The following is a 57,671-nucleotide window of genomic DNA, read 5'->3' on the forward strand; positions in this document are numbered from 1 at the left end:
GACGGATACCATTTCAGTGAAAAGATGACCGATGTCTACAATCCTTTCAGCCTGCTCAATGCTTTTGCTTCCGGCTCTATCCGTGATTACTGGTTCCGTAGCGGTACGCCTTCATACCTCATCCGCCTGCTTACACATACCAATGAGAATTTGGATGAACTGACCGGGAAATATTACGACCCGCAGGAGTTTATCGACTATAAGGCAAATGTAGAAAAACCGTTGCCGATGATTTACCAGAGCGGATACCTCACCATCAAAGATTATGATCGCGATTTCGGGACATTCCTGCTCGATTTTCCCAACAACGAAGTCAAGAAAGGATTTGTGGCATTGATTGCTTCAGATTATTTGAAGCCCCGGCAAGAAATGGGCAGTTGGGTGCGTAATGTGGTCCTATCTTTGCGCAGGGGAGAATTGGAGAAATTAAACAAGCTATTCACCTCCTTCCTTGCCGACATTCCCTATACCATGCGTCGCAAGCAGGACGAGAGGGAAAGGGAGCGTTATTTCCACTATACGTTCTACCTGATATTCCGCCTGGTCAGCGTCTATACGGTCTATACCGAAAAGGAACAGAGCGAAGGACGGGTGGACTGCATCGTAGAGACACCCGATTACGTCTATATCTTCGAATTTAAGCTGAACGGAACGGCAGACGAAGCCTTAAAGCAGATAGAGGAAAAAGGCTACGCACGCCCGTATGCTTCCGACAGGCGACTTATATATAAAATAGGTGCCAGCTTCTCCTCGCAGACCGGAACCATTGACGACTGGAAGGTGCAAGGTTAATATCTTTGAAACAAGAAAGACGCAGAAGTATAATAATCCGTTTACACTTCTGCGTCTTTGTTATTTCAATGTGATTCCGTCCAGATTATACCAGATGTGCCACCCATTCATCACGGTCTCCCGGAAGGAGGTCTACCACCGGAATCTCAATCATTGTGTAGCATCCCGGTTGCTGACGCATCGAGGCGCGGGCTACGCATACCAGTACTTGGGCAGTCAGAGCCGGATTGTTAATTTTCATATCAAATTCGAACAATTGGTTATGAGTCTTGCCCGATACACCTTTGCGAACCAAGTTCACGCCGTGCCCTACATCGTTCAGGTCGTCCACACAAGCGACTTGTTTCACGTGCGTTTCGTCATTCACGAAATACGGGTCAGCCTTGATGGCTGCTTCTACCTGCTTGAAGTCGGCACCCTCTTCCAGTTCTACATATACCATACGGCGATGAATACCCGTACCTACCGGAATAGTCATCGACAACGCATCTTTCACACCGGCAATCGCACGCACAGCAACAGAATGCCCCATGCTGCGGCCCGGACCGAAGTTGGTATAGGTGATGCCTTTCGGAGCAATGGCTTCCAGCAAGGTACGTACTACCGAGTCACTTCCCGGGTCCCAGCCTGCCGAAATAACCGATACGGTATTGTTTGCCTTAGCCACTTCACCCAATGTACGGCGCAAGTCGCTGATTTGCGTATGGATATCAAAGCTGTCCACGGTGTTGATACCGAGTGCGAGGATTTCTTTTGCATATTGTTCTACGCTGCGCGTCGGAGTGGCAAGAATGGCAACATCCACGTCTTTCAGTTCTTTGATGTCTTTCACCACTTCATAGTTTGCCAACTCGGCAGGCTTGTTTTCCGCCCCATGACGGCGCACGATACCTGCCACTTCGAAATCGGGAGCCGCTTCCAGCGCTTCCAGCGTAAATTTTCCGATATTACCGTAACCCACTACGGCTGCTCTAATTTTCTTCATCGTGTTTGATGTTTTAAAATGAATCTTCAATTGAACTAATCTGTGTAATCTGTGGTGTGTCACTCACCGACTTTTACGCCACAAAGATAGAAAAACGAAACGATTCGTGACATACCGGAAAGAAGCGATTTTGAAAATATTATCACAAAACTTATGATTTATAACTTTCTTATGCCTATTTTTGCATCGAAATTAGAAATTGCAGCAAAAAAGATGATTGAATATATCAAAGGAGAACTTACCGAACTGACTCCCGCCATGGCAATAGTAGAATGCCACGGTGTAGGCTATGGCATCAATGTTTCACTCAACACCTTTTCCGCCATTCAAGGGAAACAGGAAGTCAAACTCTTCATCTACGAGGCAATCCGCGAAGACGCCCATGTGCTCTACGGCTTCGCCACCAAGCAGGAGCGCGAGCTTTTCCTTTTGCTCATCACCGTTTCGGGCATCGGAGGCAACACTGCACGGATGATCCTCTCCGCTCTTTCGCCCAATGAATTGTGCAACGTCATCAGCAGCGGAAACGACAAATTACTGAAAACCGTAAAAGGTATCGGGCTGAAAACAGCGCAACGCATCATTGTCGAACTGAAAGACAAGATAGCCTCCACAGGTATTACCGAGGCGGAGACTGTATCATCCATATCTGCATCTGTCAACGCCGAAATCTACGAAGAAGCCGTAGCCGCCTTGGTTATGTTAGGTTTCGCACAAGCTCCTACGCACAAAGCCGTGGCTAGTATCCTGAAAGCCGATCCCGATGCTACTGTAGAACAAGTCATCAAGCTAGCATTGAAGATGTTGTAAAATAATCCCGGCAAACATCTTTGCCCGATAGCTTGTAAATAAGTATACCGGTCTATCATCTTCATCTGCCAATGGAAGCGGATGAAACTCTTTGATAAAGCCAGCAGATTCATCGCTTTATGCTGATACGGATTGCCAGATTTATCTTTAATGATCAGATAGCCCGCTATCTTCCTTATAGTAGAGATGCTAAATTTTGCGTCTCTACAAAAAACATCCCCAATCAGCACACGATAAACCCAGACAGGCTCTAATCTTTATATTGATTTAGAAGCTGTTTTGAATTTATCGTGCGATGATTTGGGATGAGTTTTTGAGGCATTTCCGCTTCTGTGATGAGGAAGATAGCGGGCTATCTGACGAAGAACAGGAGCGAAAAGGACCAAAAAATCGCCCAAAGCACACACGAAAACGGATACATCAAGCCAAGAAAAACTTTTTGGAGAAATTCAAAACAGCTTCTATTTCTTACATGCTTTCCGTCTCATTCACGCCTTTCCCTAGAAGATTATCCGAATAAGCATAAAATACATGTTGTGAAACATAAATAGATCAATAAGGTTTATTTGTGGCATAAAAATACATAAAAAATAGTTAACTGCTAACTCTACATTACAGAAAAAAAGCTATATTTGGAACGCTTTTTGAACAAAAGCAAGCATCCGTATGTTTACACGATGCTCGAATTAGCTGATTAATTAACCATAAATGATATTCTGGCCTTAGTCGGAAAAAGAGAAATCCGGCTGATGAATACAAGCAAAGAAGAAAGGCATATAATGATTTTAAAATGTATTAGAACAGTAGCGGTAGCTGCGTTGGCGCTGGTGAGCGTAAACGTATCGGGGCAGGACTTGCTGGCACGCCAGGCACCTATCGACAGAAAGCTGAAAGCTGTAGACTCGTTGGCGCTGATTCGCCAAATCAAGGCTGAACAAGCCGTTTATCCTGCCTATAATCTGTATCCAAACTGGCAGAACGACCGTGTACATGCTTATGGCAATACGGTACAAGTCCCAGATACATTCCGAATTGATTTAACCGGTTTCTGCATGCCCACTACGCATACGAAGATTACCTCAAAGTGCGGTCCGCGCTGGCGTCGTATGCATAATGGGTTAGATATTAAGGTATATATCGGTGATACCATTCGGGCGGCTTTCGACGGGAAAGTACGTATGGTGAAGTATGAGCGTCGCGGTTATGGCAAGTATGTGGTTATTCGTCACGACAACGGGTTGGAGACCATTTACGGTCATCTTTCCAAACAACTGGTGAAAGAAGACGAATACGTAAAGGCTGGCGATGTGATAGGTCTGGGTGGCAATACCGGACGTTCTACAGGTTCGCACCTGCATTTCGAAACCCGTTTCTTGGGTGAGGTGATTAATCCTGAATTTATGTTTGATTTTCCGAAACAGGATATTGTGGCAGACAGTTACCTGTTTATCCGTAACGCAAACCGTTATCCGTACCAGCGTACACGTGCATTGGCAAACTTGAAGAGCGGGAAGAAAATCGAGAACGCGGAATCTTCACCTGCAGAAGGTGGTGCTATCCGTTATCATAAGATACGCAAGGGAGATACCTTGGGACGTATATCTCGGATTTACCACGTATCTATCGACCGTCTGTGTAAGATGAACGGCATTAAGCGTACCACAACCTTGCGCATCGGTCAGGTATTGCGTTGCTCATAAACAATAGCATTTTATCATTTCGGTAAGAAAAAATAACCGGGCAGGAGGAAAACGAAATCGTTTTCTTCCTGCTTTTGTTTTCCTGCCTCATTACACTACTGTACGTGCCGTTCGGCATACCTGTTCCCTGCTTTTTTGAGTGACGAAGACTGGAAAAAGAAGCATATTCTCTTTTTATTTGACAGGATAATCGTTATCTTTACCGCCAGATTGAACGAAAACAAGGATTATGATTAAACTTTTGTTGGTAGAAGACGATCCCAACCTGTGCTACATCGTACAGAGCGGACTGCAGGAACTGATAGGCGGATACGATGTGTGTACCGCTGCCAATGGAAAAGAGGGACTGGAAGCCTGGGAACAGCACAAACCCGACATCATTATCAGTGATATTGATATGCCTGAAATGGACGGATTCGAAATGGTAAAACGCATCCGGGAGACCGATGGTGATACCCCTATCCTTTTTGCTTCGGCTCTGACTTCTCCTAAAGACGTACGGAGAGGATATGGGTTCGGGGTAAACAATTATGTAAAAAAGCCCTATGTACCCGATGAACTGGACGCCCATATTCATGCCATCCTAAAGATGAAGAGCGGAGAGAAAAGCCGTTCGGAAAACGGTTGCCTCAAAATAGGGCACTATACGCTGGAACCCGCCCATGCCACTTTACGCAATGATACAAACGGAAAGCTTCAAGTGCTGACCCAACGGGAAGCTCAGATATTGCAGCTGCTTGCCGAGAACAAGAACGAAGTGGTGCGCCGCGAAGCTATTCTGAGCCGTTTCTGGAATACGGAAGACGATTTCTTTGCCTCGCGCAGTCTGGATGTATTTATCAACAAGCTTCGCAAACATTTCGAATCTGATGCAGATATCGAAATAAAAACCGTGCGGGGCATCGGGCTGATGCTGGTAACGGGATAAGAGCTTTTTCACCACAGATTACACAGATTAAGTTACAATTAAGAGCGAATCATAAATAACCCAAAGTTGTGCTTGTCGTTATTAACTATTAATTGTTCACTATTAATTGTTCACTATTAATTGTTCACTATTAATTGTTCACTATTAATTATTTTCAATCCGTATAATCTGTGGTGAACAAGCCATCATCGTTCGTAATCGGTAAAGCGGATGCCTTCGGCGGCGTAATCATAGCTTCGGGAGAGTTTCCAGCTTTGGCTTGCCGCGTTCCAACGGTAGATGTCTTTGCTCTGCAGTTCGCCTTTATCCGAATAAACCATTTCGCTACGCACCGATTTCACGTAACCCATATCGGTCTTTGCGCATACCTCGCGCACCGTCACACGCTTGCCCGCCAACTCATCGTTGAACAACTTCTCCGGAGTCTGTGCGCTCATCACTGTTGCTACACTTGCCAATACCATTACACTCGCTGCTTTTTTCAAATTCATTGTTTTCATAATACGCTCTATTTTAATGTGATACTTTTGTTTTATTTTGATATGACAAAGGTAAGCGTTCCGCTCTTCCTTTTAGGTTATCGGTATGTTATCTTTAGGTTAACGGGGATTTTTTCGCGGATAATCGTATCTTTGCCTGCAGAAAACAAAATACATTACACGCTATGGACAAGAAAAAGATAAAAGAATTTTTCGCCGATAAAAAGAACCGGCGATTCGCAGGGCTAAGCGCATTGACTTTCTTAGGGCTTATCGGGGCATTGGCGTTGCAGACGGTGTGGCTCATCAATACATACCAGTTGATACAAGCTAATATCCGCAAAGAAAGCTATGAAACGATTGAAAAAGCCCTGGAAGAAGAAGGGAACATGAGATTCGGACAAACCCCTAAAGGTACAGAAATCATGAGCGGCCCAACCAATGATACCATTCCACCAATGACCTATTTTTACCAACGCCTGAACGATATGGGGTATCCAATGTCGTTGCATAACTTAGATTCAATCACAAACGAACTGCTGGTAAATAAAGATTTAGGGAACAGATATTACATCTATCTTATTAACCTGCAAACAGGAGAAAGGCTGGACAGCATCGGGACACATCAAGAAATGTCGTGGCTAAGCATAAAACCTAAATATTTTCCGATACGTTCCGACTATACCCAAGTCATTCAACTCATACTGACCAATCCTTTTCAGACTTTTCTCGAACGCATGGGACTGCTCATTTTAGCCACCATCATTATTTTAATATTGGTGGTAAGCAGTATCATCTACCAAATCCGTATCATCGCGCGTATGAACAAGATTTTCCAGATACGCGAAGACTTTACCTATGCCATGATACACGACATGAAGACACCGCTCAGCTCCATTTTCACCGCACTCTATTTCCTGCATAGCGGAAGGCTGGACAACAAACCCGAGACAAAAGAGAAATATTACACCATAGCCGAAAACGAAGTGGACCACCTGCTGACCCTTACCAACAGGGTGCTCACCCTGTCGAAGCTGGAAAGCCACAAGCTGGAAATGAACCGGGAAGACGTACAGCTGGAACCGATAGTAGAAAACCTGACCGTGAAGTTTACCGCCAAGGCGCAAAAGCCTGTCCGCTTCACCGCCGACTTGAAGGCTCCGATGGTATATGCCGACAAAGAATACCTGGAAGAGGTATTGAGCAACCTGATGGACAACGCCATCAAGTATTCGAAACCCGAAGGAGTGGACATCCGTATCCGTTCGGAACTGAACGAGAAATACACCGTCGTCAAGGTGCACGATAACGGTCTGGGCATCTCGGAGGCCGACCAGCGCACCATCTTCAACAAATACGAGCGTGCCGCAGCCGGACGGAAGAAAAACAAAGACAAGCCTTCCGGCTTCGGTTTAGGGTTGAACTTCGTACAACAAGTGATGCATGCCCACGAAGGAAAGGTATTCGTCACCAGCATCGAAGGAGAGTTCACCGAATTTGCATTATTATTTCCAAGGTAATTATTCAGGTGACTAGGTACTAGGTGACTAGGTGACTAGATATTAAATACATTAGTAAACATCAGCAAGACTATATACTTGATAAAGTATTGTTTTTTAAAACCTAGTCACCTAGTACCTGGTCAACTAGTTAACTAAAATCACATCGGCATCATCACAAACACACGGTAGTTCTGCTGGGCTTCCAGTTCTTTCATGAAGCCGCAGATATCCGCCGCGCCTATCGCTTCAATCACCGCCTTGGTATCGGCAGGCAATTCGGAAGGAAGCAGTTCGTTTCCGGCTATCTCGCCACACCAATAACTGTTGGTGCGCTCCATTTCGGCAAAGTGTTTTACCATAAACTCTTTTACCTTGGCAAGTTCGGCTTCGTCTACCTGTTGCGCCAGTTTCGCAAATTCGTTGCGGATAATCTCCAGCGCACGGTCTTTCTTCTCCGGTTTCATCGGGAACACAGTCTGATACACCAAAGGCACATCCGACGTACGTTCCAGCACACCGCCGGTAGAAATGGAGTAAGTAGCCCCTTCTTTCTCTCTTACCTCGCTGAGCAGGCGGGCACTCATCAGCTGGGCACACATCGATGCCAATATCCGGTTCTTGAAGTTATAAGGAACGGTTCCGCTTACGAAGATACCTCCATACGCCTGCGGCACTTCCATTTTCAGTTTGACCTCTCCGGTCTTTTCGCCTGCAGTCACCCCTATTCCGCTGATACGCTTAATTTCAGCCTTCAGTGTCGGGTCGGACGGCAACGAAGCCAGATATTGCTCTGCCAGGTTTTTCAATTCTGCTTCATCAAAGTTTCCACTGAATACGAAAGTAAACTGGGAAGCATTGGCAAGTTGTTCGCGGATTATCTTCAGGATATGCTCACGGTTCGCCCCGTCGACATCCGCCGCATCCAGCATCTGCATACGCGGCGACTGATACATAAACTGATTCAATTTCTGCTGGAAAATCAGTTGGGGATTGGATTCCTGGTTCTGAAGCACACCTTTCAACAGGTTCTGCAATGCCGTAAACTCATCGGCGGTGACATTCAATTGCGTAAAGTTCAGGTAAATCAATTCCATAAGGGTCTTCAGGTCTTTAGGAGTGGCATTGCCGCTGACATTGCGCACGTAATGGTCCAGTTCGATATTGACAATCGCTTGCTTTCCTGCCATTTGCTTTGCCAAATCGGCAAAGGTGAACTCGCCTAAACCGTGTTGGGCAGTTACGACAGGCATAAACAGCAAATCGTTTACCCATTCATCGCCGTAAACCGACGTACCACCCTTAGCCGTAGCACGGAATACGATTTCATCGTTTTTGAAGTCAGTCTTCTTCACAATCACCTTCACTCCGTTTGATAGCATCCATTCCTTGGCACCGAACTGGGGAAGCGCTTTTTCCGATACAACCTTTCCGGCTGCCGGAAGCTGGCTTATCAGCGGCTCATTCTTTACATTATCCACATACGGAGCAATCTCTTCGGCATCTATCTGTGCCAATGAAGCCTTCAGGGCTGCGGCATCCGGACAAACGACACCTTCTTTTTCGGGAAGCGCAATCAGAACAGCCATGTTCCGTTCGTTAAGCAACTGGGCATACATCTGATTGACCGCCTCAACCGGAATCTGATTGGCAAGCATATTCATCAGCTGATATTCGTTCTCGATACCCGGAATCGGTGTCTTGTCGAGGAAGTTACGGACATAAGATTCTGCCAGCTTCCGGTTCTCCTGATGATTGCGGTTATTGTATGCCTGCTCCAGTTGCGACAGGTATTCAGAACGGCAACGGGCATATTCGGTAGCGGTAAAGCCTCCGCGTTTGGCACGCAACACTTCCCGATAGACCGCATCCATAGCCGGTTCGGTGTCGCTCCCTTTCGGTACGGCAATATATGCCATCGCCTTCTTGGTCTTACACAACTCCATGTCGCCATGCTGTCCCTGCGCCAAAGCATACGGAGCATCCGGCAGGGTGGAGATGTCGTGCAGGCGATACATCATCATCATGTCCGCCATGTCCAGCATATATTCGGTGGTAAGCGCCAGCATCGTGTTGCGGAGCGAATCGGGCAATACATCATACTTGAAATAGAACTTCACCAGCGAGTTGCCCTGCTCCTTGTCCTGTCCGATGGCTATCACCGGTTCGGTAAAATCATCTACCGGATAATAAACACGTTCGGCAGGCTGGGCAGGAAGCTCAATAGGCGCGAACAGTTCCTTGATTTTCGCTTCGATGCGGTCTACATCCACATCACCTACCACCACGACTCCCTGCAAGTCGGGGCGATACCATTTCTCGTAATAATCGCGCAAAGCCTGATAAGGGAAATGGTCGACAACTGACATCAGTCCGATAGGAGAACGGCTGCCATAGCGGCTATCCGGGAAAATAATGGGCGATGTTTTTTCAAAAATGCGTTGCATGGGAGGCATCTGGCTGCGCCACTCTTCATGAATCACGGCACGTTCTTCATCAATGGCTTTGTCTTCGAGCAACAAACCGTTTGCCCAGTCGCTCAAAATCAGCAGGCAGGAGTCCTGCACGCCGATGCGTTCCGAAGGCACTCCGCAGATGCGGTACACGGTCTCGTCGACAGCTGTATAGGCATTGAGGTTCATGCCGAACTTCACGCCTACCGATTCCAGCCAGGGAATCAACGTGTTGCCGGGGAAATGCTTGGTGCCGTTGAAACACATGTGCTCTAAGAAGTGAGCCAATCCGCGCTGGTTTTCTTCTTCCTGAATGGACCCTACCTTTTGGGCGATATAGAAGTCCACCTGGTTTTCCGGATAGTCGTTGTGACGGATGTAGTAGGTCAGTCCGTTGTCCAGTTTTCCGATGCGGACGTTCTTGTCCACTGGTACAGGAGGCATCTGCTGTGCACGTAATCCCAAAGGAAGCATGCAGCATCCCGCCAAGGCAAAACAAATAAATTTCGTAAATCTTTTCATAAGTTTTTCTTACTATTTTATTAAACAATCTTTCTTTTAACAGCACAAAGATAAGTATTAGTCTCCACATATTATGTTATCACAATGTTATCTTTAGGTTAACGGGACTTACAGCATAGAGCTACAGACGTGGGCAGCTGATACCAAACAAAAAACAACCTTCTGTATAATCTGTGGTGAAAAAATGTACCTTTGTCGTACGACAAACCCATAAAACAATTCTGGTATGGAAAAGGAAAAAGTGAAAGGCATCCCTTACGGAGTGGCAAGTTTCAAACAGTTAAGGCAGGAAAATTCCTATTACGTAGACAAGACGATGTATCTTCCCATGCTGGAGGAGATAAGCAACTACCTTTTCCTTATACGTCCCAGAAGATTCGGAAAGAGCGTATTTGTCAGCATGATGCGGACGTATTACGACATTGCCAAAGCGGACCGGTTCGATACACTCTTCGACGGACTCTGGATAAAAGAACATCCCACACCGTTGAAGAATGCCTTTCAGATTATCTATTTTGATTTTTCCATTGTGGGAACAGGATTCAATGAACAGGAATTGGAAGAAAACTTCAACAAATATTGTGGACAAGTACTGGACGTTTTTGCCGAAATCTATGCCAGTTTCTACGACAACGGATTTGAGCAAGAAGTCAAAAAAGAAAGCAGCGCCCGTTCCAAGCTGAACTACCGCTTCTTAATAAAATCGATGAAAGGCAATTAAATCCCGAAAACCAATGGATAATTTCACTGAAATTCGTATCTTTGTAAATCATAAAAAACAAATTCGCTTATGGAAAGCAGAGAATTAAGAGACAGATACGTCAACCCGTATACCGACTTCGGTTTCAAGAAACTGTTCGGCACCGAGATAAACAAAGACTTGCTTATCAGTTTCATCAATAGCCTGCTCCATGGCAGAGAAGTGGTGAAAGACCTCACCTATCTCAATACCGAACACCTCGGCATCAGTGAAGCCGACCGCAAAGCCGTGTTCGATGTTTATTGCGAAAATGAAAATGGCGAAAAATTATTAGTCGAGATGCAGCGAGGCATCCAGCAGTATTTTAAGGACCGTAGTCTTTACTATGCAACTTTTCCCATCCGTGAACAAGGACAGAAAGGGGAGTGGGATTATCAGCTGAAATCAGTCTATATCATTGGCATCCTCAACTTCACGTTTGATAAAGATAACGACAATTATTTCCACCACGAAGTGCAATTATTTGATAACCAGACCAAAGAAGTCTTTTACGATAAACTGACTTTCATCTACTTGGAAATGCCCAAATTCAATAAAACAGAAGATGAATTGACTGACATGTTCGAGAAATGGCTTTTTGTTCTTCGCAATCTTTCCCGATTGATGGAACGTCCCAAAGCCTTACAAGAACGCATTTTCACCAAGCTTTTCGAAGCTGCCGAAATTGCCAAGTTCACTAAGGTGGAATACGATAATTACGAAGAAAGCTTAAAAATCTATCGAGACTGGAAAAATACGATTGATACCGCAAAGAAAATTTCATGGGAAGAAGGACATGAAAAAGGGAAAGAAGAAGGGAAAGAAGAAGGACGGGAAGAAAAGGCTGCCGAAATGGCTCGAAGTTTAAAAGCGGAAGGGGTTCCTGTTAATATTATCGCTAAATGCAGCGGTTTAAGCGAAGACCAAATCAACACCCTCTAAAAATGCATACGAATTCAATATAAATCAGAAACTGTTCTGAATGTCTCCAAAAAGTTTTTCTTGGCTTGATGTTTCCGTTTTCCCCGATAAATTTATTTGACCGAATATGAACCAATACATGATTGAATGGTTCATAATCTGCTTTAAGCAGTCTTACTTTTACGTTCTCCAATTGAAAACCGTACGTTCTCGATATGGAAACCGTACGGTTTTCAATTGGAGAACGTACGGTTTTGATATGGAAACCATAAAAGGATGCCGCTTGCATCGATAATATAACCTAAGCGGAAACTGAAATGTAGTGAACGTATTGAGGGATTAATTATGCGAATCAGGAGTTAAACGTAGTTATGTTTCACAGGAGTTATCACTTCGTTCAGGAGTTAAAGGCCAATAGCCTTGCTTCTGAAACCGGCGCCAAAAAGCATTGGCATCTAACTCCCAGCGGGCGATAACTTCCTATAACTCCCTTTTAACTCCTGATTGTATAAATGTACGCAACGTCCTTCTTTGATTCATTCAAAACTGTTTCCGTTTTTTTCAATCCGTGTAATCTGTGGTGAAAAACACTCACGCTTCCTCTTCTTCGTGCAGAATAAACCGTTCGATTTCTTCACAGACCCGCAGGCGAATCTTTTCAGCAGCTTGCCTTCACGCAGGTAATAGATAGTGTCGCACACCTCGTGCAAGGCATCCAGCCGGTGCGAAGATACGATGACGGTTTTCCATTGTGCTTTCAGGTTGCGAATCAGCTGCTTCATCTGGATACATCCTTTCAGGTCAATGCCATTGAACGGTTCATCCAGGATATAAAGGTCGGGGCCTTGCAGACAGACCGCCATAAAGCCTAACTTCTTTTGCATTCCTGTGGAATATTCGGAAGCATAGCGGCCGAGAGGAAGACGGAACATTTTTGTATTCAAGTAATCTATTTGCTTCCGGTTGACCTTCTTCCCGTATGCCCGCAGGCAAAACTCGATGTATTCGTATCCCGTCACCAGCGGATAAAAGAAATTATCGGCTGGCAAATAACCTACCGTCACCCACTCGCCTTTCCGAATCATGCCTTCATACGAAGCCATCCCCGTCAGGCAACGGAACAAAGTTGTCTTTCCTGATCCATTGTCCCCTACCAGTCCATACACTTTTCCCCAGTCGCAAACCAGCGAAACATCATCGAGCACTTTTGCGCGCCCGAACGACTTTGACATATTCTCCACACGTATTATTTCCATATAGCTTTCCATTTTATCCATACCGCATACGAAAGTATTCCCACGACCGTCAATTCTGCCAGACAGCCCACCCAGGCGAAACAAGTCCATGCAAACAAAGGAATACATACGACAAGCTGCATCACCGCAATACCGACAATTACCGGACAGACCCAACGGAACAACGCCATGCTTTGCAGATAGAGAATACCCGATGTCAGGCAGGAAAAGAAAAACAGTACGTCTTCTGCCCGGAACCCTCCGGCAAGGCACATCATCCCGAAAGGCAGGAACAGCACCGATGCATTCCAGCTATTCGCTTTCCATAATTCCCTCTGCAGGATATGATAACTCTTGAACTTCTGCAACAGATGTGCATCGAGTACGTAGCTGTAGGCACCCGACTGGATAATGCCCCAAACCAACATGCCCACCTTTGCCACCCGTACATTGCCGTTCAGACATCCCAATGCCGACATACCTATTACAATAAGGTATAGCCAGCTCATGCGACGGAACATCCGGAGATATTCCATATTGCCGGCATACAGGAATCCGAACCTTATGGGGGTTATCCGGAAACGGACAGGAGGCACGAAAGGCAACAGGCAAATCCCCAACGGCATGCACAAAGCTATCAGCCATTCGCCCCGTATCCCTGCTATTACGGCAAAAGGCAGGCTTAGCAAAAGGTATTCGTAGCAGAAGAAAACCGACACATTATCGGTAAACCTGCGCAAAAATTCCCTGTCCTTCCTTGCCTGGTGATAAGCACCTATCACCAGCAGGCAGGCAACCGGAAGCATCCAGCCTGTCTTTACCTTACACAATATCGCTACGGCAAGGACGAGCAGCCCAACCAGCAACACGCTCCGCACAATGCCCAATTCCTTCAGCAACCTGCCTCCGCTCTGCAGGCGTAACTTGACATAATATCCAAACATACCTCTGTGCCCGTTCAGCATTTTTCGTAATGATACAACTTACTGATTACTATTGTTTCATAGACTTATCTTCTTTAAAAACAGTTCTTATCTTCTTGCAGAATCCGAAGAGTTTCCCAACACCTGTTTCAACCACGGATATCCCCAAATGATTGCCATATAGACTATACCAATGAATAGAAGTGAACCGAGTGCCGCTCCCAATTCATACCTCCATTCATAAGTGTTCCAAACTACCTGACCATCAACAAGCCATTGTTTCAGGGGACGATAACCACATCTGACAAACAGATATACCCACGCAAAGATGACCAACATCTGCATACGATTCACATGCTTAGCTTTCATATTTCTCATTTAAGTTTTACTGACGCAAAAGTAAGCATCTGTTCTCACACACTATGTTATCGCAATGTTATTTTTAGGTTAACGAGAATTGGCTGGAGGTGCTGGTTGCTGATTTGCATCACTTGCCAAACCTCTCTACATAACAATCCGGAAATTTATGGCAAAGAATATACGGATTGCCACAACTTTTTCGTATCTTTCCGTGTTGATAATATATAAACCCTTTAAAAACAAACATCATGAAACATGCAATGCCTCAGCTTCCCTACACGATGGAAGCACTGGCTCCACTGATGAGCCAAGAAACTTTAGAATACCATTACGGCAAGCACCTGCAAACCTACGTGGACAATCTGAACAAACTGATAGCCGGAACGCCCTTCGAGGACATGAGTCTGGAAGACATTATCTGCAAAGCCGACGGAGGCATTTTCAACAATGCCGCACAAGCTTGGAACCATACATTCTTTTTCGAAACACTGACCGCACAACCTCAAGACATACCTGCCTCGGTGGCAGATAAACTGGCAAAGGACTTCGGGTCGGTAGAAGCATTCAGACAAGAGTTTACCCAAAAAGCTACCACTCTCTTCGGTTCGGGATGGGTATGGCTGGCAGAAGATGCCGGCAAGAAACTTTGCATCCTTTCCGAACCGAACGCAGGCAACCCGCTGACCCGAGGCATGAAGCCCATCCTTACCATTGATGTATGGGAACATGCTTACTACATCGACTATCGTAACCGACGGGCTGCATACATCGAAGCATTCTGGAAACTGATAGACTGGACAAAAGTTGCTGCACGCTTCTAAAACAACCTCTAAAATCGAAACACTGATTTGCGCCGATTCATGCGGATTGATTCTTTCATGGAAAATCCACACGAACCGGCGTTTTTCCACTATCTTCTGTTTTTCCGTCTCGTTTTTTATTTTTTATTAAAAACACTTGCCTTTATACTCCCTTCTTTGATTTATTTGTTACTTTTGTCGCCGAAATTTCATTAAAAGCAAGAAATATGAACACTACACTCTTACTCCTGGGCATCGGTATGCAAGAACTGATTGTCATCGTATTGATTCTGTTGCTGTTTTTCGGCGGAAGGAAGATTCCTGAACTGATGAAAGGACTGGGTAAAGGCGTGAAAAGCTTTAAAGACGGTGTGAACGGACTGGAAGAAGACTTAAAGGCAGACACAAAGAAAGACGAAAACACCCAACCGAATACCGATAAAGACAAATGATGAAAGAGAAAGGGGATAGCACAAAAACGAACGATGCATCGAACATGACTTTTTGGGATCACGTAGATGAATTGCGGAAAGTGCTATTCCGCATCATCATCGTGACGGGAGTGCTCATGCTTGCCGCCTTCTGCTTCAAAGACGAACTGTTCGGCATCATCCTTGCACCCAAAGAGAATGGCTTCATTGTCTACCAATGGTTCGACCGTATCGGAAACGCCTTACACATTCCGGGATTATCCGTCCCAGATTTTCATATACAGCTTATCAATACCAAACTTTCGGGGCAGTTTCTTACCCACATGAGCGTATCGCTCTATGCGGGCATTGTGCTGGCTTCGCCTTACATACTTTATCAACTGTTCCGTTTTGTCTCGCCTGCCCTTTATGCCAACGAACGACGTTATTCCCTACGCGTAGTAATGTGGGGCTACATACTGTTCCTGCTAGGCGTACTGTTCAGTTATTTTCTGGTATTTCCTTTTACTTTCCGCTTCCTTGCCCTTTATCAGGTCAGTGCGGAAGTAGAAAATGCGATTCTGCTCAGTTCATACATAGACACTCTGACTATGCTGAGCCTGATGCTGGGCATCACGTTCGAAATTCCCATCCTTGCCTGGCTTTTCGCCAAACTGGGATTTCTTACATCTACTTTCATGCGTACTTACCGCAAACATGCCATTATCATTGCACTGGTCATATCTGCCATCATTACGCCTACATCGGATGCCATTACCCTGATATTGGTAGCTGCCCCGATGTCCCTACTCTACGAAGCCAGCATCTTTATCGTGAAGCGGACTAATAAGTGACAGAGACACTCCGGATCAAGTGTGTATGCTGGCTTAAGAAGAGCGGTTCTGAACAGTTTGTTGTACTTGGGAATTATTCCTTGCCAGCTTTTTCCGCTTCTTCCATCTTACGGGTGACAAACTTCAGCTTCAGGTTTGCTTCGTTCTGTTCTTTACGGATTTGTTCCATTGCCGAAAGAATACGCGCCAAGTCACTAACAGCCGCTATAGCCTTCACATCATCGGTACGCATCGTAGTTGTATAATTTCGGTCACCGATAAATTCCAGCCGGAAACGGCGTTTGTCTTGATTGGCAACGATAAAGGCGGCTACCCCCCCGTCATCCTTTCCTACCCGATAGTCGGCTTTCTCGATTGGACGTCCCAAATCGGTCGTCTCATAACTGTCGGGCGAAGGAGCAGTCTGGGCAAACAGGTCGCCATCTGTGCTCACTTTTACTGCCGTATGGTGTATGCTTCCACCGGCACAATAAATCGAGGTAAGCAACATCTCTCCCAGCTCGTTCACCTGAGCCCGTAAGAACGAACGCCCGATGTTCTTCTCTACCACTTGTGTAGGATAAAAATAATTGCCGGTCTCCTGATAGGCAGTATCCTTCTCAAGCACGAAACGGTCTTTTATCGAATCAAGCGCAGCTTGCTTCACCTGCATCATACTATCCAGGTAAGCCAGCGTCTTGCGCTGTTCGTGCAGGTCGACCTGCTGCATCAGGCGGACACCTGCTTTACGCACATCCACGGCCTTAGGATAAAGCGTGCGGATACTGTCTATCTGCAGTTTGGCAAGGTTGTAGTTTCCGGAGGCAAACGATAACTCAGCCCGCTGAAACAATTCTCCTGCACGTTTCGAATCATTGTTGCACCCCGCAAGGAACATCACCAGGCACACAGCCGCTACCATCATCTTTTTCATACGCATCAGTTTTTAATATCCGAACACAGAGACAGGCAAATGCAAAAACATTGTAAATAAAACGTCCGGCATCGCCTTTTCACTTGAAATACAAAGGAAATTTTCCAGAGAGTCGTATCTCCGTGTTCATTTTTTATCATTATCAATCTCCTTTCATGAAACAAAAATACAATTTAATCGGTTCATATTCGGTAAAGCTCCCCTATTTTTTGTAATTTTGCACGCTATTTACGAGTTTTGAACACAAAAAACGAAACGAAAATCAACTAAGAATGAATCTGAAGGAACATTTTACCAACAAAATATTCAACTTGATTTCCGAAACCGCCGATGAACTGGGATTGGAATGTTACGTAGTAGGAGGCTACGTACGCGACATTTTCCTCAACCGGACTTCGAAAGACATTGACGTAGTAGTAGTAGGAAGCGGCATCGAGGCCGCCGAAGCTTTGGGCAAAAAACTGGGACGCAAGGCACACGTATCGGTATTCCGTAACTTCGGCACCGCACAAGTAAAATACTTCGATACCGAAGTGGAGTTTGTAGGGGCACGGAAAGAATCATACAGTCATGACAGCCGCAAACCCGTAGTAGAAAACGGTACACTGGAAGATGACCAAAACCGCCGTGACTTTACCATCAATGCCATGGCGGTCTGTCTGAACCAGGCGCGATACGGAGAACTGGTAGACCCTTTTGACGGGCTGAAAGACTTGAAAGAACGGATTATCCGCACACCGCTCGACCCGGATATCACGTTCAGCGATGACCCATTGCGTATGATGCGCTGCATCCGGTTTGCTACCCAACTGAATTTTTACATCGATGAAGAAACATTCAATGCCTTGGAACGCAACCGCGAACGCATCAAAATCATTTCGTACGAACGTATCAAAGACGAGCTGAACAAAATCTTGCTTTCACCCATACCGTCGAAAGGATTCGTCGACTTGGACCGCTGTGGCCTGCTGGAACTGATATTTCCCGAACTGACAGCTCTACAAGGTGTAGAGGTGCGGAACGGACGTGGACATAAAGATAACTTCTACCACACCCTGGAGGTGGTGGACAATATTTCCAAGGTTTCGGATAATCTTTGGTTGCGTTGGGCAACTCTATTGCATGACATCGGCAAGCCACGCACTAAACGTTGGGACCCACGTCTGGGATGGACGTTCCACAACCATAACTACATAGGAGAAAAAATGGTACCTGAAATCTTCCGTCGCCTGAAACTCCCGATGAACGAAAAGATGAAGTATGTACAGAAGCTGGTAGGACTGCACATGCGTCCCATTGTGATAGCCGATGATGTTGTGACCGACTCTGCCGTGCGCCGCTTACTCTTCGAGGCAGGTAATGATATCGATGACCTGATGGCATTGTGTGAAGCCGACATCACTTCGAAAAATGAAGCCCGTAAACAACGCTTCTTGGACAATTTCAAATTAGTACGTCAAAAATTGAAGGATTTGGAAGAAAAAGACCGCATCCGTAATTTCCAGCCGCCGGTAGACGGAGAGGAAATCATGCAGATATTCGCCCTACATCCTTGCCGTGAAATAGGTGATCTGAAGAGTGCCATCAAAGATGCCATCCTTGACGGCCTCATCCCTAACGAACACGATGCAGCTTTCCGTTTCATGCTGAAGAAAGCTGAGGAAATGGGGCTGAAGCCAGTAAATTTACCTAATAACAACCTCATATAAAATACACATATAATATAGGATTCCCGTTCGCCTGCAAATTGAATGGGAATCCTTTTATGAACCTGAGTTATCCAACATATTGTCCCTTTTGTTCTATCCATTGTCCAATATCTTACTTACCTTTGCCCTTATTATACTATATTAATGATAGAAATGAAAGAAGTAAATCCGAAAGAAACGACCCGTGCATACGCATTTGAAATGTGGATAGATGCCCCCATGCCCATGCTCACCTTTTTCAAGACCATAGATGTAACCCGCCTTGCCCGGATAAGCAAACGGCCTGGATTAAAGTTCAATATGCTGATGTGCTGGTGCATCGGACGGGCAGCACGCCATATCAAAGAGTTCTATATGCTTCCGGTCGGTAAAAAATTGATAGAATATGACAACATTGCCGTTTGTGCCGTTGTGGCTAATAGAGAAGGAGAAATAAGCTCCTGCGACATTCCTTTTTCTAATGACCTGAAACAATTCAATGAAGATTACCTGCGGCTGACCAGGCAAGTTGCTGAAAGCTGTCAGAATCATGACTTGACGGATTGCATGGTGATTGGCACATCTGCCCTTGTGCAATATGAAATAGACGGAGCGGTAGGTATGTACAGCGGAGTGTTCAATAATCCGTTTCTGATTTGGGGCAAATACAAACGGCATTTATGGAAACTGAAACTGACTGTTTCTTTCCAGTTTCATCATACACAGATGGACGGCGCGCATGCTTCGTGTTTTTTGGAGAATCTGCAAAAAGAAATCAACTGTCTGGTGGTATAATCAACAACAAATGTTATCTTTGCAGAACTAATGCCAGTCAGGAGTTAAACGTAGTTAAGTTTCACAGGAGTTATCACTTCGTTCGGGAGTTAAAGGCCAATAGCCTTGCTTCTGAAAACGGCGCAAAAGGTATTGGCATCTAACTCCCAGCCCGCACCGACGGGCGATAACTACCTATAACTCCCTTTTAACTCCTGATTCGCATAACTAACAGAAAAATACCAGTTGTTCAATCCTATGAAATGGCAAGTGTGCATATAGCTGCGCTTAACGGATAGCATTTCAGTCATAGCTATTCAGCAACGGACAGGCTTATAACAGGTTTGTCCTTTCTTGTTTTGCCATTATTCCAAATTTATAATTATGCGATGTGTCATGCCGCTACGTGCAGCAGGACTTGTCGCATCATATCAAGTTGAACAATGAACTATACATATAAGCATATTTGGCTCATCGCTTTTCCTGTAATGATGAGCATCCTTATCGAGCAACTTATCAATATTACCGATGCCTTATTCTTGGGGCACGTAGGCGATGTAGAACTTGGGGCATCCGCACTTGCCGGAATCTGGTATCTGGCTATCTATATGCTCGGCTTCGGGTTCAGTTTAGGGCTACAGGTAGTAATCGCCCGCCGTAACGGAGAACAACGGTATGAAGAAACAGGAAAAACGTTCTTTCAAGGACTGTTTTTCTTGCTGATGCTAGCGGCATTCCTTTGCCTGTTGTCTCAAATACTTTCTCCAGTTCTGCTGAAACATCTGATAACTTCAGACGATGTCTACAACGCAACTGTGTGTTATCTGAATTGGCGTATTTGGGGATTGTTATTCTCTTTCCCACTCCTAGCCTTACGTTCGTTTTTAGTAGGCATTACGCAGACAAAAGCCTTGAACATGGCGGCTTTCACAGCCGTACTGGTGAATATTCCGATGAATTGGCTCCTGATATTCGGATTCGATATGGGCATATCAGGAGCAGCCATAGCTTCTTCGTTTGCCGAAATGTGTTCGCTGGTAGTATTGACAATATATCTGTTCCGGCATATTGATGAAAAAGTATATGGCTTACGCTGGCACATTGAGATAAAGATATTAAAAGAAATATTTTCTATCTCGGTATGGAGCATGCTCCAATTCTTTGTCAGTGTAGCCATTTGGTTTCTGTTCTTCTTGGCTATCGAGCATTTGGGAGAAACAGAATTGGCTGTATCGAATATTGTAAGAAGTGTTTCAGCCCTGTTTTCCGTTATCGTCAATGCGCTGGCTGGTGTTACCAGTTCTTTGGTGAGCAACCTGATTGGAGCAGGTGAAAAGGGAAAAATCTTCCCGCTTTGTCACAAAATTATCCGTTTAGGATACGTGGCAGGTATCCCATTGATTGTTCTTGCCTTGGTCTTTCACCAACACATCATCGGGGCTTACACAGAAAATCCGGTTATCGTACAAGTTGCATGGTTGCCGTTTATGGTTATGCTGCTGAATTACTTCCTTGCACTTCCCGGCTATGTTTATCTGAACGCAGCGACAGGAACAGGAGCAACGCGGACTGTATTTGTCTTTCAACTGACAACAACCATTGTTTATCTGTTTTGCTTATGGGGATTAAGCCATCGTAATGTTCCGTTAGCAGCTTATTGGGCAGTGGAATACCTGTTCGTGCTTGGGCTTGGGGTGCAGTCTGTCATTTATCTTAGAGCCTGTCGTCTAAATTTTCCAATAAAGTAATATTCTATCAGGTCCTTTTTCGTTTGTTTCCGACCTGTTTTCCCGATTTTTTCCTCAGATAGCCCGCTATCCTCCTCATAAAATCAGAAAAACATCCTCGAAAACAATTCGAAAAATTAACCTGAGCAAAATTTAAACGAACTCTTATTATTCTTTGGTGTCTATATAAATATGTAAAAGTAACACAATGATATATGATGTATATATTTTTAATTAGTTTTTGATAAGTTCTTTATACATAACGAGATAGATATGTAAAAAATGCAGATTTACACACTTTTGTCTCTGTGTAGGCTTATATGAAAATAGATATGATATAAAATAATTTGTTTTTCAATATTATATGCTATCAGATGATTTATATTTGTAATAATTAGGTGTGTTGTTTAGCAGGAATCGATTATTTTAGTGTAAAATGTTTTTAGATTATCTATATTTTACATACATTTGCGAGTGTCAATCTATTTCTTTCGGATAAATTGACGAAAGTTTAAATGCGAAAAGCAATGGAGATATGTGGTCAAATTCATTCGGTTTCGCCTGTCGGAAATGTGACAGACGAAAGCGAAGCATGTCCAAAGCATTGGTTTGTCGCTCTGGTTCAGATGAATTGTGAAAAGACAGCGAATAAAAAACTGCAGTTGTTAAATTTTGAGACTTTTCTTCCCATACAAATAGAAATGCATCAATGGAGTGACCGCAGGAAAAAAGTGGAGCGTGTGGTGATTCCTATGATGATTTTCGTTAAATTGACAACTAAAGAATTGGAGAAAGTTCGTAACTTGTCGTTTATATATCGTTTCTTGACGGCTCCTGGTGAGCATAAACCTGCTATTATACCAGATGAACAGATTGAACAATTCAAGTTTATGTTGGGAAATGCAGATTCTGAAATCACGATGGAGCCTTTGACTATTCGGAAAGGAGATAAAGTTAGGGTGAGACGCGGGTCGTTAAGAGGATTAGTCGGCTATGCATCTGTTGACTCTGATGGAAATTCCAAGATAATGATTGTGATAGATTGTTTGGGATGTGCCAGCGTGTCCATTTCAGCAAAAGATTTAGAGCATGTAAAATGATTTTAAAATTATCTTCATTTTATTTAGCCCCCTTTTCTTGTCATCATGAAACTTTCTAACAATGAAAGAAGAATCAATGTTTTCACTTACGATCAAGCAGACCATGTGAGAAATAAATCCCATTGGAAATATAGAATTGCAACTGGAGTAAAAAAATAGTGATTAATGATTACATTCCTGCAAATGAATATAAGTGAAATGACCATAAAAAGAAATCAATTAAAATTCTATTGCTTCTAAATAAAATAGCCGACTTGGTGTTTGAAGTCGGAGAAAAAAAATGGAGAAATAATCTGTAATTTTTTAGAACTTTCATGATAAGTCATGTTTTATTGGGAAGAATAAATCCTGCATTAGGAATTTGGAAATGTAAAAAAATAAGAGTGATATAAAACTGTATATAAATAAATTATGAGCAGCAATAAAACTATTATTCCGGGAATGGAAGATGCATATACGGATTTACCGCAAAATCATCGCCAATCAGAACCTAAGCCACATGACGGCACTTTTGTCCCCAATCCATTTGGGACAGTGCCCAATAATGTTCCTAATCAGAAACCAGTTGTCGGTTTTCTGTATTCTATTTCAAGAACAAGTGCCGGTGAATATTGGCCGCTTCACATAGGTTCAAACAGTATCGGACGTTCTGCAGATTGTGATATTTGCTTAAGTGAAGCAACCGTATCAGATCAACATGCAGTACTGGTTGTAAGGCAAATGAAAAATCCAGAAAAAATCATTGCCTCTATTTGTGATGCCCGTTCAACTTGTGGGACAATGATAAATGGTGAGAGTCTGGGATTTGATCAAAGAGAATGTTTTAATGGTGATATTATTACTATAGGTGAACATTATGATTTGTTTTTTATCTTAATTGATGCCAAACAAATTGGTTTGAACGTTTGTCGTGAGTTTATGTCAACACAGGCCTCCAACAACACTCCCATAAATACCAATCCTTATGCAGCACCGGCCTTTAATCGTTATACTCAAGGATATGATGAGGGAAATGCTGTTTCCCAAGGTGGAACAGTCGGATTGGATGAATCAGGGAATAAGCCTGTCACGAAACCTGGTGGAACTATATTTATGTAGCAATCTCCGATGCAAATCAGAAGATTACAGGGACAAACCGAGAAACAGAAAGGCATATATTACGAATATGATGCCGATTCCCCTCCGCTAGGAGAGGGGGGAATGGGAGTTGTATATCGTGGCTTTTGTGTAGATGAAAAAAGCGGTGTGCGAACAGAAGTCGCGATAAAAGCATTGCATGACAATCTTCCTGAAGAAGTTTATGCCAGGGCTGAGCGTGAAGCTTCCATTCAATTTCGGCATGACAATCTTGTAGAGATGTTAGGGCTAATAAGTGTCTTTGAAAAAAATCGTTGGGGCGAAGTAATCTATCATCATTATGTCATTAGTGAATTCCTGCATGGTATGGAGTTGTCTGATTTATTAGTCGGGCATTTTGACAATGTAACGGATCAGGATAATGATTTCGCTCGTAACCTGTATAGAAACTACGTAAAAGACAAGGAAAATACATCCATATATATCATTAAGAATATTTTGTCAGGAGTGTTGGCATTGCATGATAAGGGGTATATTCATCGTGACATTGATCCAAGCAATATAATGGTGACCAACAATGGCTGCATAAAATTGATAGATTTCGGTATTGCAAAGAATCTGAATGCTTTAGGTTCTAAAGACAAGTTAATGACAGCAGCGGGAAAATTCATAGGGAAAGCAGAATATGCTTCGCCGGAGTTAGTATTGGGTGATGTCAAAAGCCAGAATTATACGACAGATATCTATGCTTTAGGTATTCTTTTTTACAGGCTTTTAGTAGGAGAGTTGCCTTTTACGGGCAGTCAATACGAGGTTTTGCAGGAACAGCTTAAGCGTAAAGTCCCTGTAAAAAATATAGAAAATAAAGCATTGGCGAAAATCATTCGGAAGGCAACAGAAAAAAAACAAACGAATCGGTATCATTCCATTGCTGAGTTCCGAGTTGCAATTGATATGGCAGAAAAATGTCCTTCGAAAAACAATCTTTGGAAATATGCTGTAGCCATAGTATTGGTCGTAGGCGTGGGTTGTGGTACGTGGTTTTACTTTGCACATAATGCCGAAAGCACAAACGCAATTCTTTCAGAACCGACACTATCTGAACGCTATAAAAAAGCTTTGTCATTATTAGATTCTAATATGGAAAATTCTGTTAAATTAGGGTTTAAGCAAATGCAGGAATTGGCTAATGAAAACTATGATAGTGCAAGAGTTGAAGTAGGAATTACTTATTTTTCAGGAACTAAGAGTGATATGCTCCTTCAAAGAAGGAAGCATTTAAATTTGAGCAACGATATTGATAAATTTGAGCTCAATAAAGTTATAGAATACTTGTCTAAAATACAAGACACATCAGTTTTAACTCCTGAAATGTATTATATATTAGGAGCCGCCTATTACACAGTCGATGCAGAGAATAATATATTGAAAGCTTTAAATTCTTTTGAAAGAGCTTTAAGGCTATTGGAACAAAAAGTAAACTCTCGGCACGGATATGATAACGAAGAACTTCAGAAAGTCTTAACGGAGAATATAGAATTGTTAAAATCCATCAAGTATGAATAATAACACTGTTCAGCAAGTATACCAACGTGAAGGGGATCCGCATATTTATCTACAGGTCTCGGGGCAGTGGTATTACTATGATCCGAACTCTACCCCATTAGGCAATGGTGCAATGGGAACAGTTTATTTAGGATTTAGTTGCAACTCCAATCAAAGAGTTGCAATAAAAAGGGTCAAGGATATATATGCCAACAATAAAATGATTAGAGAAAGGGCAAAACAAGAAGCCTCCTTGTCTTTTTCCCATCCGAATCTGGTGCAGATGATAGGTCTATGTGAATATAATCCTGATTATGGACCTATATTTATTTTAAGCGGTTATGTAGCTGGAATAACCTTAGAAACCCATGTCCGGGAACAGTTAAATGCTTTACCCCCGGCAGATAGAATAGAAAAGATTTCTAATGAAATTTGTAATGTGTTGGATGCATTGCAATATCTTCATTCCAGAGGGGTGGTACATCGGGATGTAAAACCATCTAATGTGATGATAGAAAATGGTTCAACAGTAAAACTTATGGATTTAGGAATAGCCAGGATGAGTGGAGGAAATAAATATTCATCTTTTGGTTTTATCGGAACCCCACAATATGCTGCTCCTGAACAGATTTTGCGAGATTCTGCCGATACGGAAATCAATGCGCAAACAGATATTTATTCTACAGGAATCACGTTCTATGAATTGTTAACAGGACATAATCCTTTTAAGACAAATATAGAGGCCGAGATTTTATCCAGACAAATATCCATGAAGTTGCCGTATGACAAAAAAATCCCGAGAAGATTATATAATGTTATATTAAAAGCAACAGAAAAATCCCCATCAAAACGCTTTAAATCTGCACTTGAGTTCAAATTAGCAATAAAGGAAGCTCTTCAAGGGGAAAGTAATCCGATCAAGGAAATGTTTGAAGAACACAAGAAACTGATAATAAGCATAGCTGTATTGTTGTTTGTTCTTTTAATTATCTTATTTATAATATAATTATGGTCACACCAATTGAAATAAATGGAGAAATATTAGGTTTTATCGATTCCCGAATAGGAGGAAGAAAAGAAAATCAGGATTCAGCCGGTATAAAAAAAACGACACTCGGATATCTGATAGTAGTATGCGATGGTATGGGGGGTATGCAGGGTGGTAGTGTTGCATCTCAGCTTGCTGTCCAGAAGATTCTTGAGACCATGGCTTCAGCAGATAAACAGGCTAACCCTTCTATGACGTTGATTAAAGCCATCAGAAATGCGAATATGGCCATTATTGAGGAGGGTAAAAACACTCCGGAACTTCAAGGTATGGGGACAACAGTAACAGCACTCCTTCTGACACCCCGTTCTGCTATTGCAGCTTATGTGGGGGACAGCCGGATATATCAATTGAGGAAAGGGAAAAAAATTTTCAGAACGTTTGATCACTCAATGGTATTTGAGATGGTCAAGAAAAAAGTCATATCCGAAGAACAAGCCAGACTGTCTGCACAATCTAATGTTATATTAAAAGCACTCGGAATAGAAACAGATATGGAAGTTGAGACAATTGAGCTTCCTTACCGAAAAGGGGATCGGTTCGTTCTTTGTACAGATGGTTTTTGGGGAGCCATGCCGGAAGATGAATTTATTAAACATTTATCCGAAAAGAAATCCATTGACAAAATACTTGATTCCACGGCAAATGTTATAGAAAGCATAGGGAGGAACAGCGGAACTGAATATGACAACTTGACTGCAGCCATATTGGAGATGAATGGCAATTCAACTTTAAAGAAGAAGATGAAAAAGTCTACTAAAATCTTATTGGTTATTTTGTCTTTATTGCTGATAGGAGGGGTTGTGTTCAATATCCTTATGCAACACGGTGACTATTCTTTTTGGGAAAGGATTTGCAACATGATTAACAGATAAAGGAAGAATATCCTTTTATGGGAAATAAGCCAAATAGAAATATAGGAAATGAAAAAGATATATACAATAGGTAGGGATGAAGGATGTGATATTGTAATACCGGACAACACCGACATTATCAGTAGGCTACATGCAACCATTAGGGTTGAGTCGAATGGCAAGATATTCTTGACAGACCAAAGTCGGAACGGTACTTATGTCAACGGAATGAAAATGTCCTCCAATGTAGAGATACCCGTATCGCGTAAGGATGTTGTATCATTTGCGCATATCTATAATTTGGATTGGTCATTGATCCCTTTTCAAAAGAAAAATACACTTCGAACAATGCTAGTAGTAGTTATGTCGTTAGCTGTTTTAACTGGTATTGCTTTAGGAACAAAATATCTCTATGATAATAACCGGCAGGTGGCGCCAGTGGAGCCTCAACCAATAGCAGAACCACCAACAGTCATTCCGGAACCTGAACCTGATACGGTAATTGTCAGAGACACTGTAGTTGTGAAGCCAGAAGCCCCCGTTCCACCTAAGCAGGAAAATAAAGACACGATTAAAGCGAACAAAACAAAAGAAGAAATTTACGATCCTATATACTAAATAAAAACATATATACGCATGAAGCTGATTGTAATAGGAAGTGGGAATAATTCTCATATAAGATTAAATAGCCAATTTGTTAGTGGTTATCATGCCGAATTGCTGTTGCTTGACAATGGAGAAATCCTGTTGACAGATAAAGGAAGCAGGAATGGTACTTATCTTAATGACCATAGGCTGCAACCGGATAAAGAGGTTCCAGTAAAAAGGGGTGATGTTATCCGCTTTGCTGATCAAATATTGGATTGGAATAAAATACCTGCCCTTCCCATGCCAGACATGTCTAAAATTAAAGAGATGAGAGGGATTGGAACGAATTTCAGAAACAAATATCAATTACAAGGGGATAAAGTCAGCCGTTTCCACGCAACACTCAAATTAATGAGCGACAAGAAATGGTATATACAAGACCATAGTAAAAACGGGACAACAGTGAACGGGCGGGCAATCCCTCCCAATCAAGATGTGAAATTAAAAAAAGGGGATAAGATATTATGTGCTGGGGTATCGGTTCCAAATCCATATGGTGAAGGGAAAACTGTCAATTATAAAAAAATCTTTTCCGTTTTGTTCATTGTGCTCCTATTATGTGGCGGCATATATGGAATTTATCGCCTGATTGGCAATAATTGGGATAATAAACCTACAGCATTGTCTTATTCTGGCAAGCACATGTCAGATGAAGAAATTTATACCAAGTATAAAAATTCGACTGTGTTATTATTGGGATTTTATTATTACAAAGTTTCTGCCGGTAATTTGGATTTGGAGAAATTGGGACTGCCTACTGAAGTCGTTTGGGCGAATGGAACAATTCAAAAGGTTGATGGAGGGCGTTCTAAAATGAATAGCTTTACTGGAACAGGATTCTTTGTTTCAGAGGACGGTAAGATTGTAACCAATTTACATATCACTAGACCTTGGTTGTTTGATAAGGAATTGTCTATGATATCAGATAAATACAAAATGCTTATCGCTACTGTCGCATCCGAGAATCCTGCACTTAATGCTTTTACTTCTCAAATTAAGGTAGAGGGAGTGCTTTCTTATATTGGTATGGTACCTAACGGCTCCTATTTTAGCGTGGAAAACTTAAAGCAATGTCGGGAATTGGTCGGGCATGACAATATAGAAAAAGATGTCGCCATACTGCAATTGGAATCCAAAAGGTTACCTGATGAAAACATCTGCATAGTAGACTTGAATCAAGCTGTTATTGATGATTCGGAAATAAGGGTCGGATCACATATATACACGATGGGATTTCCTTTCGGTTTAAGTCTTCAAGACTTGAAGTCATCTAAAGGAGTACAACTCCTTGCAAATGGTGGAAGCATCACACAAGAATGCACCAGATATTCCTTTGGATTTAATGCCCCATCATACGGAGGTGCAAGCGGATCTCCTATATTCAATGACAAAGGCCAATTGGTTGGGGTATTGAACTCTGGAGTGAGCAAAAGTCAAGGTTTCAACTATGCCATAAAAGCAATTCATGCGAAAGAATTATTAACCCAATCAATGGAGGATAATAATTGAAAGCTTTTATTCTATTTGTAATAGTGTTGTTATTCCCTGCTGCCAGTGGTATGGCTCAAAGTATGGAATGGTTGTGTCGTCCTGGAAGTTTTTCCGGAATACAATACATGGGGCATGATTTATTTAAAGTACAATCAGAGGGGAAATGGGGGATAATATCCGCTGTTGACGGGAAAGAAGTGTTGGAAGTCAAATATGATAGTATAACTTCTTACGTTGAAAATAGAGCCTTGGTTTTGGATAAAACGGGACGTAGGATATTGAGTATTATAGACCAAAACGGGGAAATTTTGCGTAGTTTTGCAGATAAACCCATATATGCGACAGCCTATCCTTATTATAAAGAAGGGCTGTTAGGGTATAAAGACGAATCCGGCTTATGTGGTTATCTAAATAATCAAGGTAATATTTCGATTAAAGCCCGCTTCTATTTAGCTGCACCGTTTCAAAACGGCATTGCAACTGTTCAATATGCCGATGGAGATGGATATTATGGCCTTATCAACAAGTCTGGTGGCTCTGCTATTATATCGGATACAAAATACAAGTTCTTAAGTTCTTTGGTTGATGGACGACTATTGGCTGTAACTTCATCTATAAGAGGAGGTGACTTGTTGAGAATCATGAAGCTGGATGGAAACAAGTTAGATGGTGTTAAAAAGCTTGAAAGCAGAATGTTCGTTGACCTGTCTGATGATTTTACATATTTGGCAAGCCAAAACGGGCATCATTACTACATTGACAATCAGTGGCGTATATCAGGGGCAAATTATAATTTTGACCTGCCTTATAAAATAAATGATACGCCATTGTTCATTACCGAAAGTTCTGAGTTGCTCAGCAAGCAAGAGACGCAGGATGGAATTCAAATAACATACTTAGGAAAACCTATATTGGAGCATTCGTTTAATTCTGTAGAAACGTATGAGAAAAAGTATGCAATAGTCGGTGCAAAAAATAAAACAATAGGTATTCTCAAATTGAATCCTTCAGCCGGCATTGAACTGGTTGCTCCTACTCAAGTTATTGTCTTCCATCATAATCCGCTATCAAGCAATTTGACAGGGAATTTGGACGAAATGGAGCCTCAACAATATGTGGAAGTTGAAGTGGACATGAAAGATGTGAATCCTTTACGCTTGAAATGCTATATCAACGAAGACGGCTACTTGCGTTATGCCCCATTAAAACGACACGGAGAAGTTTGGAAATTGCATCTGCCCTATTTTCAGTCCGATACGAAATTTGATAATGTAACAACCCGACAAGTGGATATTGCAGTAACTTATGATGGTTTGGAATGGATGCATCGCTTGATAACCTTGTCTTCAAAACACGAAGAAGGGTATGATGTTAGTGTAACGGGTGGAAATTCAACTGATGAAAAAGGTAATGCTTTGCTTAATATCGTAATAGAATCGAAGGTCGGAAAGTCTAATGTTACTACTCAGGTTAAAGTATCAGGGGGCGAGGAATATAGTTTTGCACCTGGGGAAAAAATGGCAATCTCTATACCCGTTTATATCCCTGAAGGGGAAAGTAGAACGTTTACATATAATATAACTATATCAGAAGAAGGTTGCCCTACGATAAAGAAAGAAATCAGCAAGATGGTTACTCATCCAAAACGGGAAAGGGAAAAGAAAAAAATCACTATTATATAACCATTTAATAATTATTTTATGAGAAAGAAATTGTTCATCTTAGCTGTCAGTGCCTTTCTTGCATTGAGCAATGTCATGGCTCAGGTCAAAATAGACAGGGGGTATGGCAATCCCAAAACTGAAACAGATGGGAGATTGGTAACAAAACGTCATGGCTCTGCTTTGGCTATAAAGTATGGTGTAAAAGCTGGAGTCAATCTTTCGAATATAAGCAATGATATGACGTTTGACCCTGGTTTCTCTATGGGAACAGGATTTCAAATTGGTGCTTTGATGAATTTCCACTGGGGGCAACGGACGGCAAGCAGTCTGCCTGGGACGGGACTGTGGGGACTGCAACCGGAAGTGTTATACTCATATCAGGCGATAAAAAGTGACGGTGGTGATATCAAACTCAATTATATAAAAATCCCAGTAATGCTGAAAGTATATCCGTTGTCTGCGCTTAGTATCGAGGTGGGACCGGAGTTCTCTTATCTGTTGTCATCTTCCCCTGATTTTTTAAAGTTGAGTGATGCCAATGTGAAAGTAGGCGACTGTAAAGGTTTTAATTGGGGTATAGGAGTAGGTGCTGCATACGAGTTTGATTTCGGTTTTATGGTTGGTGCAAGATACTCAATCGGTCTTACCGATTTAGGGGAGAATTTGAAATGGAAAAACAACAACATTCAAGTCACGGTAGGCTGGCTGTTCTAATCCGATTTATTAACGTTATAACATAGGAATATATATGAAAAAGATAATAGCAGGTCTTCTTGCAATAGTGGCAGTATTTGTCTCATGTACAGATCAAGAAGAAATTGAGATTAATTATAAATCAGAAATTGGTATAACTGCAGCTCACATATTTGATGACTATGAACAATTTCAGGCTGGGGATTTTGATATGAACAAAGATGGATGGAAACTTAATTTGTTAGCTTTAGTTTATAATGAAAATGGTCAGCTTGTAGATAAAGCAGAGAAGCTGTGTAATAACTTATCTGAATCTTTGAATTATGCACCATATTTGGCACTTGGTAATTATACTGTAGTTTGTATAGCTGATTTTAGAGATGGTCTCGGTGGCACTGGATACAAATTTTGGAATATAGAAAATGAATCTAATATTCAAGATTTATCGATAACAGAAAACAGCAGTTATTTTCCTGTCGTATTTGAAACTCTCGGCATAGATGTACAAAAAATCGAAATAACAAATACATCTAAGGCTATTACTGCTGATATCAAACCTGTAACAAGTTTGGTACATGTTTATATGAGCGACAAAGACTATTCTGGATGGGGTATTGATGGTTATAGTAGATTCTCTGTTTTGACCGACGGCTACTTTATTAAAGCGCTTAAAGCTAAAAATAATGTAAGATTTGAAAATGGGAATTTTTCTTTTAACTATAGTGAACAGTTATCTAATTATAATTTGGCAATATCAGAAGTACTAACGAAATGGACTGATAAAAAAGCTCCAACAAGTTATCTTTATCGTGCATTACTTCCGGAAGAAAGCAAAGGATTCAGTTTCCATATACAAAAAAGAGAATTACCCCCAGAGTATTACGATACATTTATTAAATTTTGTGGTGAGTTTGATACAGAGGGTACAAGTGAAATCTTGCCGGAAATTTCATCAAATAAGCAATATGTAGTTAATATGATTCTTGATGCGATGCAACTTGTTGTAATGGAATATCCCGCCGACTATAATCATGAAAGATACACAGAGCAGTTTGTAGCTGACTACAACAACCAGCTAATGGAGGATATGGTTAATACTAAGTATGAAAATATACTTGGAGAAAATGAAGACTATGCAAACGTGTTCTTAGATATGGAACCATATGATCACAATACATTATCTAATCTATATGTTTCTTACTATCCACGCTCAAAGGCTAATCATTATGAACAATTTGTAACAACAGCATATTTAAATCCGGATTTTAGCAGTTGTTGTCAAATTCAACTACTTCTTCCGACTTTATCAGATGAATCTTTTGATTATCTTAAAGGTCTCCTATCTGAGAAATTCCAAGCTGAAGAAGAAGGCAAATATGGTCCGAACAATTCTACATACATTGAGTTAGGAAAATCTGAAGAGGATTCAAAATTCCGTGTTGCATTAGAAAGGAGATATAATGAAGATGAAGATCAATATACTTATTTCTTGAGTTATAATCTTCGTTCAAAATTTTATCCTCAAGAAGAAAATTTGTGGATAGACTTTACCACTCTGTTTGGCTCTGATAAAAATACGGTAAGATCAGCAATGGAAGATTACGGCTGTAACTATAGCTTCTCTGACAATTCTTATTCTGCAAATGGAAGTGATTATTACTACATCGAGAATAATGATTATGCAGATATTGTAGGATTCGTATTTAATACAGATAACCAAGTCTCTGAATATTGGGTTTACTATAAACCTATTAAAATTAGTGATATCCGTGACTATTTGTCAAGGATATACACTGCGGCAGAAAATGAGAGTAATGAATTTGCGCATGTGTTCTATAATGGCAATAGAGATTTGAAAGTCGTGCTTGACACAATAAATGGTGCTGTTATTTACACTAAGTTGGATATGAAACAGCATGAAACGCCTGTCTAATCCAATCAATAAAGTCAAATGAATATTCGCAAGTTACAGAGACTATTACTACTCAAAACGAAGGTATACTTACTTTGCCCACTTAGTATATTTCCGAATGGAGTTGAAGTTATCTCCGCATGCTATTGAAGTATATATTCATTTTCAGAGGGTATGAACTTGCTTTTACGAGCATTCACATAAAATCATAATGTTGCATATAATAGATTGCTATGAAGCTTAGAAATAAATACTTCTATATGTTAATCATGTTTTATGTTAGTGCAAATGCATTTGCACAAAACATCGAACAGATTTACATGAAGAACGGCTCCATTATAAAGGGATATATTGCTGAACAAATCCCCGGAAAACAAATAACGCTTCAAACTGAAGAAGCTACTATCGTTGTAAATAGTGATTCGCTTCTGAATAGAATAACCGAAAGGATTCCATCAGAATCATTATCTCAAGAATGGAAAGAATGGGCGGAACAAAATGATAAGTACGTAAAAAGCACAAGTGGTAAATCGTTGGAATTAACGACTTTGGAGTTTAAGAATAGTACATTCCACAGGGTTTTTTTATTGGAAAAAGGTTCGTTAATTAAATTTCTAGATCTTGGGCGAAGCCAATATACATTTGCTTGGGGGGATATGTATCGCAGTGTGAAAAACAGACGACCAGAGAATCTCTTTTCAGGTGTCAAAGAAATAGTGGTACTTGATGATGGTACTGAGATTACCGGGCAAATCATAGAACAATTTCCAGGACGAAATTTGAAAATACTGACCGATGATGAAGAGGTATTGTCTTTCAAATTCAGCCAAGTGCAACAAATTCGAACGGAAAAGCTAAGTGATAAGTTGGATTTATGGTCACAAATACAGTTGCTTGACCAAATTCAGGTTAAAGAAGAACATGGTCCTTTAGTGGGTTTTATTTCCTCGAGGACTTCAGGTAAAGAACTTGTTTTCAACTTTGAAGACGGCAGCAAGCGTACGATACCACTCAATAAAATTGTATCGTATGCTAAAATTCCCAACGAGAGCTATGTAGCTGTATATGATAAAATTTTGAAAGAAGGCGAAATCCTTCTCAATGGAAAACCTGCATATTTTGTACAACTTAACCCCGTTGGCTCATATCTTGTGTTAACTTCAGTTGTATCTGCACAAGCAACGGTGGGTGATACCATTTGTGTAGAAGCCAATTTGGGAAATGTAGACAATGTAATAACTTTGGTAAAGGCTCATGTTGAAAATGTAACAGTTCCAAACGGCAAAAAGAAACGGATTGTCTCTCTGCCAGTTATCACTTATCAAGATTTGGTGCAATCACCCATTGGAATTAATCGCGAAGTTACTCCATTAAGCAACATCAAAATTACATTTCCCTTAAACGAAACCGGTGACTATGTATTATATATTCAAGGAAAAGAAGACTATATAGTGATTAATGTCATAAATAAAAACGGCAATAGTAAGAATTAAGCCATTAGGCAATTATTTTGTAGGTAGTTGATGCTTATTTAGCTAAAATTTGAAGACATATTATGGCAATAAGAAAATTGCAAGGACAGAAAGAACGTAACGAAGGTGTTTATTATGAATTCGACACGGATGCTGACATTTTAGGTGAAGGCGGAATGGGGCGTGTCTATCTTGGCAAAAGAATTGACAGCAATGGAGGTGTAACTCCAGTAGCTATCAAAGCGATGTTTGAAGGACTTCCAGATCTTGTGATTGAACGAGCCAGACGGGAAGCTTCCATACAACTGCACAATGAGAGCCTCGTCCTTATGTATGCTTTTATAGAAACCCAGGATAAAGACATGCTTGGTGCTGACGTCACTCATTATCATGTTATCAGTGAATATCTGGATGGCATAAGTTTGGCGAATTTAATTGTTGGTAATTTAGAGGATAGACACGGTGTGGTGCACCCCAGTATAGAAAAACTTTATGAAGAATACATTGATAATCGGGAGCAGAAATCCACAGAGATTATAAAGAAAGTTTTGGCAGGAGTAATGGCTTTGCATGATGTGGGCTACATCCACAGAGATATAGACCCAACGAACATCATGGTAACTACAGACGGGAAAATCAAACTCATCGATTTCGGTGTAGCCAAGCAGTTGGTTCGGCTTAATACGGCAGATAAAGGATTAACTTCTTCCGGACAATTTTTAGGAAAAGCAGGGTATGCAGCCCCCGAATTGATTCTTGGAGATATCCGGCATCAGAATTTTTCTACAGATGTATATGCGATAGGTATTCTATATTTTCAGCTATTAACAGGGCATCTACCTTTTAAAGGCACTTCTTATGATATGATGGAAGCCCAGTTACAGAAAACGATACCATTGAAAGCCATCCAATCTTATCAAATCAGAACTGTCATTAAAAAGGCCACTGCTAAAAAGCAATCGGAACGTTATACGACATCGGCTCAATTTAGAGCTGCAATTGATGCTTTTGTCTTTCCCGAGCCATGGTACAGAAACAAAACGATACTAACAAGTGGTATTGCAGTATTGGCAGCAGCCGTATGTGGGTGTATTGTTTATTGGTCATTAGCCTCTTCTGCCTCTGAACCTACTCCGGAAGAATTATACCAAAGTTATTTAACCGAACTAAACAGTTCGGAGCCAGAAAAGACATCACAAGGCTTTGACGGCATGTTGAATTTAGCGGAAAAGGGTTACATGCCTGCAATGTACCAAGTCGCTTATACGTATGTGTGGGCGCCAAAGGATAGTTTGTCTTTATTGCGCAAAAAGAATTTAGGACTTATTACAGATTCATTGGGACTTCTGATTGAAAATGCAAAGAACGAAGAAGCAATGACTTGGTTGAAAAAGGCTATTCAAGCGTCAGATTCGACCAACTATCAGGCCATGTCTTGGTTAGCGCAATATTATCTGAATGGGATGGTTGTCAATCGTGACATTGAGGTCGCAGTTAAACTGCTAAATAAGAGCAAAAATGAGGCTATAAAGAATCAAGACAAAGAGTACATAGAAAAAATAAATAAAGTCTTATCACGCATTAAAAAAATAAAGCATGAAAATGAATAAGAAAATGTTAGCTTGGGTCATAATGGCATGTTTGAGTTTATCTGTGCAAGCACAAATAGCCAAGTGGTTGGTACGCCCTAATTATGACTTTATAGAAATGATGGATTATGGTTTATTGAAAGTTGCTTCAAATGGTAAAATCGGCTTGTTGAATAAAGAAGGGAAGGAGATTCTTCCATTGGAATTTGACAGCATTACTGCATTTAAAGAAGAAAGGGCTTTGCTTTTCAAGTACGGGAAACTGTATGGTATAACAGATCCTTATGGGCAGATCTTTTCTATAGAAGGAAAAGAATATAAATTACCTGACGGAGTAAACCGTTTTTATTCTGGGTTGTTGTTGGTTAGGCAGAACAATCAATATTTCTATCTCAATACTGAAGGCATACAAGTTTTCGGTCCGTTTGCTGAAGCGTATCCATTTTTTGATGGTCATGCTTTGGTGAAGTCTTACGCAGATTATCCTAAGAATCCGAATGAGACATATTGTGATTTTATCAATACAGAAGGTATTCCTTTTGTATTGCAAGATGAAGATAAAAAAGATATTAGTTTTATGTCTTCATTTCATAATGGAAGGGCAATCATAGCAATTAAAAAGAAATTCTATACCATCGATTCAGAAACCTACGAACTGACTCCTATTTCGATAGATAGCACATTCAACAAAAAATCATTGGTTGTTTCTCCTGCAAAAGAAATTCCAATAATAAAAGGAGACGAGGGTTATTTAGTTGGTGCAAAGAACGGCAAGTTCATTTTTGATCAATTTATGCGATTAAAATATATGGAGCTTTTGGGAAACGAGCCGGTAATCAGTGAATTTCCACTGGAGTCAGAGCGTACTTATACGAGTGTATTTAAAAAGTTATCCAAGGATAACCGTTATGGGCTGGTTTTTAAAGGGAAAGAGCTTCTTCCTCCTCAATTTGACGAGATTCTTCATTTGGAGGATGATTTGGCTATAGTGAAGTCTGACGGCAAATGTGGGGTGATAACCGTAGACTCGGATAACAATTTCTTGTTTAAGTTGAATAACAATGAAAACATTGGTTTTAATCATCAATATTATGATGCTAAGCTGACAACTTTGATGCCTCCTTATATTAAATGCACATCAGCAACAGTGGCAAGCCATTCAGAGGATTGTGAAATACAAATAGAATCCCGTACGGAAAATGAAAATGTCGAAGGGAATACATTGACCTATAATTGCCGTTTATCTATACCCAAAGATTTGACCGATACATTGACTGCACACGATTATTTTTATTCGTTACGTTACGATGGACTACTTTCTGTACCTCATAAAGTCACGATATCTGAGTGGTATGTAAAATACTACGAAGTGAATTTATCCAATACCAATTTCTCTATATCTTCAGCCAATGATACAATTTCAGTTGAATTTGATCTGATAAAAACTGATGTAGCAAGAAATGATGAAAGCAATTATTTCAAGAATGTGGAAGTTGTCGCTTCAAATTTTTCGGAGCAGCCTATCTTGAATAAAATAACAGAAAACCATTATATCTTTCAGTTGTTTGGCATAGACCAAGAACGTATCAATTTCTCTGTTCGGATTACGGAAATTGGTTGTCCAACCATTGAGTATCCATTTGAAATGGTATTTGTTAAGCCAAAGCCACGAGAGAGGAACAAAAAAACAACAGTGACTATCACTCCTATACAAAAGAAAACGACTCCGGTTGCAAAGGAAATTATTTTGCTGGATTAATGAATTAATGAATACAAATATGTTGAATAACTTTAGTGATAGTACCTTAGAAGTCTTCCAAATTGCGGAAGCCTACGCTAAGGAAAACATGAATGCGGCAATAGAACCGGCTCATATCCTGAAGGCATTGCTTCATAAAGATGTGGGGTTAGTCTCATTCATTGAAAAAAGCTTGAATGCGGATTACTACTATATTCTTGATTGGGCAGACATGCGGATTAAGATGTCCAAAAAGAATTATGATTCTTCTCCGCAAAAGGGTCTTTCTCCACTTTCAAAAGCTGTCGTTAATGAGGCTGACAGTGTCCGAGTGGCATTGAAAAAAGAATCTATTGATCCGGTTTCATTACTGATAGCTATTGTAACTCCTGGGGTTGGTTTCACATTTGAACAACTTAAGACACTTCCGCTTCAGAAAGAAGATATTATGGCTGTTTGCGGAAACTTTGGAGAGGGTCAAACAAACGCAGCGAACAATTCTACAACTCGAACTAAAAACAATGGAAATAAGAATGTAGCAACATATTGCATTTGGAAAAACCAAGAACAGATAGAAGGAAAGCTTCCTGAAGCTGTAGGTTTTGAAAAAGAACTGAATGAAATATTCGGCATTCTCGGAAGAAAAACAAAAGCCAATATTCTTATCACAGGAGAATCCGGTGTGGGCAAAACCACCCTAATCCACGCACTTGTACAAGCTATAGTAGCAGGAAGAGTACCTACCTTTCTTCAGAATGCACAAGTTTACGAACTTGATACAATCGCTCTATCTATCGGGGTTTCTTATAAGAGCGAGATTGAAAGCCGAATGAAAAAAATCTTGGATGAATTGTCTGATATGGATAATGCCATCCTAGTCATCGAATCGTTCGACCAATTAATGGACAAGCAAGGAGCGTTGAATGGAACCATAAACTTACTGAAAGCTTCGTTAAATCAAGGATTGCTGTGTGTCTGCACTTCTTCTATCGAGGGATTTACAAAAAATATAGAAACAGATAAAGAGATTACCGGAAAGTTTGAGCGGATTATCCTAGAAGAACCATCTATCGAAAGTACTGAAATCATACTTCAGACTGTAATAAAGTCATTTGAAGAATTCCACAAGTTAAAGGCTTCTGATGATTTATTGATAAATGCCATTCGACTTGCCAAAAGATACTTCAGCGAGAAACACTTGCCTGAATCGGCAATTGACTTGATCGACCGTACCATGGCTTTATTGAAAATAAAAAATGATTTACATCCCAATGAACGGAAAGAAATCGTAGGTGTAGAACATTTGAAAGAAGTCGTATCTCAGAAAACCGGTATACCCTTAGGCGATGTGCAAGCTGCCGAACGCGAGCGGCTTGTCAATGCTGAGGAAATTTTAAAGAAGCGTGTAGTCGGACAGGATCATGCCATTAAAGCCGTATTGGATTCTATCTATGAATCCCGTTCCGGTTTGAATAAGAAAGGGCAGCCTATTGGTAGTTTCTTTTTCTTAGGACCGACGGGTACAGGGAAGACTGAGTTAGCAAAATCGTTGGCGGAATTTCTCTTTCAAGATGAAACCGCAATTTTGCGTTTCGATATGTCTGAATACAAAGAGGAACATTCAGTAGCGTTACTTTATGGGGCACCTCCGGGTTATGTCGGTTATGAGGAAGGTGGTCTTTTAGTGAATCAAATCCGACAAAAGCCCTATTCGATAGTTTTGTTTGATGAGATAGAAAAGGCACATCGTTCCGTATTTGATTTGTTTTTGCAAATTTTAGATGAGGGGAAATTGCATGACAGATTGGGAAGAGTTGGCGATTTTTCCAATGCTTTGATCATATTTACATCTAATATTGGGAGCCAGTATATTTTTGAACAATTTGAAAAAGGTTTAGTACCGACCCATAATGATATGCTTGAAGTAATGCAGGGATATTTCCGTCCTGAATTTTTAGCTCGTCTAACAGAAATAGTTCCCTTTGCGCCTATCAACGAAAAGATTGTGACTGTGATATTCAACATTCATTTAAAAGGATTATTGAAAACATTAAGTGAGCAGAATATCACTCTTCAGGTAGACGAAAAAGCAATTCATAAGATTGCTATAAATGGATTTAATGCTCAATATGGAGCAAGACCGATTCTAGGCATTCTTCGTAAAGACATCCGTCGTCCCTTGTCGAAAATGATTATTTCCGGCGAACTGCGAGAGGGTGATCATGTTACACTTGCTTTGGACGAAAGGAATGAATTGAAATGGGAAATTATACATCATGAATAATTATTTAAACATGCAATAATATGGCAAAGAAAACCGTAATTTCAAAAGTCCTCGATGCGGAGGCGGTAGATGGGATTATTGAGTTTCCTCAAAACAAGACCCTCTATGTGGATCAGTTTACTGATATGGCACCTGTTAAACCGGGTGATGTGTTCCAGCCGGAAACAATGGAAGATGTGTTTAACCATTACCAACCGGAAAAACGCAATGTGCAAATGTTGGATTTGGAAGGACGTCCGGTTAAAGAAAACTTCAAGTTTAATGCCCTTAAAGATTTTGATGACAAGGAACTTATCAAACAAAGCGCTTATCTAAGTCAGCAAAAAGCGACAATTGATTCTTTTAAAACTATTGAACAACAAATGATTAAAAATAAAGTGCTTAGACGTGCTTTTGAGAACGAGGAGAGCAGAAAGCACCTTATTACTGCTTTGCAGTCTTTGTTGGCTGAACTGGAAAAGAATTAATTATACTATGGCAGTATGGATTTGTGTGTTTTGTCCCAATCCCCCTCAAACGAACATAAGTGATAGACCAGACTTACTTATGTGAAACGTCCGAGTTACTTATGTGAAACACCCAAGTCACTTATGTTCATCAAAATGCATGCTTGAGTCATCACATGGTTTACAATATGCACATTTTAATGCCGCTTAAAATAAAAGTCTAACTCAATAAATTCAAATAATATGCCAGAAGAATTAAAATTACAGCCTCAAGCAGCCAATACCATAACAACAGCAGAAAGTGCTTATTTGGATGAGGTGAAGAAAATTGAAAATCCGGCTGAACGTCTGAAAGAAAGCTTGGAAGGACTGGAAGATTATGGAGATTTCGACCTTTTGGAGACAATGGCTGACGGACTTGAGAATATGAATCCGGAAAGCAGGGCCGCTAAAAAGATATTTTTGCAAGACAGTGAATTCGCAGAGCAACGTAAACGTCTTAAAACAGACTTGCTTATGTGGTTGAGTATCTTGGATAGCGATGCAACCACAGCTTCAGAAGCAGTGGACAAATGTCAGGAGGCTGCCAAAGCCGCAGAGAAGAATCTTCTTCAAAATTTAGGGAGCGTGCATGAGCAGACACGTAAACTGGAGATTGCATACCGTTCGCTTGGAGAGTTTTTTGCTAATTCCGGCCAATCCAAATTGAAATGTTTAAACCTTATCAATGTAGATAAAGAAGATTTAGGAGATCCAGATGGTCGTGTATTTGCAGCTGTCCGCGATGAGCTAAATAGAAGTTTTGACCGGTTATCCCTCAAGGAAAATTATTCCTTGTTAGTCAGTCCCGGTTATCTTGGAAGTAAACAGATTGTAAATATGTGGGGACAAATGGCATACCGCAACAAAGTAATGTTGGTTACAGACTATGCAGATTCTCCTACATTGAAACTGCTTAATAAAGGATTGGACAAAGCAAACTTAAGTGACACCGATGCATACTTGGCCAACGTCATTATGGCTTGTAATTACATCCTTGGACGTAAGAAATCAGATGAGGCAAATGATGAAGAAGAAGATTTGTTCTTGCCGCCTTCTGCAGCAATTGCCGGGCGCATGAGCAATACGGATGAAACCCCTATTTCACAAGGTATCGCCGGGAAAAAGTATGGCACAATAGACATGGCAAAAGGGACACGTCTCGATTTGTTAAAATCTGAATTGACTGCTTTAATAGACAAAGGAGTAGTTCCTATGACGTTTGAAGAGAACCGTGTAATGGCTTTTTCAAACCGTTCTCTTTATAATGGTGCTACTATTGGTTTGCAGGAATATCCGATTGTACGGGTTTTCGATTGGATAGGCAAAGTGTTTTCTAATTTCTTTAATGACGAGGCTTTTAAAAATTGGAACGGTAAATTGGCACAAGAAATCCGTGAGCAGGTTATTGATTTCTTGGAAGATTACAAGGGACCTGGCAAACTTATAGAAGGGTACTCGAATCCCAAAATCGTTCGTAACGAGAAAACAAAAGATATTGAAATTGAGATTGAGTTAAAACCATTCTTTGCAGCTAAGAATTTCTACATTAAGTTGACCGGACATAATGGGGATAATGGCGTAACAGAATGGACAAATGAAATCAAATAATTTATTCACTTAAAAAAATTAAAATCATGGCAGCACCTAGAACAGCGCAGCTAAAGGTTGACGGATGCGAAGATCGCGAAGTCACTTATGTACAGTATCAGTTCAATCAACAGATTGACGTGGAAGGACAACCTACAGGTACAACCCGTGGTGGAGTAATCAACTTGAAGGTTAAATCAACAGATGCCGGTAATACAGACTTATTGGAGTGGACATGTGACTCTTACGGTTCAAAGAATGGCACCATCACATGGCCTAACAAACTTGGCGGTATCATGAAAACTCTTTCTTTCATTGACGCTTATTGCGTAAGTTATGAAGAAGTATATGATGATACCAACACAGATCGCATGTATGAGTCTATTACTATTACTTGCCGTCAGCTCACAGTGACGGGTAAGGGTAGCGTAGAATACGATAATCACTGGGCTCTTTAACTAATTTAAAATTAAAACACGCGACTGCCTGCGTTGCAGGCGGTCGCATTCCTTAACTCAACGAACGCATGGCATTTAAGGCGACTTTGATAATGGACCAGCAAAAAACTTCGGCTGCAGAGGTCGAAGCTTATAATGGGAAAAAATATGAATTGGTAGAATGTGAGTATGAATTTTACCAATCGCTAGACGAAAGCAGCAAACCTGCATCCAGGCCGCAAAGCGGATTGATAAAATTTGTTATGCCCGCCCAAGGGGACGATGATTTGTTTTTTTACAATTGGATGTTCAACCGCGCGGAGACACATGACGGGACGATTGAAATGCTGCTGTCGACTGACGACAATCAAAAAAAATACCTCCACCTCTTTTTTGAAGATGCCTACTTGGTGAACATGTACCAGTATTTTAACAACAGCAATAGTCTGTTGGTGCGGACAAAAATCACACTTAGCGCAAGGAAATTCACTTTCGGCGGTTCGGCCAACTTTGAAAATGATTGGATAACCCGATAACAATTGTTCCTTATGAATAACCCCTACCCCATTTATCCTCAGGCCATAGGGCGGTTTAAGTCAAAGTATGAGGCACTTCATGAGATAAATGAAGTGCAGAGGGCTAACTACAAATCGCTGGAAGAGCTGGAAAATGCCAGTAAAAAACTGGAAGAGCTGGATACCCGATTAGCCGCTGCCGAAGCGGAAATCGATGATAAGCTTATCAAGACTTCCGATGATTTGATGAAGTTGGATGACATAAGCAAAATCGACAAGGAACTTGATGAGGCCAAGAAAGACATTCAAGACAGGATAGCGGATAAAAAAGCTGAGCCAGTGGATCCTGAACGTGAGAAAAGGCGACAAGAACTGGAAGAAGAGCTGAGGCAGCTTAACGAACAGAAAAAGCAACTGGACAATGTAAATAAAGAAAAACAGCAGCTTGACGCTTCTGTAGCCCAAGGAGTGGGAAATTTCGATAACTTGTCCGATACCCTTTCTGGAAAGGTATCGCCCCAAGATATGGCCAATGCTGCCGCACAAATGGATAAAGGCTATGATGAGGCTATAAGCGATTTATCCTCAATTGTTACAGGTGACAGTTCTACGGAATATATTGAGGCTTGGGCTCGATATCAATTTGGAGACCAACTTTATGACGCAGCGTCTGCTATCAAGAATGGAGCCTCGGACGCAATAAGCGGCGTGAATGAGTTCATGCAATTGGGAGATGTCTTCGGTGGAAGTTGGCGCGACCCTTCGACCGCTGCCAAGAAGATAGAAACAGGACTGAAGAACATAAACAATGCCGTTAACAAGGTCAATGCTATCACCAATAATCTATTTTCGGCCGTAACAGGCAGAGACAGCGTAATTCTTGGAAAGTTAGACAACCTGAACAACATGGGCGTTAACTCGTTAGGCTCGTTGGCGGGTGCGGCATCGATAGGCATAGGCAGCTTTAATGCATTTAAAGAGGGAAATATATCGGCGGGAATCAGTGGGGTAAAAGACACTATTAATTCCATCCGCGGAACATACTTGGACTTTAGAAGCAAAGACATAAAAAACAAGATAGAGGAGAACGAGTTAGGAAGATATGAACCCAATCCTGACCCAACTGAAAATACCGATGGCAACGGCAGCCAAGCTAAAAACACGGGAAAGGAAGAGGGTAAGGACGAAAAAACTCAGACGGGACAATCTGATCCAAACGAGCAAAAGAATAGCTCGGAAAAGAAATCTGGTACCCAAACACAGACACAGGGTGGAAACTACAGCGCAGACATGATTCACGAAATCGAGGTGGTTTTAGAAGGCTGTCCATCTTCACAAAATTCGTGTTGCGTCATTAATGGTGAAAATTATGTGTTGAACGGTTATTCCCTTTCTCAAGAATTACTGCGACCGATGTTGTTAAGCTTTTCTTTGGAAAAAGAAGACAAAACAGAAACACAACAGGATGTGGTGTTTGCTAATATCACGCAGTTGATTGGGAAATCATTGGAAATAAATGTTTCAACGATAAAGGCCAGCCAGGACGATGAAGAAGCCAATCCTCAAGTAGCTTTCGTATTTAAAGGAATGATTATAGATGTGTCTGCTTCAAGAGCGACAGCAAGTGCCCAATCAGCAAGTATCACTGTAGCCACATGGGATGCCTTGCTCCAAAATGTCCCACATTGTCGTTCTTTTGAAAATATGACATTGAAAGAAATAATAGATACTGTCCTTGAACCATACCGCGACATAAAATCAATTGTGTCACCAAGGTTTAAGGATAAGATACCCTATATTGTACAATACGACCAAAGTGACTACGCTTTCATTAGCATGTTGGCAATGCGTTTCGGAGAATGGATGTATAATACAGGAGATACATTTGTTTTTGGTGAATTGGATATAGAAGATTCATCGGCTGCAAATTTGGAATATCCGGGAGGAAGCTTGATGTCATACAGCCTGCATCAAAATGTGACTTCATTTTCATTCAGTCATTTACTTCCGGATTATTATCAGTATGGAAAGGGTAAGGACATTCTAAAAACGTCAGCACAAGGTATGGCCGATGGAACAGTGAATGATTGGACTGACAAAGCATACAATGCTTCAATACAAAGATTTCAAGACGAACAAACCGTGGCATTGAAAGCTGGCGGATTTGACAGTGGAAAGGAAGACGAAGGAGCCGATGCTATATTAGATTATTCCCTGAAAGTAGAAGCAGAAGGGAAGAAAACGGGTATTATGACCGTTCAAGGATTTTCTAAACTGGCTATGCTAAAAATCGGACAGACATTTCTAATTCGTGACAATGTCCAAAATAAATCTGGAGAAAGCAAAGATGTGGAACAGAAATCATTAAAGGTCATAGGCATTAACCACTCGTTTGATTATAGGCAGGAATATTCCAATAGTTTTATGGCCATACCTGTGGCATGTGACTACCCTTCCTATTCTGATGCTGATGTGTTTGCGTCGGCTCCCCAGCAAAGAGCAAAAGTTGTCGAGAATAAAGATGAACAGATGTTAGGCCGTGTGCGGGTACAGTTCCCATGGCAGGAAATACAAGACAAGGACATGAAAACACCTTGGTTGCGTATAGCCGTTCCTTATGCTGGTCAGAGCAAAGGACAACAATTCGTGCCAGAGATAGGTGAAGAGGTTATGGTCGGGTTCGAAATGAACAATGCTGAACGCCCATATATCATCGGTTCATTTTATAACGGTGGGACAGGAAAGCCTGATGAGGCATGGGCTGTGTCGCAAGAAAAAGATGGGACAAGTAATAATGTAAAAGCTATCAGGACTCGTAATGGACATACGATTCTGTTTAACGATAAAGGTGAAGCGGGTTTAATCGAAATCTATGACAATAAAAACAATACTTATCACATAACACTGTCTGCCGATGACAAGAAAATAACCATCTATTCTGCTGGAGAGGTAGAAGTTGTTGCAGATACAGATGTAAACATCAATGCCAAAGGGAATATAGGAATTAATGCAGACGGGAATATCGGGATAAAATCTAAAGGGAATATTTCAATGGAAGCAGAAAGAGAAGTGTCTATACAAGCTTCGAAAGTCAAAGTACGCTAACATCCAACAGGGCTGATTATGAAATATGTTTGTACAGGGGCAACGCTGAGATGCACGATGGGAACATCGTGTCCCAAATTGAAAGCAACGCCTAAAAATGTTTCTTTAACTGGAAAAGATCAAGCCAATATAGCGGATTATGTATCCATAAAAAATATCCCAAGTTTTGGTAGATGCCGTTCATTGGGTTATCCCCCAACTGCATCTGCAACAGCCGCTAATCATGGCAAGCTTACTCCCATGCCTTGCGTACCGGGGACATGTCCTAAATGGCAGGCTATAGATAAAGACAGCCTGATATGTGGAGAACCGGCTTTATTGGAGCCTGCGACTTTAAGGTGCATGTATGGGGGAACAATTTCGATTGTAAATCCGGGGCAAAGTTTAGAAATAAAGGTACGTGGTGTATCTTTCTCACAAAGGAGTGAAACACAGCAGGAAAAAGCGATGCAAGAAATTCCGGAAGAACTTCTTCAAGAGTTTAATGCGCTTGATAGAGAAAGATTATCGCAACAGTCAGTTCTAGATGGTGTACAGATGGCATTGGATGTTGCTGGGATGACACCGGGCGTTGGAGCTATCCCGGATTTGATGAATGCCGCTATTTCGGCATTGAGAGGTGATTGGGTTGGTGCAGGATTATCCATCATAGCAGCCGTACCTTTGATTGGTGATGTCGTTGGCGGAGCTAAAATTGCGTATAGGGGGGCAAAAACAGCGAGGGTATTGCAAAAGACAGGAGTAATGCAGAAGATTAGTAAAGCAGCTAAAGAAACTGACAAATATAAGCGGCATGCCCAATTAGCTCAGGCTTCTAAAGAATTTAAATATATAGACATCACACCACAGAAATTAAAACAATTAGGAATTTCTGACTCGGATTCTGATTTCTTTATGAAGAAGGTGCGTTACTATAGAAGAGATGAAATCTCTAAGCTATATGATGGTTCGGATGTTGACATGTTTGAAAGAGAATCTCATTTGAACTGTGTTGATGTGTCATCACCTATCATAGAAAAAGGAATCGCACAGAAAGGAGATAGATATTATATGTTCAGAAAAGTTAACGAACATGGAACTATCATAGATGCACCGGGTAATTATGGAATAAGAGAAATCGACTCTTCAAACACAACACCTGGACGTGTTGGCATCGCCGATGGAGGTAAGTTGGAAACTTCAGAGGGAAAAGAAATTCCATTTAAAAGAGAAATGTACTCTGTTGAAATAACAGAAAACACACCTTATGTTGTTACAAAAGCAAGAAAAACAACGGACTCATGGAGTGATCGTAAAAATCCGGTAAAAGTACCGGGCGGCGGTACGCAAGTGTTCTTTGTTAAGAAATCGAACATTAAATAAAATATCATTCAAATCATGTACAAGCGATTTTCTGAAATGCCGACAAAGTTCACTTATAGCCAAGTCGTAAAAGACACTATAACTTATGTGAAAGAAATATCAGATAGTAATGATGACCCTATTTATCCTTATATATTAAATCAATTAAAAGACATTTACAGAGAAGTGATAACAAATAATTCGATACATGAACCTGAGGATATTTATGACAGATATGATATTGGAGCAATAGGTGTCCGATACTTTGATGAAAATGATGAAATGCATGAACGGTTATGCGATATATTTTATGGGGCTGTCCACTATAAAGAGTTGAAGTGATGCTGGCTATAAATACAAATCTTTTAAGAATCTTATTGTATTCCATATTCATTTTGTATGGGTCGAGTGCTTTTGCGCAATCAAATGATAATTTCAAAAAACTGCAAGAAATATCGTTTGACCAGATATTCCAAGAGAAGCAAAAGTCCAAATCAAACTCAAAGCCTCAACAGCAGGAAGAACAAATTGAATTAAGTATAAATGATTCCATTTTCAAACTTTTTGATGTGGACATTGATTTGACTTTAGGCGAGATTTCTTTTGATACTTCATGGGGAGACCCTGTCGCCAATCCCCAAATAAGAGCCAATAAGGCAAGCAATCTATTTGGTCCGGTAAGACATAATGCAGATGGCAGTGTGCGTTGGCATCGAGGATTTGATTATTATGCACCTCAAGGAACACCTGTTTATGCAGTGGGAGATGGCGTTGTATCATTGATTCAGAATCATCCTGATTATGGACATTGTGTTTTGATTACCCACAAAAGGCCTAAACGAATTTATTATTCTTTTTATGCCCACTTGAGTACAGTTTCTGTAAAATATGGCGAGAAAGTACGAAAAGGCACTGTATTGGGTAAAAGCGGTATTACAGGGAATGCTTATAATTTGTCTGGCGAGGATGAGCACCTGCATTTTGAGTACCGTACAAGTCCTAAGCATGGCGATAGAAAACAAGAGAATCCCAATGCAATTGTCAAAACCAAGTTCTATAGCGCAGATCCGAAGAACAAATGGCAGGCAAACGTAAAAGTTAAGAAGAAAGAAAGTTTTAGTTTGTTTTGAGATGATGAAATTATCAAAACCAAATATTCCGAAAGAACTGGATGCCGATGTAGCCATGGCCGTTGTAATAGAACACATGGATTCATTGGTTGATAAAAAGCCTTTCTACACTTATGAATTTAAGGGTGTTTCAGAGCGGACTGCCTTAGGAGATGAGCTTAATTTAATTATAAGGAATAAACAGAGTGCGCCTCCTGTTGTAAAGTTTTCGTTAAAACGCGACAGCCTGTATCATATATTGCCTGAATATTTGTTCCATCCATTAGACCACTACTTAGGAACAGATGGCGACACGGAAGAATTTGAAAAACGTTATAAGGAGCAAGAAGAACAGAAAGAGAAAGCCCTGACCTATTTCAAGCCTTTTGATCAATACTACCAAAATCTGAGGATTAAATACCAACACTGGCTTAACGAACATATATTCTCTGGAAACCAGTTCCTTTCAGATTTTATTACGGCAGGCCAAAGGGTTGACATCGCTAATTCATATATCAAGGCTGTTTATCAGTGCATTCCTTGGCTTAGGAATTTTAGAGGTAATGATGACATGGTCAAGGCAGCCTTGGGATACGCTTTTGAAGGACATGCTGAAATTCAAAAAACAAAAGTTGAAGTGACGGAAGCCTTATCCGAGAATATTCATTCGAATTTGAATGGGACATTGGATGATTTATATTGTGGTTCCACAATTATAACAAGGGTATATGTATGGAAAGTTTTCTATCAAGTAAAGATAAAAACGGGTAAGCATTTGAGTGAGTTAAAACAACAAATCGAAGAATTTTCTACGTTCTTTTCCCAATGGTTTTTATCGGTGGAAGACAAACTTGAAATAACTTTTGGCGACAGATGTGCTTTCCCGGAACTGTCTGATGCCAGAATTGAAGAAGGAGTTTTCTTAAATTATAGTACACAATTGATATAACTTTATCTATGGTGAATAAATATCGAGTAGATTGGCAAGCAGGGATGCGGCTGACCGATGAAACGTTTCGTATGTCGGACGAATATTACTTGTCTTGCCTGCAACCATTATACGCCGCATTGGTTAACGGAGACTATGGATTTCTTGAACTGCCGATTTTCCGGTATGAACAGCCGGAAACAAGTTTGTCGGTAACAGAACTGCAAGCGAATGCCATCAGTCGGTCTGGAAAGCTGATCCAGTTATCTTTTTCACGGGAAGAGAGGAGTTTGTTTCAAAACATTCGTCTACCCGAAACAACAGAACCGTTAATCTTATTTTTGGATAAGACTTCAGATAAAACAATCAAGGTATCCTGCAATGACACTTCTGTACCCCTTTGCGATGCTGATTATCAGTTACTGGTAAAGCTTGAGAGCGAGCATTATAATAATCCGGATGCCGTTCCGTTTGCCCGCTTTGTCTATAGACACGGATGGAGCATGGATGAAGCTTTCGTTGCTCCATGCATTTCATTGCGTTCCAATGGGGCACTTTTGCGTGCTGCCGCAAACTATGCAGTGGAGATAGAAGCTCTTGTCAATGCATTGAAAGATGCCGTCAACACAGAACAATATACGTTGGTAATGGCTGCTATTCCTGCATTGTGCCGCATCGCTATTGAAGTAGAGAAGGAAGCCGACTGTATGACACCTCGACATTTGATAACTCTTATGCAGGAAGGCATACAGGTATTGCTGACATTGATAAGTATGGAAAAGGATATCACAGTTCCTGAAACAGAGAAATGCATGGCTTTTGTTGAGTCTCATTATACTCCTTATGTAATTTCAGAGATGGTACATGAAGGTATCCGGTTGACGCACCTGCTGATAAGTTTGCCGCAACTTTTCAGGCAGAAAACGGCAGTTGTGGCGGAGGCAAGACTGGAGTCGGAAGTGGTAAGGCCACCACGCAGGATAGTAGGCAGCACTGATAGCATTCGTAAAAAGCACCATTAATCTTATAATCATAGGCATGCATTATAGTGATTCTCCCATACGTTTCGTAAACGACGAGCAGTTGAACCTTCAGATTGACCGACCATTGTCTAACGTGGTTTCTGTCATCGACAACTGGGTAGATACCGTAGTGTTTACCAGCATACGGCGCTTTAAGGCTGATGAAGAATTTGGGTTCAGTTTTTGGGATAATGAATTTATTGCCATGAATTTGGTAGATTTCAACCATGGCGCTGATTTTAAGATTGTGAAGCGTAAAAACAACCGGGAAGAAAAGGTGCAGATGTCGAGAGCCGGTATCAGGCAATGTGAGAGAAGTGTGCGCGACAGCATTTTGTATTACATCCCATACCTAAAGAACTTGGAAGTGGAAGTACAACTTAGCATGGAGAAGAATAAGTTTTCCCGTCGGGGTGAAAATAGCAAATATGTGGTCAGGGTTTTGGTTAAGGGACGATTGACTTACAATGAATTTGTCGGTACACGCGAAGGTGAGTATCAGCGTGAAGTGGAATTTTTTATGGATCCGTTTTTAAATAACAAATAATGGATGTAAAGGTAAGAAACAAGGTTGCTGAGATACAGCAGGCGTTGGAACAGGATGAGCAGCGCATATCGCTATCCGATCCTGTGGCAAAGATGATGCTTGTCGCTTTGGCCCACCAATCTTGTGAGATAGAACGAAAGATGGATCAGACGGTAGAAAGACTGTCTGAACGTTTCTGTGACCAGGTGTTATTACAGAGCAACCTCAAGGCACAACCTGCAGTTACAGTGCTTAGTATCGGCAACGGGCGCGAATGTACACCTTATTTTATTGACGAAAATGATGCGTTTACCTACAAACCCACCAAGTGTAATTATCGTCCGATATTCAAGACGCGCATCGTGCCCGGCAGGCTGATGGCTTGCTTCATGAACAATACTCTGCTGCAACCTGATAAGCAGCCCGTTCAAGCGACATGGCCGGACAACCGGTATAATAAAGAGTTGTGGTTGGCATTTGATGCGGCAGGGGAAGTTAATACGCTGGAGGATGTCATGATTGCTTTGTCACATCCATTGCCAGACGATAGTTTGACGGCTGAAGTGGGAGATGTGCAGATCCCCTTGTCTTTGGTTATGGAAGATATGCCTCGTACGCTAAATTCAAACTTCATGCTGGCTGAATTCTGGAAAAAAAGTTTGGTATACTATGGTCTGTGGTTGTACCGCTTTGGGAAATGTTCCAATAAGCGTACGCTGCATCGCGGAGAAATCCCGGCTTGGATTATGGATTCGTATGCACAGGAAATCTTGGAGCCTTTTATAGGCAATCGTTTTTTGTGGATACGAATCAAAACAGACCGGGGGATTTCATTGCCACTTGACACGGCCATTTTATTGAATTGCATTCCAGCTGTAAATTATGACATCCAAGATGTGAAACTGAATTATAGCGAACCTATTCAGCGTTTAGAAAATGATAAAACGGGCACTTATTTTTTAGATGTGGTGCAAAATCAAGAACAGGCACAAGATTTCTTTATACGTGATTTCGATGTCAACCAATATGATAATGAACGGATTCGTGAAGATGTAACCAATCTTTATCGTCATTACGTAAACGATTATTTTGCCTTTGTAGACAGCAATTCATTGCACGACGGAGCTACACTTCGTTCCTTGCGTCAGTCAATGATGCAGGTTTACGATTCATTGGATGAATTCCGTTCGGGAAATGTCCGCCGATACGGAGGAACATACGCCATTCGTAACCCTCGGAACAACCAGCAACCCATGGTGCTGACCTATTTCACAACCAATGGCGAACGGGGAAATCTTCTAAGACGTGGCGGAAGATTAACATCAACAAATGCCGCTGTAGGGGATGTTGAAGCGTTGATTGACGCAACAGGAGGACGCAATAAAGTCAGAGATATAAAGACACGCAAAGAATTGGCAAGGCATATTGTGAACAGTAATGACCGTTTGTTCACCAAAATGGATTTGCTGCAATATTGCAAAATGGAGTTTATGCGTGCTTTTGGAGAAGAAGCCATAAGCTATTGCAACATATCTCTATCTGAAAGCAATGTTCCTGTTGACAGACATATAGAGAAATGCATTAATGTGCATTTTCAAATCCTCTCCGAGTCATTGAAAGAAGAGATAAACAAGTCTGATTTTTTTGATTACTTGAAAATTAATATTGAGTTGAGAAAGAGTTTTTCTTGTCTATTAATAATTTTTATATAGTAGCCTTTTGATATGGAGCAATTGTTAGGCTATCGAATATATCAAACGAATAAAGTCGTATCCGTTCGCTGGGTACAACAAAAATTAAATCGGATTATGCAGACACAAATCCGTGAAGATGATAAATTGGGTCCTGAAACTATATCATTAATCCGTAGGTTTCAACAAAGTCGAAATTTAACTCCAGACGGTCAAATTGGACCTTTGACATTAGAAGCTCTAATGGATGCAGACCCGTGGAAAAATAAAAAGGCAGAAACAGCCAAAGAATCCAATTATGATAAGATTACCAATATAATTGATAACATAATAGACGCTTTGGACGAGGCTTTTTACAACAATAAGGGATTGGTAGGTCTTAGTTTCTTTACCGGAAGCGATAGTGTAAAAGATTTAAAAGTAGGAGCAACAGATCGTCATAGCTTAAGTAGGCTTTACAATAAGGCACTAAATGAAAAAGACTTCTTTAAGAAGAAAATAAAAGCTATGCCAGAGTCATACATAAACTTAGGTAAAGAGTTAAATAACACCAAAAGTTCGGCGCGAAAACTGCAAATTCAAGAACAGATGAAAAGCATTAGAGTTAATCATCTTAGAGAAGTTTCTACGGCAAAGAAGAGAGCTAATCAAATAGTAGAGACCATAAATAAAGTCAAGAATATAGGAACAACTTTAAACGAATGCATTCCAAAAATAATGTCATTTTTGAAGCCATTAGGAAAGATTTTTAAAGTTATAGAATGGAGTTCGGTTGTGGTTTATATAAAAAAAGGGTGGACGTATTTTTCTGAAGGCAAATGGATTGATGGATATGAGTATTTATGTAAGGCTTTTTCTAAAATATTAGAGATTGGCATAATGGCACTCGCTACTTCAGCAGCAGTCGCGGGTACAGTAGCATTATGTGCAACAGCTGGTTTAGGAACCGTAGCAACAGCAATAGCGGCATTGGCCGCTACTATCGTTGTCGCTATTATAATATTCTGTATATCATACTTTTGGAACAAATATATTGAATATTATTTTGATAATTTATAGCAAATATGATACAATGTAATAATTGTGGCTACCCCGTAATAAACGGGATGCACGCTTGCCCGAATTGCTTGGCAGAAATGCCTGACGAGATTGTTGCTCCTGTAGCAGCGACAGAAGAGGAATGGTATGACGAGGATGAAATACCTTGTTGCACTTTACGGCCAATTTCGCTACCGGGTGAAAGAGAAATGACTGAAAAAGTTTACGATGAAGGTGCTGAGGTCTATCTTTCTCGTCAGAATACCGTTTCGCATGATACGACCATTGATGATGAAGAGCAGGCTTGCCTATTCTTCTCGGATGGTCATTGGTTCATAGAAGACCGTTCCCGTGATAATTCAACATACGTTCATGCTGGAGCTGGTATAAAACTTGAGCCTGGTGATATAATAAGAATGGGAGATCGATTATTTGAGTTTAATATCAAAACAAGAAATAAATAATAGTTATGGTGATAGGTGATATTTTATTTAAAATGAGAAACTTGGCTATAGATTCGGCTTCTCAGATGAATTTACCAACGTATTATTCTGATTTATATTCTATCAATACAACATTGGATTTTGATATTGTTCAGTATATAAAGAAGCTTACAAAAATTATCATAACCCACTTCCCTGGCATTGATAATAATGAAGCTTTTAGTACTGCGTTATATGCGGCATATTATGAGCTGCAAAAAAAGGATAATCAGATTCTGAAAGAACATTTAGCGAAAATCGGCTCTTTAAACAGGTTCATGAGTTATTATCGTAGTGCTTGTAAAAATCCCTTTGCGTAATTATTATGGTAAACAATACAGTTCAACGCTGCGATTTTCGCATGCACGATATGGTAGATGGGAAGTTCCGGGTAGAAAGGGTACTTAATTCCACCCGGACTGACCAAAAGTTTAAGGTGAATGACACGTCCGGTAATGAATACATCTTGAAGTTGCTAAAGCTTTGGGAAGTGGAACCCAGTCTTCGCCAAAAGATGTTGCTCTCGGCTGATAATGAAATAAAGAGTTGCCAGATAAAGAGCAATTACCTTACCAATATTGTACACACAGGTATGGTAAATGGCAATCCTTATCTGCTTTTGGAATATTGCAAGTCCTTGGATTTATCTCATCTTATCAGAAACCAAAGGCTGGATATCGTAAAGACTGCCAAAGAAATACTATATGGATTGCGAGACCTGCACAAATCGGGGAAGGTACACGGCCAGCTAACTCCGGAAAACATCCTTATAGCTGATGGCAATCGTGTCAAGTTAACCAATTATGTAATACTTGGCGGCAGAGCCAACTTATTGGCGAGCAAGAATAAGACACTGCATTCGCATTTCATTGATAAGGCATTGGCTTATCAGGCTCCAGAACTTTACCGATTAGAACGATATGCTACTATACTTCCATCGGTTGACATATTTTCTTTCGGCGTGATATTGTTCTTTATGCTGACCGGTGAATTGCCTTATGGGAAGTTGGTTACAGAATCAGATTGGATACATTATCAGACTCGCGTACAAAGCGATGACTGGAACAGAAATATCTTATTCCGAAACGAACAGCGGGAGATGTGGATGAACATATTGGAAGCATGCTTGTCTGCCGATCCTCACAGCCGTGCAGGAAGTGTTGATGAATTGTTGGAGAAACTTCCAGGGAATGAATATCCATATATTGCCGTACAAGGTAGCCAAGTAGAAGCTCCAAATGCAATATTAAATGGTATCATGCTTCATGTGATGCAAGGAAATGACTGGGGAAAATGTTATCGTCTGCCGGAAATCATGCCGTCACCCAAAAGAATTATAACCTTGGGGAGAAAAGATGACTCCATATTCAACCAGATTCAATTATCCGAACCTGTTTCTTCGTATATATCCCGTCGTCATTGCACGCTTGAATGGGATGATGAAACTGAAACGTGGTATCTTCGCGATGGGCAGTGGGATAAAGAGGTACAAGGGAATTGGGCTCGGTCTTTGAATGGCACGTACATTAATTCAAAGGAAGTCACAGAAGAGGGAAGTAAAATAATTCCCGGGGATATTATATCTATAGGTAATGTAAAACTGAGAGTAGAAGCATATTAAAATTAAATGAATGTTCACAATTTGCCAATTTGGCCACGTTGAAAATGAAGATATACTTCGTTGGCCGATGAAGTATATCTTCGTAGGCAGTTGCAGTATATATTAAACTGCTGATGAAGTATATCTTCGTTCTCAGAGGGCATATATTGGCCGAATGCGGACATTCATATAAAATTACATTTCAAATGAATATCATAAGACTACAAGGCGAAATAGAAAAGCGGAATGGTATATATTATGAATATGATACAGATGCTATTCCTTTAGGAGAGGGAGGCATGGGGCGTGTATTCAAAGGATTCCGTGTAATAGAAAGAACAGGAGAAAAGATGCCTGTCGCGATTAAGGCTATCTATGAGAATATACCTGAACATGTTGTCGAACGTGCCAGAAGGGAAGCCAATATCCAATTGGAGAATGACAATCTGATACGGATGTACGGTTTTGTTGAAACAACGTTCCAGACAGAAAGCGGGGGTAAAGTTAAGGTACATTACCATGTCATTATGGAATTGTTGGTAGGAGTAACCCTTGAAAACGTAATGAATGGAATTACTTGTGACCAAAATGGCATGCAGATTCCATTTGCTGCAGAAATTTACAGTCAGTATTTACAGAATCGTGATGCAGCGGTTGTTAGAATTATGAAACCCATTTTATCCGGTTTAATGGCGTTGCATGATAAGGGGTATATCCATAGGGATATTGACCCTTCGAATATAATGATCACCATAGATGGAAAGATTAAACTTATTGATTTTGGAATTTGTAAACAGATTGTTTCTCTCGGCAGTGTGGATAAGGCTCTGACTGCAACCGGTGTGTTTATGGGAAAAGTGAATTATGCCGCTCCAGAGTTGGTGCTTGGAGATGTGAAAAACCAAAGTTATACTACTGATATCTATGCATTAGGCGTTTTGCTTTATCAATTATGTACCGGTCATTTACCTTTTACAGGCACAGATCAAGATGTTTTATCAGCCAATTTGCGTGACCCATTGCCGATGAAAGATGTTCGCAATGTTGCTTTGAAAAGAATTATCCGCAAAGCTACAGACAAAATACAGTCTAAGCGGTATGCTTCTGTAGCGGAATTTAGGGTCGATTTGGAACATGTGCTAACGAATGGCAATAAAAAAAACAGAAAATTGGTT

General features: G+C 40.9%; 52 protein-coding genes (1 of these 52 running past the window's edge). 45 read left to right on the forward strand and 7 right to left on the reverse strand.

What is annotated here, in order from left to right; translation table 11 throughout:
- On the forward strand, window positions 1-792 hold a 792-nt coding region (locus B5F25_RS06695), incomplete at its 5' end, for a PD-(D/E)XK nuclease domain-containing protein (protein ID WP_206423535.1).
- Between the two features lie 85 nt (window positions 793-877).
- On the opposite strand, the gene B5F25_RS06700 is transcribed toward B5F25_RS06695, so the two are convergent.
- A complete protein-coding gene (locus B5F25_RS06700; protein ID WP_013618489.1) occupies window positions 878-1,777 on the reverse strand; it encodes a diaminopimelate dehydrogenase in 900 nt (299 codons plus the stop codon).
- A 213-nt stretch (window positions 1,778-1,990) separates the two neighbouring features.
- On the opposite strand from B5F25_RS06700, the gene ruvA reads away from it, so the two are divergent.
- The 4 genes from ruvA (at window position 1,991) to B5F25_RS06720 (ending at window position 5,215) form a co-directional block, all read left to right on the forward strand.
- Window positions 1,991-2,587 carry a Holliday junction branch migration protein RuvA gene (gene ruvA, locus B5F25_RS06705; protein ID WP_087248549.1) on the forward strand — a complete coding sequence of 199 codons (597 nt, stop codon included), beginning with the start codon at window positions 1,991-1,993 and terminating at the stop codon, window positions 2,585-2,587.
- A gap of 295 nt (window positions 2,588-2,882) precedes the next feature.
- Window positions 2,883-3,107: a hypothetical protein gene (locus tag B5F25_RS06710; RefSeq protein ID WP_162614365.1), complete on the forward strand. Its 225-nt coding sequence runs from the start codon at window positions 2,883-2,885 to the stop codon at window positions 3,105-3,107.
- A gap of 259 nt (window positions 3,108-3,366) precedes the next feature.
- Window positions 3,367-4,287, forward strand: a complete 921-nt coding sequence (locus B5F25_RS06715) for a peptidoglycan DD-metalloendopeptidase family protein (protein ID WP_087213194.1) — start codon at window positions 3,367-3,369, stop codon at window positions 4,285-4,287.
- Between the two features lie 229 nt (window positions 4,288-4,516).
- Window positions 4,517-5,215 (forward strand): response regulator transcription factor, encoded by a 699-nt coding sequence (locus B5F25_RS06720; protein ID WP_087248448.1) that lies wholly within the window; start codon window positions 4,517-4,519, stop codon window positions 5,213-5,215.
- 185 nt (window positions 5,216-5,400) lie between these two features.
- Here the strand turns inward: B5F25_RS06720 and B5F25_RS06725 are convergent, their stop codons facing one another.
- Entirely contained in the window at window positions 5,401-5,715 is a 315-nt protein-coding gene (locus B5F25_RS06725; RefSeq protein WP_087248450.1) for a DUF3836 domain-containing protein, read from the reverse strand.
- Between the two features lie 164 nt (window positions 5,716-5,879).
- Here B5F25_RS06725 and B5F25_RS06730 point away from each other — a divergent pair, with 164 nt between their 5' ends.
- Window positions 5,880-7,214 (forward strand): HAMP domain-containing sensor histidine kinase, encoded by a 1,335-nt coding sequence (locus tag B5F25_RS06730; protein ID WP_087248452.1) that lies wholly within the window; start codon window positions 5,880-5,882, stop codon window positions 7,212-7,214.
- Window positions 7,215-7,354: 140 nt separating this feature from the next.
- Here B5F25_RS06730 and B5F25_RS06735 read toward each other — a convergent pair whose 3' ends face one another.
- Window positions 7,355-10,168: a M16 family metallopeptidase gene (locus tag B5F25_RS06735; protein ID WP_087248454.1), complete on the reverse strand. Its 2,814-nt coding sequence runs from the start codon at window positions 10,166-10,168 to the stop codon at window positions 7,355-7,357.
- Between the two features lie 226 nt (window positions 10,169-10,394).
- Here B5F25_RS06735 and B5F25_RS06740 point away from each other — a divergent pair, with 226 nt between their 5' ends.
- Together B5F25_RS06740 and B5F25_RS06745 are read left to right on the forward strand one after the other, a co-directional pair.
- Entirely contained in the window at window positions 10,395-10,889 is a 495-nt protein-coding gene (locus tag B5F25_RS06740; RefSeq protein WP_087248456.1) for an AAA family ATPase, read from the forward strand.
- Between the two features lie 69 nt (window positions 10,890-10,958).
- Window positions 10,959-11,849 carry an Rpn family recombination-promoting nuclease/putative transposase gene (locus tag B5F25_RS06745; protein ID WP_087248458.1) on the forward strand — a complete coding sequence of 297 codons (891 nt, stop codon included), beginning with the start codon at window positions 10,959-10,961 and terminating at the stop codon, window positions 11,847-11,849.
- Between the two features lie 515 nt (window positions 11,850-12,364).
- Here B5F25_RS06745 and B5F25_RS06750 read toward each other — a convergent pair.
- The 3 genes from B5F25_RS06750 to B5F25_RS06760 form a co-directional block, all read right to left on the reverse strand.
- Complete coding sequence (locus B5F25_RS06750) at window positions 12,365-13,084, reverse strand: ABC transporter ATP-binding protein (protein WP_239414019.1); 720 nt, start codon at window positions 13,082-13,084, stop codon at window positions 12,365-12,367.
- A complete protein-coding gene (locus tag B5F25_RS06755; RefSeq protein WP_087395772.1) occupies window positions 13,075-14,007 on the reverse strand; it encodes a hypothetical protein in 933 nt (310 codons plus the stop codon). Before B5F25_RS06755 ends, B5F25_RS06750 begins: the two co-directional genes overlap by 10 nt.
- 87 nt (window positions 14,008-14,094) lie before the next feature.
- Window positions 14,095-14,355: a hypothetical protein gene (locus tag B5F25_RS06760; RefSeq protein WP_022041147.1), complete on the reverse strand. Its 261-nt coding sequence runs from the start codon at window positions 14,353-14,355 to the stop codon at window positions 14,095-14,097.
- Window positions 14,356-14,594: 239 nt separating this feature from the next.
- Here B5F25_RS06760 and B5F25_RS06765 point away from each other — a divergent pair, with 239 nt between their 5' ends.
- The 3 genes from B5F25_RS06765 (at window position 14,595) to tatC (ending at window position 16,410) form a co-directional block, all read left to right on the forward strand.
- The gene (locus tag B5F25_RS06765) at window positions 14,595-15,167 is read left to right on the forward strand and encodes a superoxide dismutase (protein WP_087248462.1); all 573 of its coding nucleotides are present in this window, start codon (window positions 14,595-14,597) and stop codon (window positions 15,165-15,167) included.
- 206 nt (window positions 15,168-15,373) lie between these two features.
- Entirely contained in the window at window positions 15,374-15,598 is a 225-nt protein-coding gene (locus tag B5F25_RS06770) for a twin-arginine translocase TatA/TatE family subunit (protein ID WP_022041145.1), read from the forward strand.
- The gene (gene tatC, locus B5F25_RS06775) at window positions 15,595-16,410 is read left to right on the forward strand and encodes a twin-arginine translocase subunit TatC (protein ID WP_239414020.1); all 816 of its coding nucleotides are present in this window, start codon (window positions 15,595-15,597) and stop codon (window positions 16,408-16,410) included. Before B5F25_RS06770 ends, tatC begins: the two co-directional genes overlap by 4 nt.
- A gap of 73 nt (window positions 16,411-16,483) precedes the next feature.
- On the opposite strand, the gene B5F25_RS06780 is transcribed toward tatC, so the two are convergent.
- Window positions 16,484-17,323 (reverse strand): hypothetical protein, encoded by an 840-nt coding sequence (locus B5F25_RS06780; RefSeq protein ID WP_087248555.1) that lies wholly within the window; start codon window positions 17,321-17,323, stop codon window positions 16,484-16,486.
- A gap of 272 nt (window positions 17,324-17,595) precedes the next feature.
- On the opposite strand from B5F25_RS06780, the gene B5F25_RS06785 reads away from it, so the two are divergent.
- The 34 genes from B5F25_RS06785 to B5F25_RS06950 all read left to right on the forward strand — a co-directional run.
- On the forward strand, window positions 17,596-19,032 hold the full coding sequence (locus tag B5F25_RS06785) for an HD domain-containing protein (RefSeq protein WP_022041142.1): 1,437 nt from the start codon (window positions 17,596-17,598) through the stop codon (window positions 19,030-19,032).
- A 153-nt stretch (window positions 19,033-19,185) separates the two neighbouring features.
- Window positions 19,186-19,806: a CatA-like O-acetyltransferase, family 2 gene (locus tag B5F25_RS06790; protein WP_087248464.1), complete on the forward strand. Its 621-nt coding sequence runs from the start codon at window positions 19,186-19,188 to the stop codon at window positions 19,804-19,806.
- Window positions 19,807-20,228: 422 nt separating this feature from the next.
- Window positions 20,229-21,533 (forward strand): MATE family efflux transporter, encoded by a 1,305-nt coding sequence (locus B5F25_RS06795; protein ID WP_087248466.1) that lies wholly within the window; start codon window positions 20,229-20,231, stop codon window positions 21,531-21,533.
- 506 nt (window positions 21,534-22,039) lie between these two features.
- Complete coding sequence (locus tag B5F25_RS06800; RefSeq protein WP_162614366.1) at window positions 22,040-22,612, forward strand: UpxY family transcription antiterminator; 573 nt, start codon at window positions 22,040-22,042, stop codon at window positions 22,610-22,612.
- A 411-nt stretch (window positions 22,613-23,023) separates the two neighbouring features.
- Entirely contained in the window at window positions 23,024-23,710 is a 687-nt protein-coding gene (locus B5F25_RS06805; protein WP_087248470.1) for an FHA domain-containing protein, read from the forward strand.
- Between the two features lie 9 nt (window positions 23,711-23,719).
- Entirely contained in the window at window positions 23,720-25,255 is a 1,536-nt protein-coding gene (locus B5F25_RS06810) for a serine/threonine-protein kinase (protein WP_087248472.1), read from the forward strand.
- Complete coding sequence (locus B5F25_RS06815; protein ID WP_087248474.1) at window positions 25,248-26,240, forward strand: serine/threonine-protein kinase; 993 nt, start codon at window positions 25,248-25,250, stop codon at window positions 26,238-26,240. Before B5F25_RS06810 ends, B5F25_RS06815 begins: the two co-directional genes overlap by 8 nt.
- A gap of 2 nt (window positions 26,241-26,242) precedes the next feature.
- Entirely contained in the window at window positions 26,243-27,157 is a 915-nt protein-coding gene (locus tag B5F25_RS06820; protein ID WP_087248476.1) for a protein phosphatase 2C domain-containing protein, read from the forward strand.
- A 48-nt stretch (window positions 27,158-27,205) separates the two neighbouring features.
- Window positions 27,206-27,754 (forward strand): FHA domain-containing protein, encoded by a 549-nt coding sequence (locus tag B5F25_RS06825; RefSeq protein ID WP_087248478.1) that lies wholly within the window; start codon window positions 27,206-27,208, stop codon window positions 27,752-27,754.
- Window positions 27,755-27,772: 18 nt separating this feature from the next.
- Window positions 27,773-29,293, forward strand: coding sequence for an FHA domain-containing protein (locus B5F25_RS06830; RefSeq protein ID WP_087248480.1), 1,521 nt, complete (start codon window positions 27,773-27,775; stop codon window positions 29,291-29,293).
- On the forward strand, window positions 29,290-30,957 hold the full coding sequence (locus B5F25_RS06835; RefSeq protein WP_087248481.1) for a WG repeat-containing protein: 1,668 nt from the start codon (window positions 29,290-29,292) through the stop codon (window positions 30,955-30,957). Before B5F25_RS06830 ends, B5F25_RS06835 begins: the two co-directional genes overlap by 4 nt.
- 18 nt (window positions 30,958-30,975) lie before the next feature.
- Window positions 30,976-31,653, forward strand: coding sequence for a porin family protein (locus B5F25_RS06840; protein WP_087248483.1), 678 nt, complete (start codon window positions 30,976-30,978; stop codon window positions 31,651-31,653).
- A 34-nt stretch (window positions 31,654-31,687) separates the two neighbouring features.
- Window positions 31,688-33,565 carry a hypothetical protein gene (locus tag B5F25_RS06845; RefSeq protein WP_087248485.1) on the forward strand — a complete coding sequence of 626 codons (1,878 nt, stop codon included), beginning with the start codon at window positions 31,688-31,690 and terminating at the stop codon, window positions 33,563-33,565.
- Window positions 33,566-33,777: 212 nt separating this feature from the next.
- On the forward strand, window positions 33,778-35,037 hold the full coding sequence (locus tag B5F25_RS06850) for a hypothetical protein (protein WP_140406877.1): 1,260 nt from the start codon (window positions 33,778-33,780) through the stop codon (window positions 35,035-35,037).
- 62 nt (window positions 35,038-35,099) lie between these two features.
- Window positions 35,100-36,626, forward strand: coding sequence for a serine/threonine-protein kinase (locus B5F25_RS06855; RefSeq protein ID WP_087248489.1), 1,527 nt, complete (start codon window positions 35,100-35,102; stop codon window positions 36,624-36,626).
- Window positions 36,613-38,364 carry a WG repeat-containing protein gene (locus tag B5F25_RS06860; protein WP_087248491.1) on the forward strand — a complete coding sequence of 584 codons (1,752 nt, stop codon included), beginning with the start codon at window positions 36,613-36,615 and terminating at the stop codon, window positions 38,362-38,364. The genes B5F25_RS06855 and B5F25_RS06860 overlap by 14 nt, the downstream gene beginning before the upstream one ends.
- Before the next feature lie 19 nt (window positions 38,365-38,383).
- Window positions 38,384-40,627, forward strand: coding sequence for an ATP-dependent Clp protease ATP-binding subunit (locus B5F25_RS06865; protein WP_087248557.1), 2,244 nt, complete (start codon window positions 38,384-38,386; stop codon window positions 40,625-40,627).
- 20 nt (window positions 40,628-40,647) lie between these two features.
- Window positions 40,648-41,094, forward strand: a complete 447-nt coding sequence (locus B5F25_RS06870) for a hypothetical protein (RefSeq protein WP_087248493.1) — start codon at window positions 40,648-40,650, stop codon at window positions 41,092-41,094.
- Window positions 41,095-41,316: 222 nt separating this feature from the next.
- A complete protein-coding gene (locus B5F25_RS06875; protein ID WP_087248495.1) occupies window positions 41,317-42,723 on the forward strand; it encodes a hypothetical protein in 1,407 nt (468 codons plus the stop codon).
- 26 nt (window positions 42,724-42,749) lie between these two features.
- Window positions 42,750-43,160, forward strand: a complete 411-nt coding sequence (gene tssD / locus B5F25_RS06880) for a type VI secretion system tube protein TssD (RefSeq protein ID WP_087248497.1) — start codon at window positions 42,750-42,752, stop codon at window positions 43,158-43,160.
- A 68-nt stretch (window positions 43,161-43,228) separates the two neighbouring features.
- Window positions 43,229-43,675, forward strand: a complete 447-nt coding sequence (tssD, locus tag B5F25_RS06885) for a type VI secretion system tube protein TssD (protein ID WP_087248499.1) — start codon at window positions 43,229-43,231, stop codon at window positions 43,673-43,675.
- Between the two features lie 12 nt (window positions 43,676-43,687).
- Window positions 43,688-46,759, forward strand: coding sequence for a phage baseplate assembly protein V (locus B5F25_RS06890; protein WP_087248501.1), 3,072 nt, complete (start codon window positions 43,688-43,690; stop codon window positions 46,757-46,759).
- 18 nt (window positions 46,760-46,777) lie between these two features.
- Entirely contained in the window at window positions 46,778-48,121 is a 1,344-nt protein-coding gene (locus B5F25_RS06895) for a PAAR-like protein (RefSeq protein WP_087248503.1), read from the forward strand.
- A 15-nt stretch (window positions 48,122-48,136) separates the two neighbouring features.
- Window positions 48,137-48,442 carry a hypothetical protein gene (locus B5F25_RS06900; RefSeq protein ID WP_087248505.1) on the forward strand — a complete coding sequence of 102 codons (306 nt, stop codon included), beginning with the start codon at window positions 48,137-48,139 and terminating at the stop codon, window positions 48,440-48,442.
- On the forward strand, window positions 48,442-49,230 hold the full coding sequence (locus B5F25_RS06905; RefSeq protein ID WP_087248508.1) for a M23 family metallopeptidase: 789 nt from the start codon (window positions 48,442-48,444) through the stop codon (window positions 49,228-49,230). Before B5F25_RS06900 ends, B5F25_RS06905 begins: the two co-directional genes overlap by 1 nt.
- Before the next feature lies 1 nt (window position 49,231).
- The gene (locus tag B5F25_RS06910; protein ID WP_087248510.1) at window positions 49,232-50,158 is read left to right on the forward strand and encodes a hypothetical protein; all 927 of its coding nucleotides are present in this window, start codon (window positions 49,232-49,234) and stop codon (window positions 50,156-50,158) included.
- Between the two features lie 8 nt (window positions 50,159-50,166).
- Window positions 50,167-51,159 (forward strand): hypothetical protein, encoded by a 993-nt coding sequence (locus B5F25_RS06915; RefSeq protein WP_140406878.1) that lies wholly within the window; start codon window positions 50,167-50,169, stop codon window positions 51,157-51,159.
- A gap of 16 nt (window positions 51,160-51,175) precedes the next feature.
- The gene (locus B5F25_RS06920; protein WP_087248514.1) at window positions 51,176-51,706 is read left to right on the forward strand and encodes a hypothetical protein; all 531 of its coding nucleotides are present in this window, start codon (window positions 51,176-51,178) and stop codon (window positions 51,704-51,706) included.
- On the forward strand, window positions 51,706-53,397 hold the full coding sequence (locus tag B5F25_RS06925; protein ID WP_087248516.1) for a hypothetical protein: 1,692 nt from the start codon (window positions 51,706-51,708) through the stop codon (window positions 53,395-53,397). The genes B5F25_RS06920 and B5F25_RS06925 overlap by 1 nt, the downstream gene beginning before the upstream one ends.
- A 12-nt stretch (window positions 53,398-53,409) precedes the next feature.
- Complete coding sequence (locus B5F25_RS06930; RefSeq protein ID WP_087248518.1) at window positions 53,410-54,435, forward strand: peptidoglycan-binding domain-containing protein; 1,026 nt, start codon at window positions 53,410-53,412, stop codon at window positions 54,433-54,435.
- A gap of 77 nt (window positions 54,436-54,512) precedes the next feature.
- The gene (locus tag B5F25_RS06935) at window positions 54,513-54,878 is read left to right on the forward strand and encodes an FHA domain-containing protein (protein ID WP_087248520.1); all 366 of its coding nucleotides are present in this window, start codon (window positions 54,513-54,515) and stop codon (window positions 54,876-54,878) included.
- Between the two features lie 5 nt (window positions 54,879-54,883).
- Window positions 54,884-55,216 (forward strand): hypothetical protein, encoded by a 333-nt coding sequence (locus tag B5F25_RS06940; protein ID WP_087248522.1) that lies wholly within the window; start codon window positions 54,884-54,886, stop codon window positions 55,214-55,216.
- Between the two features lie 5 nt (window positions 55,217-55,221).
- Window positions 55,222-56,517: a protein kinase gene (locus B5F25_RS06945; protein ID WP_087248523.1), complete on the forward strand. Its 1,296-nt coding sequence runs from the start codon at window positions 55,222-55,224 to the stop codon at window positions 56,515-56,517.
- Window positions 56,518-56,702: 185 nt separating this feature from the next.
- Window positions 56,703-57,671, forward strand: the 5' portion of a protein-coding gene (locus B5F25_RS06950) for a serine/threonine-protein kinase (RefSeq protein ID WP_162614367.1). Its footprint extends 696 nt past the window's final position; only the first 969 of its 1,665 coding nucleotides appear in the window; the start codon lies at window positions 56,703-56,705; its stop codon lies off the right edge, out of view.

The sequence above is a fragment of the Bacteroides sp. An19 genome, from assembly GCF_002160215.1.
Taxonomy (GTDB): domain Bacteria; phylum Bacteroidota; class Bacteroidia; order Bacteroidales; family Bacteroidaceae; genus Phocaeicola; species Phocaeicola intestinalis.

Excerpts from the sequence above, each read along its gene's own strand:
- B5F25_RS06745 (WP_087248458.1), top strand. The coding sequence starts at position 10,959 with ATGGAAAGCAGAGAATTAAGAGACAGATACGTCAACCCGTATACCGAC.
- B5F25_RS06915 (WP_140406878.1), top strand. The coding sequence starts at position 50,167 with ATGGTGAATAAATATCGAGTAGATTGGCAAGCAGGGATGCGGCTGACC.
- B5F25_RS06770 (WP_022041145.1), top strand. The coding sequence starts at position 15,374 with ATGAACACTACACTCTTACTCCTGGGCATCGGTATGCAAGAACTGATT.
- B5F25_RS06895 (WP_087248503.1), top strand. The coding sequence starts at position 46,778 with ATGAAATATGTTTGTACAGGGGCAACGCTGAGATGCACGATGGGAACA.
- B5F25_RS06765 (WP_087248462.1), top strand. The coding sequence starts at position 14,595 with ATGAAACATGCAATGCCTCAGCTTCCCTACACGATGGAAGCACTGGCT.
- B5F25_RS06760 (WP_022041147.1), bottom strand. The coding sequence starts at position 14,355 with ATGAAAGCTAAGCATGTGAATCGTATGCAGATGTTGGTCATCTTTGCG.
- B5F25_RS06825 (WP_087248478.1), top strand. The coding sequence starts at position 27,206 with ATGAAAAAGATATATACAATAGGTAGGGATGAAGGATGTGATATTGTA.
- B5F25_RS06940 (WP_087248522.1), top strand. The coding sequence starts at position 54,884 with ATGGTGATAGGTGATATTTTATTTAAAATGAGAAACTTGGCTATAGAT.
- B5F25_RS06875 (WP_087248495.1), top strand. The coding sequence starts at position 41,317 with ATGCCAGAAGAATTAAAATTACAGCCTCAAGCAGCCAATACCATAACA.
- B5F25_RS06830 (WP_087248480.1), top strand. The coding sequence starts at position 27,773 with ATGAAGCTGATTGTAATAGGAAGTGGGAATAATTCTCATATAAGATTA.
- tssD (WP_087248499.1), top strand. The coding sequence starts at position 43,229 with ATGGCATTTAAGGCGACTTTGATAATGGACCAGCAAAAAACTTCGGCT.
- B5F25_RS06910 (WP_087248510.1), top strand. The coding sequence starts at position 49,232 with ATGATGAAATTATCAAAACCAAATATTCCGAAAGAACTGGATGCCGAT.
- B5F25_RS06920 (WP_087248514.1), top strand. The coding sequence starts at position 51,176 with ATGCATTATAGTGATTCTCCCATACGTTTCGTAAACGACGAGCAGTTG.
- B5F25_RS06865 (WP_087248557.1), top strand. The coding sequence starts at position 38,384 with ATGTTGAATAACTTTAGTGATAGTACCTTAGAAGTCTTCCAAATTGCG.
- B5F25_RS06790 (WP_087248464.1), top strand. The coding sequence starts at position 19,186 with ATGAAAGAAGTAAATCCGAAAGAAACGACCCGTGCATACGCATTTGAA.
- B5F25_RS06725 (WP_087248450.1), bottom strand. The coding sequence starts at position 5,715 with ATGAAAACAATGAATTTGAAAAAAGCAGCGAGTGTAATGGTATTGGCA.
- B5F25_RS06925 (WP_087248516.1), top strand. The coding sequence starts at position 51,706 with ATGGATGTAAAGGTAAGAAACAAGGTTGCTGAGATACAGCAGGCGTTG.
- B5F25_RS06710 (WP_162614365.1), top strand. The coding sequence starts at position 2,883 with ATGATTTGGGATGAGTTTTTGAGGCATTTCCGCTTCTGTGATGAGGAA.
- B5F25_RS06800 (WP_162614366.1), top strand. The coding sequence starts at position 22,040 with ATGGAGATATGTGGTCAAATTCATTCGGTTTCGCCTGTCGGAAATGTG.
- B5F25_RS06805 (WP_087248470.1), top strand. The coding sequence starts at position 23,024 with ATGAGCAGCAATAAAACTATTATTCCGGGAATGGAAGATGCATATACG.
- tatC (WP_239414020.1), top strand. The coding sequence starts at position 15,595 with ATGATGAAAGAGAAAGGGGATAGCACAAAAACGAACGATGCATCGAAC.
- B5F25_RS06860 (WP_087248491.1), top strand. The coding sequence starts at position 36,613 with ATGAAAATGAATAAGAAAATGTTAGCTTGGGTCATAATGGCATGTTTG.
- B5F25_RS06700 (WP_013618489.1), bottom strand. The coding sequence starts at position 1,777 with ATGAAGAAAATTAGAGCAGCCGTAGTGGGTTACGGTAATATCGGAAAA.
- B5F25_RS06750 (WP_239414019.1), bottom strand. The coding sequence starts at position 13,084 with ATGGAAATAATACGTGTGGAGAATATGTCAAAGTCGTTCGGGCGCGCA.
- B5F25_RS06740 (WP_087248456.1), top strand. The coding sequence starts at position 10,395 with ATGGAAAAGGAAAAAGTGAAAGGCATCCCTTACGGAGTGGCAAGTTTC.
- B5F25_RS06845 (WP_087248485.1), top strand. The coding sequence starts at position 31,688 with ATGAAAAAGATAATAGCAGGTCTTCTTGCAATAGTGGCAGTATTTGTC.
- B5F25_RS06820 (WP_087248476.1), top strand. The coding sequence starts at position 26,243 with ATGGTCACACCAATTGAAATAAATGGAGAAATATTAGGTTTTATCGAT.
- ruvA (WP_087248549.1), top strand. The coding sequence starts at position 1,991 with ATGATTGAATATATCAAAGGAGAACTTACCGAACTGACTCCCGCCATG.
- B5F25_RS06900 (WP_087248505.1), top strand. The coding sequence starts at position 48,137 with ATGTACAAGCGATTTTCTGAAATGCCGACAAAGTTCACTTATAGCCAA.
- B5F25_RS06730 (WP_087248452.1), top strand. The coding sequence starts at position 5,880 with ATGGACAAGAAAAAGATAAAAGAATTTTTCGCCGATAAAAAGAACCGG.
- B5F25_RS06780 (WP_087248555.1), bottom strand. The coding sequence starts at position 17,323 with ATGAAAAAGATGATGGTAGCGGCTGTGTGCCTGGTGATGTTCCTTGCG.
- B5F25_RS06870 (WP_087248493.1), top strand. The coding sequence starts at position 40,648 with ATGGCAAAGAAAACCGTAATTTCAAAAGTCCTCGATGCGGAGGCGGTA.
- B5F25_RS06755 (WP_087395772.1), bottom strand. The coding sequence starts at position 14,007 with ATGTTTGGATATTATGTCAAGTTACGCCTGCAGAGCGGAGGCAGGTTG.
- B5F25_RS06840 (WP_087248483.1), top strand. The coding sequence starts at position 30,976 with ATGAGAAAGAAATTGTTCATCTTAGCTGTCAGTGCCTTTCTTGCATTG.
- B5F25_RS06720 (WP_087248448.1), top strand. The coding sequence starts at position 4,517 with ATGATTAAACTTTTGTTGGTAGAAGACGATCCCAACCTGTGCTACATC.
- B5F25_RS06930 (WP_087248518.1), top strand. The coding sequence starts at position 53,410 with ATGGAGCAATTGTTAGGCTATCGAATATATCAAACGAATAAAGTCGTA.
- B5F25_RS06810 (WP_087248472.1), top strand. The coding sequence starts at position 23,720 with ATGCAAATCAGAAGATTACAGGGACAAACCGAGAAACAGAAAGGCATA.
- B5F25_RS06890 (WP_087248501.1), top strand. The coding sequence starts at position 43,688 with ATGAATAACCCCTACCCCATTTATCCTCAGGCCATAGGGCGGTTTAAG.
- B5F25_RS06795 (WP_087248466.1), top strand. The coding sequence starts at position 20,229 with ATGAACTATACATATAAGCATATTTGGCTCATCGCTTTTCCTGTAATG.
- B5F25_RS06905 (WP_087248508.1), top strand. The coding sequence starts at position 48,442 with ATGCTGGCTATAAATACAAATCTTTTAAGAATCTTATTGTATTCCATA.
- B5F25_RS06715 (WP_087213194.1), top strand. The coding sequence starts at position 3,367 with ATGATTTTAAAATGTATTAGAACAGTAGCGGTAGCTGCGTTGGCGCTG.
- B5F25_RS06735 (WP_087248454.1), bottom strand. The coding sequence starts at position 10,168 with ATGAAAAGATTTACGAAATTTATTTGTTTTGCCTTGGCGGGATGCTGC.
- tssD (WP_087248497.1), top strand. The coding sequence starts at position 42,750 with ATGGCAGCACCTAGAACAGCGCAGCTAAAGGTTGACGGATGCGAAGAT.
- B5F25_RS06850 (WP_140406877.1), top strand. The coding sequence starts at position 33,778 with ATGAAGCTTAGAAATAAATACTTCTATATGTTAATCATGTTTTATGTT.
- B5F25_RS06945 (WP_087248523.1), top strand. The coding sequence starts at position 55,222 with ATGGTAAACAATACAGTTCAACGCTGCGATTTTCGCATGCACGATATG.
- B5F25_RS06855 (WP_087248489.1), top strand. The coding sequence starts at position 35,100 with ATGGCAATAAGAAAATTGCAAGGACAGAAAGAACGTAACGAAGGTGTT.
- B5F25_RS06785 (WP_022041142.1), top strand. The coding sequence starts at position 17,596 with ATGAATCTGAAGGAACATTTTACCAACAAAATATTCAACTTGATTTCC.
- B5F25_RS06815 (WP_087248474.1), top strand. The coding sequence starts at position 25,248 with ATGAATAATAACACTGTTCAGCAAGTATACCAACGTGAAGGGGATCCG.
- B5F25_RS06935 (WP_087248520.1), top strand. The coding sequence starts at position 54,513 with ATGCCTGACGAGATTGTTGCTCCTGTAGCAGCGACAGAAGAGGAATGG.